Raw genomic sequence first — 57671 nt, forward strand, 5'->3', positions numbered from 1 at the left:
ATGGGGCTTTGACTGGCTCGCCGACTTCCTCGAAACCGCCGGAATCGCCCCCCAGGCTGCCGCCGCCACCGGCAACCCCGCCGCCGAAGAAGCCGCCATGCTCGCCCTCAACGAGGCCGTGCTTCGCATGCCATCCTTCTTCGACTACGCCCCGCCCACGGACTACCGCCTCGAGTCCCGCCACCCCGAGCTCTTCCCCACCAACGTCCGCCCGGAGACCCTCGCAAAAGACGCCGAGCTCAAGCAGCAGGCCCGCGACGGACAGCTCCCCACGGCCGAATTCCTGCGCTTCACCTCGCCCGTCCGCACGCCCTACCCTGAAAACGATCTCGTCAACGCGCGCTGGTTTCCCGCGCCGCCCGAGCGCCAGGCCGGCAAGCCCAGACAGGCCATCATCGTCATGCCCCAGTGGAACGCCGACGCCTTCAGCCACAACGCGCTCTGCACCCTCTTCAACCGCTTCGGCATCTCGGCGCTGCGCCTCAGCAAGCCCTTCCAATGTGATGAGCATGGCTAAATCGAGTCGGAAATGGAGGTAAGTCTTTCGGCATGGCGAGGCCCTGACAAGGACTTGGAGGTCAGATGCCGAAGAAGAAGTTTTCAGTGGAGCAGATTGTGTCTGTATTTAAGCAGGCGAAGCTGAGATTCCGAGTGCTGCACCTCAGGCATGATAAACGCCTCGCCATTAGAAGCGTACCTACTGAAACTTCATGCCCAGCAGACGGCCGATATCGTTTTGAGCAAGATAAAGATTCAGCCGCGCGCCCAGAAGATTCACCTTTGCACTGGCGACTTCTGATTGAGCCGTTACCTCTGCGGAGGGCAGTGAAGCTTTTACCTGCACGCGCTGCTTTTCAATGCGCATCGTCTCTTCGTGAGCCTTGAGCGCCAAGGATGCCACCTGGACCAATTGCTGCAGTTGCTCCTCTTTGTCGTAGGCGGCGGCGATCTCAATGCGCACATCGTTTTGCAACTGGGCCAATTGTGTTTGCGCCATGGACAGTTTGACGTGCGCATCGTGAAGCCTGGCTTCTCGCGCCCCTCCGTCAAATAGGGTGAACTTGAATGATGCGCCGAAGGTGCCAAAATTGTGCGTGAAGAAGGGCAGCCCGCTCTGATAGCTGTAACGCGCAATCCCTGTAATGTCAGGAATGTATGCATCCCGGGCCGCATCGACACCGGCCTGCGCTTTTTTTAGCTCTTGCCGCGCCTTCAGCACCGCCGGGCTTTTTTCGAGGACCATCTGCATCGCCTGGCTGCGCGACGGCAGTATCGACGGCGTTTCCAGATCAGCAGAACTCAGTGTCAGGCTCGTGCCCAGTGGCAGGCCCAGCAAGTCATCCAGCTTGAGGGTAATATCGTCCAAATGCAATCGCGAAACTAGTACTGCTTGCTGCTTGTCCAGCAAGCTGGCCTGTGTCCCGAGTTGGGCGTTCGTAAGCAGGTGGCCGTGTTGCACGGACTGCCGCGCTTCCTCCGCGGATACGCTGGCCGCATGCACGGCATCCTCGGCCGCACGTTCGCGGGCTTCTTCGATGAGATAGCTGTAGTAGAACTGATGAACTTCCAGAGAGATATTATCTTCCGCATCCTGCTCGGTGAGTTGCGCGGAGTGAAGGTCTGCATCGGCCGCTCTCACTCCGGCGCGAATTCTGAAGAATTGAGTCATGGGCTGAGCCAGCCCCGTTCCGCTGGTATAGGTGGTGCTTGCGCCCTGATCGATACGGACCGTATCCGCCGGTACAGCGGCACCAGATGTGCCGCGCGTCAAGGCACCGGCAGGAATCACAACCCCCTGAAGCGCACTGATGTGCAATACGCTCGAACTGTTACTGAGTCTGGGATAGAAGTGCGACCGCGCGATGCGCTTCTCTTCGCGGCTGTCTTCGACAGCCAAACGCGCCAGCGCGAGACGGTGGCTGTGCTCCATGGCCAGATGAACCGCCTGAGGCAGCGTCAGCACGAGCGGCTCGCGCGTGAGTGGCTCCGCTTGTTGAGCAGGAGCCGGCCACACGCTGGCTGTGGCCAGCATGGCGACAGTCAGCAGAGTCTTCCATTTCCATTCTTGCTTTTCCGGCATGCAAAGCCTCCTTATGTAGTGCTTTTGCCCGCACCAGGCGTCGCGATGATCTGTGGAAAGCCGAGCTTGAGCGCGCGCAGACTGGCGGCGATGAGCAGGCAGCCAGCGGCGACCGTGGCAATCAGGGTGAAGCTGTCAGCCAACGATAAGGTGAACGCTTGCTGGCGCACGCTGACAACGAGAAGTTCCACGGAGCGTCCGGCGAGCGCATTCTGTGTGAGCGCGCGACTTTGCATGACCGGGAGCAGGGCACGCTCGCGAGCGAGCAGTGGAGCAGAGCCGCCCTGTACGCCCGACGCCAGCAGGTTGTAATGAAAGACCTCGCGGACATGCAGAAAGTGACGGATGAAGGTAGCGCCAACCTCGCCGCCAAAGAGACGGATGGTTTGAAAGAACCCGGCAAAGGTGAGCACATCAGCAGGCTTATTGAGCGAGCCTGAATTGAGAATGTCAAGAATAATGGCGCCCACCATGCTGTTGAACGCAAGACCTTCGCCCATGGCAAGCACAAGTTGGCTCACGGTGAAGGTATTGCCGGCCCATGCGGTGGTGAGGTGCGAATCCATCAGGGAGCCGAGAGCGATAAGAGAGAACCCAGCGGCCAGCACCAGCCGGGTATCCACTTTGCCGAGCAGATAGACCGCGAAGATACCCGCGAGAAATTGAGGAATCGCAAGCCAGAGCAGCACGGGGCCCACCTGATCAGGCCGGTAGCCCTTGATTGCGCTGAGATAGCCTGGAACCAGCACAACGGAAGCAAGCAGCACGAAGCGGAACACCATCACCGTCAAGCCGAGCAGCAGCGTGTTGCGCCGGCGCAGAAATGGAAAATTGACGAGTGGATGTGGCTGGCAGAAGTGACGAACGACCGCAGCAAGAATCAGAAACGATCCTGACAACGCCATGGCGGCAAAGGTGCCGGAGTGCCACCAGTCGAGCCTTTGACCCTGATCCAGCGCGCCAAAGACGAGAGCAGCCCCAAGACTGGCATAGAGAAATCCGCGCCAGCTTATACGTGGCTGCCTAGGAGCGGAGCGAGGAATGGGCTGCGTGGGAATGCCTGACTGCACCAGCCACACCATAAAGGGCGTCGCGGCTGTGATGCTCCAGAAGAGCCAGCACCATGAAAGATCGCGCATGACCCATGCCTCATAGGAATCCGCGACGTGCGTGGTGACCACGATGTCGATGGCGTAGGCCGCGATGCCGTAGAGCATATATTTCTGCGGCAGATTGCGCAGGATGAATGAGAGCGTCAGCGGATAGAAAGATCCGGCGGTAAGGCCCGCGATAGCCAGCAACGTGATCAGCCATGAGAGGTGACCGGCAAAGGGCATGAAAAATGTAGCCAGCGTGAAGATACAGGCGCACCAGAGCAAAACACGGCGCGGCCCCAGAACGCCGCCCAGATAAACCGAGAAAGGACCGATGAACATCATGCCCATGTTGTAGGCCGTGCCGAGCCACGAAGAAGCATCTGCGCTGAGTCCGAGCGGCCCGCGCAGATCGGCCGTGCCCACGCTCAGCAGTCGGCCAAAGAATGTCGCAAGCGAAGCACCCAGCAGGACGGCAAAGATACCCAGAACAGGACGAATCTGTTTTGCGGGCATGCTGCTTTGATTAGCGGCCATCGCGATTTGCTAGTTGCTCGTGGCAGCAGTTTGCGCTGCCCGCTGCACGTCATTGGTATGAATGGCAACCTCGGCCGAAAGGCCCGGCCGCAGCAGGTCGCCCGGCGGCAGATCATCAAGAACAATCTTGACCGGAATGCGCTGTACCACCTTAGTGAAATTGCCCGTTGCATTGTCAGGGGGCAGCAAGGCCGTGGCCGCGCCACTGGCCGGGGCAATCTCCTGCACATGGCCGTGAAAGGTCCGCCCCGGAAATGCATCGATATGAACATCAGCCCGATCGCTCACACGGATGCGCCGCAACTGCGTCTCCTGGTAGTTGGCCTCGACCCAGGGATCGTGCGGCACGAAGTCGACAACCTCGACGCCCGCACCGATCAATTGACCAGGATGCACCTGAAGCTTGCCGATGCGGCCCGAGGCAGGAGCGCTGATGGTGGCGTAACTAAGATTGACCTGCGCCACGATAAGCTGGGCTTTTTTCGCTGCGATTTGCGCTTCGAGGGCGCGGTCCTTAGCGTTTAGTCCGGCACGCTGTTCAAGTGCCGCTGCCCGGGCAGTCTCGCCGCTGGCGATAGCAGCCTGTGCCTGCGCGGCTTGCGCCTGTTTGGCCTGCAGTGCGGCCTGTGTGGACTCACGCGCCGCGAGCGCATGATCATACTGCTCTTGCGTAGCGGCCTGATTTGCATAAAGCGCATGCACACGGCGGTATTCGCTGGCGGCATCGTCAGCCTGAGCTTGTGCGGCGGCGATCGCATCCTGCGCGGCCCGCGCGGCGGCTTGCGCCTGCGCAATGCCGGATGCGGCGCTTTGCACTTGTGCATCCGCGGCGTGCTTTGCGGCCTGATTCGCGGCAAGCTCGGCCTGCGCCGCGGCAATGGCAGCCTGCGCTTCACTCACCACAGCCTGATAATCCGCATCGTCGAGCACGATCAGCGGCTCACCCGCACGCACCCCTTGATAGTCATGCACGTCAACAGCCTTTACCGTTCCGCTGATGCGGGTGCTCAGTGGAATCTGATTGGCTGTAACGTAAGCATCGTCGGTCTTTTGCACCACGGCGTCGCTCTGCCACGAGGTCCAATGGCCTCGAATGGCGAGAATCAGAAATGCCGCAGTGGCCAACACAGCCACAGGGATGACGAAAGACCACTTCTTCACCAGACGCACTCCCTCCTGCCCACGAGACGGCAGCAGAAAACGAAAACAATTTGGATACCAACAAGGTGTTGAACCGGTCGGAGGTGGAGGATTCAACGTCTCGATAGGAACATTTCCGGCATCCGCACAGAAAGTGAGGGGCCGTCATCTCACGGTGAGCAGGCCACCATGCGCGGAGTCAGAAGGGATAGACGGCGCTTTGAATTCTCTTGAACGCTGGATCGTCACGAATGTCATCGAAGAGAGGGTCAGCCACAATCCAGGGCAGCTCCGGCTCCCGCTGAAGGAATGAGGACTGCAGAAGATCCAATGCCTGCGCCGGCTGATGCATGGCGAGAGACAGGCGAGCCCTGCGGAAATGACTGAGATGCGCAGCCAAGTCCAGCAGGCGGGCTTGCTCAATCAGCAGTCTGGCCGGCTCCTCTTGCTGGCATAAGGCGTACAACTCTGCAATAGCTGCCCGATAGGCTGGAGCCGCTCCCGACTGGCTCACAAAACGATCCGCCATGGTAAGGGCTTCCTCGGTGTTCCCGGTCTGGACATGTTGCAACGCAAGGAAATAGGCAGGTTCAATGGAAAGCTCACCATAGCGGGCCATCTCGCCGTAGTAGCTGTTGGCCTCAGCATGCCAGCGGCTGCAGTAGAAAAAACGCCCCATGGAAACCTTCTGCCGCATGGAAAAAGGGTCTATTCTCTGAGCGGACTGAAGATGCTCCCACGCCTCGTGCAGTTTTCCCGTCATGAGTAAAAAACATGCCGAACTGCCGATGTATGGAATGCTGATTCCCAAGCCGCAAGGCCGTGCGGAAGCTCTCTTCCGCAGCCGCCCACTTCCATTCCTGCGCGAGAGCAAGCCCTAACACGGAGTGCGCTTCGGGCTGCTCAGGAGATTGAAGAACTGCCTGGCGAGCGACAAGAACAGCACGGCTCACATGTTTCTCGGCAGTGTGCATCCCCCGCTGGGCGAGTCCCACACAGCATTGCACAATGCCGCAGTCAATGCGGGTATAGCCCGGTGCTTTGCTTTGTAGCTTTTCAAAGAGATGCAGCGCTTTGCTGATGGAGGTGAGAGTGCTTTCTTCAAGCAATGCCTCTGCTGCCAGCACTTCTGTATAGAGCTTGAGCAGGGCTTCGGTTGGAGTCCCTGAAAACTGCTGGACGATCATTTCACGCGGCGAGATGCGGCTCAGCAGTGCCGCTGCAATTGCCTCCTGCATTTTCAGCAGAGCACCGCGTTCCATCACCGCATCGTAACGCTGCGACCATAGCATTAAACCGCTTGCTGATGTCAGACGAATGATGACCCGCAGTACATCCTGCTCCCGCCGCACGGTTCCACTAATGATCACCTGCGCCTGCGGATGCTGATTTCCGGTGTTACCAGTCACTCCTCCAGGGGCGGCAACTGCCCTGACCCCTTGCAGCTCATTGATGCGATGCAGAATCTCCTCAGCCAATCCAAAGGCGAAGGAAGAAGCCTCCCGTTCTTCAGCCGGCGCGGAGAGAGGTGCCACGCTCACCCAGACGCCGTCCCCCTGCACCCATAGGTCACTGGCCAAATACTCCCTCGGGGCGGCAGAAGATGAAACAAGACCCTCCACACTTTGACGCCATCGGATGATTGGGACATAGCTACCGGAGCGGAAGAACATGACGACATCATCCAGCTTGCCTTCGTCTTCGTAGTATTCCTTGAGCTTCTTGCGCAAACGGCGAGCTTCCGTTCGCACAATCGTGTCCTGACTGGGATCAAAGTCGCTTCTGCGGCCGTAGGCATGAGTTCCAATGGTGTATTCCTTCAGCACATCGGCGTTCCCCTCGACCGTTTGCTCGACGGTGTAGCGAAGGAACTGGGAAAGCCGGTTCGAACTGGCAAATGCGCGGCTCTTGAGTACGCGTTCCAGAGCGCGGAGAGCCTCTGGCCCGGGGACGGCACCGTCTTGATCGAAGCGGGTCATCTTAATATTTCAGGAAACCTCAGACGCGGTGTAGTGATGTCATTGTACGGGCAGTCTACCGACCTGATTCCAGAGTGTGATCACGGTTATCTCACTCCAATCTATCGAATGTGCGCCCTATCCTCAGAATGCCTGTTGACCGAGTAAGGGACCTAACTATGACTAACCGTGCAGCCGTTCCAACGCTGGCTCTTGTACCGCCCGGAATGCAAACCTTAATGGAAGAACTGCAACTAGCCGTGCCAACGGGACTGAAGAAATGCGCCACCGTCGAAGAAATTGTTCACGGCAAGCCGGAAAGTTTCTATGCTGTGGCCCTGATTCCATCTGGCAGCCTTCCACCCGAGCAATGGTGGAACCTCTGGGGATATCTGCAGGCTATGGAGCCGCGCCCTTCGGTACTTGTCTACGCGATCAGAAGTGATTTCGAGATGTGGACGTCGGTGCTCGATGCGGGCGGCTTCGACGTGATCGTAGCGCCCTTTACCAAGGAGAAATTGCGGGCGGCTATCTCCGCAGCCATTGGAGATTTCTATGGCAGGCACAAAATTTGATCCGGGGAGTAAAACCTTTCCTTACCGGCTCTTGCAGCGTTCCGAGGCCGGATCGAAAGCATAGCTGAGCCTGCGTTGCAGGGTTTGCCGCGCTCGCATCAGACGGCTCTTGAATGCCGGCACGGATATGCCCAGCGCCCGGGCCGCCTCCGATGACGTGAGTTCGTCCACATGACGCAGCTCAAATGCGGCGCGCAATGCCGGTGAGAGCCTCTCAAGAGCCGTCTGTAGCTTGCCGCTCATTTCGCGCCGATAGCAGTGCTGCTCGGGATTCGGACGCAGGTCTGCCGGGTCAAAGAAGGTCTCCCCATCCTCTGCCTCAAACGCCAATGGGATAACACGCCCGGTCTTGCGCTTGCGAAGAATCATCAGGGCGTGATTGATCGTGATGCGTGTCAGCCAGGTGCGCAACTGTGCATCCCCATGGAATTGATTGAGCTTCTGATACGCACTCCACACCGATTCCTGCACAGCCTCTTCGGCATCTTCGTGATGCTCAGTCACACGCAACGCCGCGCGGTGCATGTGCTGTCTATGCAGATGAACTAACGACTCAAACGAAGACACATCTCCGCGCCTCGCACGGCAGAGCAACACCTCCTCTGTAACATCGCCCGAGGGAGCAGATTCCGAAGAGAACTGCGATCGTGTGTTCGTGGCAGAGCTAAGGGAATCAGAGGAAGACAGCCGGATTGTATTCTCATGATTCATGCAGAATGCTGGCGCCTGAGCCTTTCTCTGCTGCCCATCGGCAGCGGATATGGAATCTCGCGACACGGGTGTAGATGTAGTTAAGCCTCTTTTGCAGAGCTAGCAAAAGTGTTCTCACCGTGAGGTTGCGGAGAGCGACGCCTTTGCGTCCTGCATCTCTTCCCGCGCAATGAAACTGCCCATGTGGAACGCGACCACCTGCGGAGTCCCGGCGAGAGCGTCAATCTTTGGCGTGATGCCTGACGATCAGCCGTGAGCCACGTTGAGCGGTGAGAAAGGTCCACATCCATTGCACGCTGACGCTCAGCCGCAGGTTGTTGCCAGCCAGGAATCGCAGATGCACGGCAGCCCATATCCACCAGGCCCAGAAGCCGCTCAGTTTAATCTTGTCCGACTGCAGCACCGCAAATCCCCTACCCGCGACAGCGAGATTGCCTTTGTCAAGATAGCGGAACATAGGCGCAAATGGAGCATCTTCGACACGCGCCGCTATCACTCTCGCCGCGTATTGCCCTTGCTGGATGGCGACCTGTGCCACGCCCGGTAACGGATGGCCATTCTGCTCAAAGTGAGCCGTGTCCCCCACCACAAAGACCTCGGGAAGGTTCGGGACGGAGAGATCTCGATGTACGAGGACCCTGCCGGACTTGTCCGTTTCGGCCTTCAACCAATCACCAGCGGGGGATGGCGCCACACCCGCGGCCCAAATCACAGTTCTCGCGGCGATGTGCTGCCCATGGATGGTGACCCCGGTATCATCGATCTCTTCCACTGTTTGCCCGAGCATCAGTTCCACTCCCAGACTTTGCAGACGCCTCTGCGCTGCCATGGAAAGCCTGGGATCAAAATTGTCGAGAACGCGATCCGACCTCTCCACCAGAATGATTCTTGCCATGGCCGGGTCCATGCGGCGGAAGTCGCTTTTTAACGTGCTCTGGATGAGCACTGCGATAGCGCTGGCCATCTCCACACCGGTGGGTCCGGCCCCCACAAGCACAAAGGTAAGCAGAGACTGTCTCTGTTCCAGATCCTCCGCAAACTCAGCCATTTCAAAGACGCTGAGAATTCTGTTGCGCAGCGCAACGGCATCGGCCAGAGTTTTCAACCCGAACGTGTAGCGCTCAAAATCACAATGCCCGAAGTAAGCGTCGCGAGCGCCTGTTGCAAGCACGAGAAAGTCATAACGTATGGGGACGCTCTTGCTGTCATTGATATCGGCGAGAACTGCCTTCGCTTCGGTATCAATCCCTACTACATTTCCTAGAATGACCGTAGCATTCTTCTGATCGTGCAGCACGCTTCGAATCGGTGTGGCGATCTGTCCTGGAGCAAGCACAGCCGTCGCCACCTGATACAGCAGAGGTTGAAAGAGATGATGATTGGAACGATCCACAAGAACCACTTGCACGGGCGCATCCTTCAGCGCTTTCGCTGCCGCAAGCCCGCCGAACCCGCCACCGACAATCACCACCACCGGACCACTCTTCATCATTGATTGCCTCAACCTATCTGCATTACATTGCCTGCTTAATCTCTCTAGAATCAGTCTCATAATTCCCTTGGGTTGAGATTTGTTGCATTCTGGAATTGCTCTGATGTCTCCGCGCGGCTTGGATGGCAGGACGCTGGGAGTTAACCGAAGAACAGTGGTTGTTGGTAGAGCCGGTGTTGCGGCCTGCTTCGGCAGGTGTGCGGCGGGGCCGTCCCTGGCACGACACGCGGGCCGTGCTGAATGGTGTGTTGTGGGTCTTGGGAACCGGGGCGCAGTGGCGTGAGTTGCCGGAGAAGTATCCGCCATACCAAACCTGCCACCGCCGTTTCCAGCAGTGGATCCGCGATGGCAAGCTGGTGGAAGCGCTGAGGCTGCTGGCGCGATTGCTGCACGAGCAGGGCAAGCTCAACCTGGAGGAAGCGTTCGTGGATGCAACCTTCGCGAGCGCCAAAAAAGGGGCTTCGCCATCGGCCCGACCCGCCGCGGGAAGGGCACGAAGATCGTCGCTATCGCCGCTGATAACAGTCTTCCACTCGCCGTTACTGTGGAAAGCGCTTCGCCGGCAGAGTGCCATCTCGTCGAAGATGCCCTTGCCGCCAGCTTCCTCGACGAACTTCCCGCCAGGTTGATCGGCGACAAGGCCTATGACTCGGACGGACTGGACAGAAAACTGGCCGAAGACTATGGAATCGAAATGATTGCACCGAACCGTCGCAACCGCTCCAAAACACAGGATGGCCGCCCCTTGCGCCGCTACAGGAAGCGATGGAAGGTCGAAAGGCTCTTCGCATGGATGCACAACTTCCGAAGGCTCGTAAACCGATGGGAGTACCACATCGAAAATTACCTCGGAATGGCTCAACTCGCATGCCTCCACATGATGCTCAGATATTTATGAGACCGCTTCTAGAGTGGATTCACGATCGCCTCCCATGCATCTATTCGCCAGAAGCAAATGCTGCCTCAATGAGGCTTTGCTCTCACAACGCCCACCCATGCCAGCGTGGCAAGCAAGAGGAAAACTATAAGTTGACAAGCAGCGGCTATCGGTTCTCTTCCCGTCGGCGCGTAATGATGCAGACAAGGCACCTTTGCGAATAACTGTGTGATCAGAACGAGTCCATTGAGAGCTTCTGCCATGCAGACAGCAGAGATATAAGCCGCTGAATTGTGATTCGTTTGCGCCAGGAGAGCCACCGCCAGCACGGCCAGGCTGATTATGCCCACAATGATGCCGGGGGTGATGCCATGAAATGGGAATAGAAATCCGGTCACACAGGTTGCAGCAGTCGCACACAGAAAGATGCTGCTCCAGAAGCGGAAGTGCCGCCCCATCAGGAAACCAAGAATGGAAATGAAGCCGGCTGCAATTCCAGCCAGACTAAGAACAACATGCGCGAAGGTAAAGGCCAGCAGTGCTTTCCCGGTCATCGTGCGGCTCCAGGCTAAGGATTTCCAATATTTGCACTCTTCCAAACGGACTGAAAGAGTGCCGGAACCCAACGATCTGCCGGACAGCGGCTCCATGCCCGCTCCAGAAAAACCATGTCCATTGCATTCGCTTTGGTTTGCGCGGCCGCGAGTTCCAAAAGAAAGATTGCGCCTTTCCTATAAGGGCAACCGGGGGCCGATCCATTCTCTGTCGCCTGCCGCAGAACCATGGCCGGAGCAGACAGGCACTCTGCGACGATCGCGTCAGCAGAAGCCTGCTTACGGACCGTGATGTCGCGATAGAGCTGGCGCATGCGATGAAATCCCTTGACGACGTTGTGGATTGCCACGCCCGTGCCATGTACCCCGGCAAGATCACCGTTGACCTTCGCGGCGAGCAATTCTTTCGCACGTACTACCTTCCGGCGGAAGCGCGGGGAGAATTTGGAGAGCCCTTTTGCCTGGGGAGCAGAAGCCAATAGCCTGGCGGCCTTCCAGCTTTCGGAATCAGAAGTGTATGTCTCCACGAAAAGCCTGCCGATGGCCTGCTGCGTGAGGATGCCCAACTCTTCGTCACTTCCCGAGCCCACAACCCATTGCGCCAGACTCCCCACATCAGGATTCGCCGCGTTCAGTGCGGCAGCGCGACGATTCAACTGGTTCCATAGCGCACTCTGGTTCCCTGCCCTTTCATCGTCCTCTCTTGCGCGAAGTGTCGGGAACCGATGTCCCCCAAAACTGAGCGCTTGCAGAACTCGACGCAAGAATACTGCGTTCAGAAGAGGCCATCGAGAGTCGAACTTCCGATCCAGGCGTTGATCCTCGACGAGCTTGCGAATCTCGTCGGCATCGCTCACCCGAGTCACATCAATAATGCCTGGCACGAAGCTTCGTTTCATGGGAGTCTTCCTTTAGAAGCGATAGTCCAACGCAATCGCGAGAGCATTGTTTGCCTTGAGATTGACTCCGGGGCCGGCATTGCCGGCGACGTGGCCCGTTCCGATGTCGATGGCCCATCGCTGACTCGGATACCCGGAGATTCTGACCGCATAAATCAGCGTGGTGGGAATACTCACATAAGGCACATAAGCGAGATGATGCGGTTCCTGATCCACCTCTACCGTGGGAGCGATCAGGACATGCTTCACAGGAACAGGAAATGCCAGAGCACCGAAAGCAAGCGCTTGCCATTGATCTGCATTGCCGCCATAGCCGTACACTTCGCCATTCGTTCCGCGGACTCCGGCGTTCATCAGAACAGGTAGCTTTTTATCGATGACCAGTAACTCGGTTGCCGTTCCATAAATGTCGCCGTTGGTGGCATTCTTGTGCGCAAAGCTTTGACTCACGTAAGGCACGTTGGTGCGCAGCACCCCTCCAAGCGCAAAAGCTGGAAGCCAACGATGATGAAATCCACCCTGCGGAATCACCTTGGCTTTCGCATTAAATATGTTCATCCCCGCATAGTTAAACAATGGGCTCAATGACGGGTCTCCGCCGTCGGAGTGATTATTGCGGGTGTAGCCAAACTCCAGCCAGTTTCCAAATCCTTCTTCGACCGAGACATTGAAGTAGTCTCCGGCAACAGGCCCGGCTGTAACGGCGTGATAACTGAGCGTCGGGCCATTGAAGTGGCCGGGCTTCGCGGGCACAACATTGGCCCACGGCTGGAAAAAGACCCCAGAACCTCCGTCCATCGTCAGAGCCTGTCCCTTTGCCTGTGTCCCAAGTGCTAGCAGGCTAAATGCCAGAAGAAACCCAGCCGCGACGTATCTGCAGAAAAGATCCGGAACGGGCATAGCGCCAAGCGTCGTCCTGCGCTTCGAACGATGGACGCGCTGATAACGCCGGGCCAGGCTAAGCCGGCGTGAAGAAATATTGCTTATCGAACCGATCATGATTGAAACCCCAGACTGCTCACCTTGGGCATGCTCGCATGAGTTGGGCGGAGGTTTGAAGGTTCTCAGGGGTGTCTTCACGGTGAGCTAACCGGCTGGACGGTGCTGCGGTCTGACAAGCGGAGGAGGGGTTCAAGGCTGTTCCGCAGCGTCATGCTGTCGCGCATTGCCATGCAGCCAGGAGACGCCAGCACATGCACGGCTGCTGCTTGAGACTCACCGTGAGATCACTTCACATCCCTGCACACGGTGCGTGAACGCGTATTTGATCGGAACATCGTGCCACTCGTTGCAAAAACCCGAGCGTCGGCACCGAGAGGAAAAGATATGTCAGCAGGAAATGCATTCACAGTGTGGGAAGCAACCTACGATCTATTACGGAAACTGGGGCTGACGACTGTATTCGGCAACCCTGGTTCCACCGAACAGCCCTTCCTCAAGAACTTCCCTTCGGATTTCGACTATATCCTCGCCCTGCAAGAAGCCTCAGCAGTAGCCATGGCAGACGGATTTGCGCAAGCCACGGGCAGCCCCGCACTGGTCAATCTTCACACCAATGCCGGAACAGGAAACGGCATGGGTTCCATCATGACGGCGTTTCAGAATAAAACTCCTCTCATTATTACGGCTGGCCAGCAGACCAGAGAGATGATCATCTGCGATCCTCTTTTGACGAACCGTGACGAGACCATGCTACCGCGGCCCTATGTGAAATGGGCCTACGAGCCGAAGCGTGCGCAGGATGTTCCGCGCGCGATCATGAGAGCCTACGCGCTCGCACTGCAACCGCCCGCGGGACCCGTTTTTCTCTCCATTCCTCTTGACGACTGGGATCAGCCCGCACTCGGGATCGCGGATGTTCGCACGGTCAGCAGCCGCGTCGCTCCCGATCCGGACCGTATTCGCGAGTTTGCAAGCCGCATTTCCGGTGCGAAGAAGCCCGCCCTGATCTATGGGCCTGAGATCGAGAAGGCCGGCGGCTGGGAGGCCGGCATCGCGCTCGCAGAAAAACTTCGCGCTCCGGTCTTTCGGGCACCCGCCTCGGAACGCATGTCCATTTCCGAGACGCATCCGCTATTTCAAATGCAGTTGCCACAGGCAATGGGGCCGATCAGCACGATCCTCGCGGGCTATGACCTGATCGTGGTCATCGGCGCCCCGGTCTTCCGCTATTATCCCTATGTTCCTGGCCCGGTTGTACCGGCGGGAGCGGAGTTGCTCCAGATCACGAACGATCCTACAGATGCTGGCAGCGCGCTCATCGGCGACAGTCTCTTGTCAGACGCTAAGCTCGCACTGCTGGCACTACACGATCTGGTCGAGGACCGCTCATCGCTTCCTCTTCCCGCGCGAAGGGAAAAGAAGACGCCGCCTGCCTCCAGCACCGGGATGCCGCTCACGGCAGAGGAACTGTATGCGGCGCTGGGCGAGGTTCGTCCTGAAGACGCAATTGTTGTGGAGGAGTCACCGTCGAACTTCATGCAGTTTCGTGACTACTGGCCAGCGCTGAAGCCTATGCGCTATTTCACTTATGCGAGCGGAGGACTTGGTCACAATGCTCCGTCTTCGGTGGGTGTAGCGCTGGCTCAAAAGAAGCTGGGAACAGGCCTGCCCGTTGTCATGCTCATTGGTGATGGTTCCCTGCAATACTCGGTGCAAAGCCTGGCGTCGGCGGCACAACACAATCTGAAGATCATCTACATCGTGCCGTGCAATCGAGAATACGCAATTCTCAAAGAGTTTGCGGTTCTTGAAAGGACGCCCAATGTTCCCGCCCTTGATCTGCCCTATCTTGACATCGTTTCACTGGCCCAAGGGTACGGAGTCAGGGGAATCAAGGCCGATACGAAGGAACAAATTCAGGCTGCCTTCCGGCAGGCGCTCGCAGCTGAGGGGCCAACCTTGATTGCTGTTCCGATCAAACAGGAGCTGAAACCGCTCATCCCGCCTTCGGTGAAAGCATAAAAGCCCCTTTCTTTGGTGGAAGCCATCTCGATGCCGCCGCGCCGCCTTTGCGGTGTCAGGGATGGCTTTCCTGTTTGCGAGGTCCAGAGCTGCAGCCCGCGCATGACAAACAGCGAGTGCCCTCTCTGCACCGAAGCCGGCCGCCGCGCGATGCTTATGCCTCACGGCGCGAATAGATGACTGATTGAGATGGAGGTGAAAGTTGAAAGCAGTGCAGATCACAGCTCTTGGAGGACGCGAGGTCCTCAACGTACGCGATGTAGCCATGCCCACACTTCGCACGGGCCAGGTGCTCATACGCGTTTGCTTTTCTGGAGTGAACTTCATCGACGTGTACTACCGCGAGGGAAAATATAAGACTGACCTCCCATTTGTCCCGGGCGCGGAAGGCTCTGGTTACATCGCAGGTGTGGGCGAAGGTGTTGTTGGATTTTCAGAAGGAGACCCCGTTGCCTGGTACGGGCCGTTAGGAAGCTGCGCCGAGTACGCGGCCGTCGATGCCAGCATGGTCATCAAAATATCCGCCGGGATTCCGCTGTCAGTCGCTGCAGCCCTCATGATGCAGGGCATCACCGCCCACTATCTTGCACACTCAACTTTTCCGCTGCAGGAAGGCCATACCGCTCTCGTTCACGCAGCCGCCGGCGGTGTAGGCCACCTGCTGACACAGATGGCGAAGAGAGCGGGCGCCAGAGTCCTCGCCACAGTTTCGTCAGAGGAAAAAGCCAGCATTGCAAAGGACGCAGGCGCCAGCGAGGTCATCCTTTACCATGATGTGGACTTTGATGCAGCGGCTCGGAACTTGACGGATGGCGTTGGTGTGGACGTCGTATATGACGGCGTGGGCAAGACCACTTTTGAAGGATCGCTAAGATCACTCAGGCCGCTGGGGATGCTTGCGCTTTATGGCGCATCCAGTGGGCCGGTTCCTCCATTTGATCTCAGCCGTCTCAGCGCGATGGGCTCGCTCTTCATCACGCGTCCCATGTCGTTCGACTACATTCGGCCCCACAGCAAGTACGTAGAGCGGACGGATGCAATTTTCGCGATGTACCAGAATCGTGTTCTAAACGTTCATGTCGATACGGTGTTTCCACTCGAAGAAGCCGCCGCGGCTTATGAGTTGCTGGAAAGCCGCCGTTCCAAGGGAAAGATTCTTTTGTCACTCGCATGAGCGCGCCGCGAAGGTGAGAGCCATCGGGGAAATGGCTCTCACCGTTCCGTGCGGCCGCTTTGTGTCTTCAGCGGTGCGGAGTTCGCGTTTGCGTGCAACCGGGTGAGACGCCGCGGAAAAGCTTCCTCACGAAACCGAGTGTCGTACCTTTGCGGGATCGACCATACACACCATCTTCTTGTTCACAAACTCCTCTATTCCAAGGCCGGAGAGTTCACGACCGTATCCAGAACGCTTGATGCCTCCAAAGGGCAGTTCAGGAGCGGTGAGGGCGGGATAGTTGATGAAGACCATACCCGACTGAAGCCTGGAGGCCAGGCGGCGCGCCCGCCGCGGATCAGAGGTGCAGATCGCTCCGCCCAGTCCAAAGGGAGAATCATTTGCGATTTTCATGGCCTCGTCTTCATCCTTTGCACGAAAGAACATCGCGACAGGGCCAAAGAACTCCTGCGAGTAGGCCGGATTGGAGCGGTCAATATCCGTCAGGATCGTTGGCGAAAGAAAGGCTCCCGGGCCGGCAGGGCGAGAGCCTCCCATGAGCAATGTCGCCCCATGACGCAGGGCTATATCAAGTTGCTCCACCAGCCGGTCCAGCGCCAAACTGGAAGAGAGCGGTCCCAGCGTAGTCGATTCATCCATCGGATTGCCCGGAATATATTGCGCCATGAGCCGCATCAGCTCGGCCAGAAATTCATCTGCGATCTTATCGACGACGATGAACCGCTTGGAGCCTACACAGACCTGGCCGCAGTTTCCCATGCGGCCCTGCGCAGCCATTCTGGCCGCAAGCCTGGGATCAAAATCTTCCATGACGATGAAGGCATCGTTGCCTCCCAGCTCCATCGTGGATTTCTTGAGTGCCTTGCCCGCCTGTGCCGCGAGAGATTCACCGGCCCGCTCTGACCCAGTCAGCGCTACACCTTGAATGCGCGGATCGGCGATCAGACGGCTCACCTGATCGTTGCTGAGAAAGAGATTGATATAAGCTCCATCGGGAGCGCCCGCATCCTGCATCACTTTTTCGAACGCAACCGCACACTGCGGCACGCCCGGCGCGTGCTTCATCAGAATGGTGTTGCCGGCCGCGATATTCGGCCCGACAAAGCGTACCAACTGATAAAAGGGATAATTCCACGGCTCGACGCCGATCAACACACCGATGGGCTCAAGCTCAAGCCATGCCTCGCCCACCGTTGATTCCTCCAGCGGACGCCGGGCGAGAAGCTTCGGCGCTTTTTCCGCGTAGTAATCCAGAATAGACGCACTCAGCTCGACTTCATCCCGGCTCTCCCGAATGAGCTTTCCCATCTCAAGCGTGATCATCCTTGCAAGATCTTCGCGACGCTCACGCATCAGAGCTGCGGCTTTTCTCAACACTTCCGCCCGCGCTTCCACAGTTCCAAATGAGCGGAAGCAGGCATCCGCGCGTGAGAGCGCGTCTTCCATCGCCTCGTCGCTGTGCTCGTCAAAATGCTTCATTAGTTCGCCCGTATATGGATTGACGCTGTCGTAACTCATCGGAACTCCCCGATCTGATACAGAATTTGAAAGGCGTAGCGAGCTTGAGAAGCAGGCCACTCCTAACCAGTCTGATAAGAGCAGACAGGGCGAGAGAGAATAAGGTAAGCAAAGGATAGCTAACGGTGAGGAGAGCGGCTGCGTGATGACATCGCGCAGAACTAGGGAGTGCTGCCCCTTGCTCTTTAATGTCTCAGACGGCGAAACCTTCTTCGCAGCCATCCCGATGGCTGCTCATAGGCGCGCTCGGCAGCGACGGTTACGCACACCTCCGTCCCATGCCCTGGGGCGCTCTGCACTTCAAGATGTGCTCCAATGTCCGCTGCCCGCTCCCGCATGCCCCTGATTCCGAAATGCCCTTCAGGAGAGGCTCCGGCATCAAACCCGTTTCCGTTGTCTCGAATAGCGATCCGGAACGCATTGTCGTGATAGCTCACTTGCACCTGCACCTCATCCGCATCCGAGTGGAAGCAGGCATTGGAGAGAGCTTCAGACGCAATCATCAATACTTCTTCGCGGGCAAACGCATGGATCGGCCTGGCAATGCCTTCGCATGTAAATCTAACTTTTGAACTCGCGCTGCCAAAGATTTGAGACACGAGAGTGCTCAGCGATGCAAGCAGGGTTTCTGATTCGCCGCCTTCCCCACGCAGATCCCGGATTCGATTCCTGCCTGAAACCAGCAGCCGGTCAGCATGGTCGAGCGAGCGTTCCAATTCTTCCCTGACCTCAGAGGAGACGACGGCCTGACTCGAAAAACTCGATATGCTCAGCACGAGCCCCTGCATGGCCTGCAGCAGCGTGTCATGAAGCTCTCTCGCAATGCGCATGCGCTCGGTCATGCGCTCGCTGAAGCGAAGGGTCATCTCTCTCTCGATCAGGCTGACACGCCTGAGATAAAGCGCGGTCAGAATGCCAAGGATTGCGAGAACAGCGAGAAATCTGAACCACGGCATCTGGTACCATGCCGGCATCACGATGAAGTTCAGCGCAGCCCCCTGCTGGTTCCAGACTCCGCTATTGTTGCAGGCGATGACCTGAAACGAATATTTTCCCGGCTCCAGATTGGTATAGAACGCCTGACGGCGGGTTCCGGCATTTTGCCAGCCGTCGTCATACCCACGAAGCCGGTAGCGGAAGAAAACCTTTCTCGGAGAAGGAAAACTCAAAGCCGTGTAGTCAATCTCCAAATCACGGGACCTGGCCGGCAGACGCACAAGGTTCGCGAGAGGGTACACGTGATGGTCCGCAAGCAGCCTCTCCACGAAAACCGGAGGAGGATTCGCATTGAGAGAAAGATCTGCGGGGTCCAGGGTCTGAAGCCCGTTATCGGTCGCGAACCACAGCCGGCCATCGGCCGACCGCGAAACGGCCGGAGTGAACACCGGCCCCGACACAGCCACACCGTCGCTGGGCCCGAGCCGCAGAGGGTGATGAAACGTAAGTTTTGAGGCACGCCACCACTCCTTCACATCCCTGGCAGCATAACGGGTGATGCCGCATCGGCTGGCGACCCACATATTGCCGCCGCGATCAAAGATGTCGGAGTACGTATGGAGGCAGGCATCACCGGAGATTCCAGGCAGGAACCGGTGCCTGCTCCCTCTTACGAGAGTCAAACCGCTGGTGGACCATATATAGAGCGTGCCGCCCGTTCCTTGCAGAATCGTACTGACCTGCTTGCCGGGCGGCCGCAGCTTGTACTCGAGAATGTCTGCGTTCTTGCCGTGGACGAGGTGTGCCACTTCTCCCTGAATGGAAAGCGTCCATACCCCCTGGTGAATGTCTGGAATCACCCGGAATAAGTAGGCCTGCTGAACGCCGGCCGGCTCTGCTATGCGTGTCGCCGGATCGAAGTGAAAGAGCTTGTTATCTCCGTGCCCGAGGGAAACACACCAGATCAAGCCAGCCGGGTCTTGCGCCATGGATAACACGGGACCAATGGGCTTGCCGGACCTTCTCGTCACAGGCAGAAACCTCCCCTGCGAGTAGAGATACAGTCCCTTGTCCATTGCAATCCAGACACGGCCTTCTCTGTCTTCGAGGCTCGCTTCAAGCTGCTTCCCGGTGATCTGCCGGCGCAAGCGGACGGCGGTGACCACACCTCGCTTGAGGACATTGATCCCTCCATCAGAAAGGCTCCAGACGCTTCCGTCGCGGCTCGTGAAAACAGAGTCGATTTCGTTGCTGCTCAAATGCTGGGCGAGGGAATAAGTTGTGACGGCCAGATCGCGGAACCGGTCAATGCCATTGGAGGTAATGACCCATAGATCGCCTTCGGCATCCTCCATAAACTGATGGACATCGTTGCTCGAAAGACCATCGAGACTGCTGTAATGCTGAATGCTATGGCCCTCAATCCGGTATAACCCGTCATTCGAGGTACCAACCCACAGAGAGCCCGAGCGGTCCCGGTAAGTGGTGGTGACTCTCAGTCTGCTGGAAGCGAATGCCGGGACATGCGTAGAGGAGTACCGTCCATTTTCAAAATACTCAAGCCCCAGACCCGGCCCCGCATACGCAATCCCGACCCACACGCCCCCGGAAGGGTCAGCGCTCAAACAGCTCACTGCGGATGGAAGCCCTTTCAATATGCTGCTCTTCATCGGGTAAACAGAGACATGCCCATCCGAGGAATAGCGCAAAATAGAGGCAACTCCTCCCATCCACACTGCCCCCGCCGCATCGACAGCAAGCGCGCTGCCCCCGTCAAAGGGAACTCCGTCGGCAACGCCAAAGCAGTGGACCTTCTCACCGGATACTCGGCATAACGGGCCGCGCCGGTCCATCCCCAGGCGGGACCGCGCAAGCCAGATGGTCCCATTACTGCCCTCGGCAATTGCGTCAATGCGACTGACATAGCGGGGAAAGGCAATCAGACGATGCTCCTTCCAGTGGAATAAGCCATGTACCGTTCCGATCCAGAGACTGTCATCCTGTGCGCCAAGCAGGCTCACGACCGGGTCGCGCAGCTTCACCTGGCCCGCGGGAGATTGCCAATGATGAAAGCTAACCCCGTCAAAACGCAGCAGCCCGGACCTGCTGCCAATCCAGATATATCCGTCTCGCGTCTGCGCAATGGCGGAGGGGGGCGAATCCAGCAGGCCGCCCTGCAGACGCCACGCGGCGTGCGCATACTGCGAAAGCATGGTGCCTGGATTCAGCGCCAGCAACCCGGGCACTGCTCCCCACATAAGCAGGACGAGGAAGATAAGGAGCATCCGGTTCATCGTGCCGGATCGCCTGGTTTCACAGTGCTGTCTTTCCCTCTCATGCATCCAGATCGAAGTATCCCCGTCTCACCGCCAGCGTAACCGCATGCGTGCGGTCATTCGCACCAAGCTTTGAAAGGATATTTGCAATATGAGACTTTACAGTGTCGGGGCTGATGGACAGCCGCTCCGCAATCAGTTTGTTGGGAAGGCCGGCAGCCACCTGCCGAAGAATCTCCAGTTCTCGTTTCGACAGTTCATCGTTCGACACATAGATCGCCATCGCCGTTGCAATTTCAGGAGGAATCACTTTGCGCCCACTATGAACAGAGCGGATCGTGTCCAGAAGATCCCGTCTCATGGAGGTCTTGAGCAGATAGCCGGAAGCTCCGGCCCTCAGTGCTCGAAGGGCCTGAACATCCCCCTGATAAGTCGTGAGCACAATGATTCGAGCCGCTGGAAAATGACTTCGGATCTGCGCAATCGCCTCCACGCCCGAAGCACCGGGCAGGCGCAAATCCATCAGGGTGATGTCCGGCTTGAGTTCCTTGAAGAGCTCTATCGCGGCTTCCGCCGTTTCCGCCTCTCCGCACAGCTCCATGTCTGACTGCCCTCGAATCGACGCGGAAACGCCATCCCTGACCATCGGATGGTCATCCACAATCAACACGCGAATGCGGCGCGGCGTCCCGGCTGTATCCATGCTCATATTGTGCCCTATCCCCTAAATGGGCTAGCAGAATTAAGCCCACCTGGGCGTTGGAGGACTTTGGGTTTCAGCAGACAATTCAGTTGCGACGGTCCTAAAACCTCTTCCGGCACTCTTTTCAAGATTTCAGACATACTGCTGGACGAATACGCAACCGCAGCGTCTTCCAACAGACCTAACAAACAGGCTCCGTACACACGAGATCTCGTCACACCAGGATGGGCGTATCCATGATTCCGTCGAACCTTTCAGAAAACCCGAGAAAAGTCCTTCCCTTCCTCGCACAGCCAGAGTGGAGCGACGCCGATGTGCGCGAAGAGCTGGAGCGAGTGCTTCAGAGCCGGTTCTTTATAAAATCAGGTAAACTCTGCCGATTCTTACGAACTGCTGTCGATTACCTCTTGGCAGGCAAAGCTGAAGTCTTCAAGGAATATATCGTCGGAACGGAGGTCTACGACCGGCCATCTTCTTATGATCCCAACCTCGACTCGATCGTGCGTACGGAAGCGCGCAGATTACGCGCAAAGTTACGCGAATACTACGCCAGCGCTCCGGCGATAGGCACCGTCAAGATTCATCTTGCGGTCGGCTCCTATGTACCCGTCATCGAGCGACGTCACATACAGGCTCAACTCTCCGACTCAACCCTCTACGATCTTTCTAGATCACCGGGGAATACGCACCATCTGGCGATCTTCCCCTTTCGTACAAAGTCTCTGAACGAGTTGGCACTGCGTAAAACCTGCGATCTAGAAATTGAGTTGACCGAGCACTTGTCGCGGCACACTCGAATCAAACTATTTGCAACTTCGCCCGGAGGCGAATGCGATCCCTTCGAGCAACTCCGCCTCTGGCAAAGCTCTGGCGTTGAGTTTGTGGTTGACGGCAAGGTCATCCACTTTGGCAATGACATAATCGCGCAGATTCAACTGCTCACTCTTTCCGGCATGATCCTATGGACGAAGAGTTTTGATTGCCGTGCGCCAGGCAACATTCATCACGAACTTCGATCAAGCCTCCTGACCGCGATATTCGACACTTCATTGCGGGATGAGATGAAACAAGGGACTTCCTTTATCCCGTAGGTAGACAGGAAGCGAATGAGGCTTTACATCAACGCCAGATGTATCGCTGCTTCAAAGGAGTTGCGCAAGCTGATTAAGGAAAGATCCGTTCTTCGAGACAGCGCGAAATCACTCTTTGGAATTGAAGCGAATGCAAAATTCGCTATTGAATAGTGATTGCCGCCGGAACTGGCAGCGAGCGCGCATAGCCTGTCCGTTGCAGAGATACAGAATGCGTAGAAATGTGAATTGCTGGTATTCGGCTCGGCCTTGTGACGACCAGAGTATCTACTCACTCGGAAGGGCTGGAGAACTGCCCTGCCCTCGATATCGAACGATTCATCAGAACCGATTCAGATCTGAAATCCTGCCTTAAAATGAGGAAACTGACCTTGACCCATCAGGACCCGTGGATGACGATGGGGAACTTCGCCTTTGTGATTGTTGGTTTCCGATGCCCTAACCTCGCAGGGCTGAGCGGTGCGAGACTCGCCCGGAGAATCGCAAAGATACTCCTGTGCTTGCTTCTCCTGGTTTGCTATGAAGCTCCGAAAGCCTTATCACAAATGCGGTCGCTCGATGTATCGCAGTATCTGCACACTTCGTGGACGGCGCAACAGGGATATTTCCGCGGCGTCGGGATCAGCAACAACGCAATCGCGCAGACGGCTGATGGATATCTCTGGTTCCTGAGTCCCACCGGAGTATTTCGCTTCGACGGCGTGCGGTTTGTAGACTGGAAACCGCCGAACGGCGGCCAATTGCCCGGCAGCCCTCCCACTCAACTGCTGGCGTCCCGGGATGGAAGTCTTTGGATTGGCGGTGACGGAGTCGCACAGCTCAGGCCAGACGGGACCTGGCATCGCTATCGCGCGTTGAATGCGCTCAGGAGGGTGCGGCTGGCGGAAGATAGAGACGGCGTGATCTGGGTGGGCGCGGAAAATAGCCCCACGCCGACCGGCTTTTCGCTATTTTCAATCGATCACGGAGAAGTAATCGCTCATAGGCTCCCCGAATTTGCCGGATTAGGCCTTACTCCCTTTCTTGCGGATAAGGAAGGAAGATTGTGGGCAGACAGCAAAAAAGGGATATGGCAGCTTCTTCCCGGCCTTCCGAAACTGGTCCTGAATAAGACAGTGCCAACGCCTGTATTCTGCGAGGATGCCGCAGGGGAACTGTTGTTTGCAGAGAGAGGCAGAGTTATGAAGCTCACAGCCCAAGGGACTGTTGAGGATTACTTTGGAAAGCTGCAATCGTCTCCACTCAATGTGCGAACTATGATGCGGGACAGGGATGGTGGGCTCTGGATTGGGACCTTTGGACAAGGAATCGTTCACTTCCATGAAGGCCGCCTGGATCATTTCACCTCTGTCGATGGTCTCTCCTCAGATACCGCGGAGTCGATCTTTCAAGACCGAGAGGGAAACGTGTGGGTGACGTCACCTGACAGCATTGACGAGTTCACCCGGCCCGCGGTGCCAAGGCTGACCCGCAGCGAGGGGTTGTCAGCTGATTCAATTTTCTCAGTTCTCACTGACCGGCGCGGGAGAACATGGGTGGGAACATCCGACGGGTTCAATGAGATTGTTCGCGGCCACATCCGTCGTCCGGGAGGCCAAATCCAGGGCGATGCCGGGCTTGCAATGGGAGAAACTCGCACTGCAGGGCTGATTCTGACGACACACATTCGCGGTGAGATGGCAGAGGGACATGCAGGGCGAGCGCCCTCTGGCACTCCCGGCATCTTCTGGCTTGAGGGGTACAAGAATGTATTCTCGGTCACGGAAGATAACGATGGGACCCTCTGGGCAGTGAGCGAGCAGTCAGGTTTGCTGCATCTTCATAAGAACGGGAAACTGATAAAGGCCATCAAGGATCCTGACAGGGGCGACTTTCCCGTATCGGTGGCCTTTGACCGGATGAGGGACAGCGTCTGGTTCAGCACACATAATGGAAAGCTCTTTCTCTTCAAAAGAGGAAAGATTCTGGAACACTATGGTGCAGCGGAAGGACTGGGCCGCGGCGCCGTTCGAATCGACGAAGTCGACGACGACGGTGGTCTTTGGATAGCTTCAAAATCCGGCTTGGTCCACCTGCAAAATCACAAGATATCCATCCTGGGCAGGAAGAATGGGCTGCCCTGCCAAAACGTACATTGGATGCGTCGTGACCGCGATCATCATATCTGGCTCTACACCGGATGCGGCCTTATCAGTTTCTCCGAACAGGATCTTTCTTCCTGGATCGCGCAGCCTTCCAGGTCCGTGAAAGTAACAAACTATCTAGACAATACCGACGGCGTGGAGAACGCCGCAGTCGGCGGCTGGTACGCACCTCAAAACACGATGACCGCCGATGGGCGCATCTTGTTTGCGATGCGAACCGGTCTGGGCGTTTTAGATCCTCGCGATCTGAATCGAAATCCGCTCCCCCCTCCGGTGCATATTGAGGGTATCGCCGCGGATGGCCATGAAACGGCCATTGCGCATGACGTATTCTTGCCTGCGAACACGGCCGTGATCCACATCGAATATACGGCGCTCAGCTTTGCAGCACCGCGAAAGGTGCTGTTTCGTTATAAATTATTCGGCTATGACAAGACTTGGAGCCAACCCGCCTCGTTGCGCGAAGTGACCTATACGAATCTCCCCCCACGACATTACCTTTTCAAGGTGATTGCGAGCAATAACAGTGGTGTCTGGAATGAACGAGGCGCCATTGTTAGTTTTAGCGTACTGCCCGCCTGGTATCAGACGCTTTGGTTCAAAGTAGCTGTTTCGCTCGCAATAATTCTTTTCCTTTGGGCTGCCATCCAATATCGGATTTACCGCACCGAGCAACAAGTTCGCTCACGCTTTGAAGCGCAGATGTCTGAGCGCATGCGCATCGCGCGTGAACTGCACGACACGCTGCTGCAATCCTTGCAGGGACTGATTCTGAGCGTTTCCGCCTTCTCGGCAGGGGCCACTGCGCCCGCTCGCGTCCGCGATGATATGGAGGGCGCTCTGGATCGCGCCGAAGAACTACTTGTGTTAGGTAGAGACCGCATTCGCGATCTGCGCGCCGACGATCTTGCCAAAAACAATCTGGCGAGTGAGCTTCACGAATTGGCTCGGCCATTCGGCTCGCATGCTCGACCTCAGGTTGATGTGAGTATTCACGGAAAGCTACGAGTACTGAATCCGATGGTGCAAGAGGAAGTGATGTGGGTCATGCGGGAGGCAATCTCAAACGCCCGGCAGCACTCCGGGGCAGCCCATATCTACGTGCAACTGAGATACGGCTTCTGGAGATTGCGCTGCATAGTGCAGGACGACGGGCAAGGAATGGAGCGGGATTCACTATTGGAGCAAAAGTCCGGGCACTTCGGTATGCTAGGCATGAGGGAACGCTCCAAACGCATCCATGGCCGCTTGAATATTCATAGTGTGAAGGGATACGGCACAACCATAAGTCTAGCTGTGCCGGCACGGATTGCTTTCGGCGCGCACAAAAAGCTCAGCTGGTAATTTCAGAGCAATACAATACGGTCATGCAGCCTGACTGAAAGACCTAGAAAAACAGTACCAGTTAGTATGACTTCAATGGTCAAGCTCGATTTCTGCTAACGGGAGTAGGTCATTCTCGCGCGCGATCCACACATAAAGCGTGGGCAAAAGAAAGATACTCATCAAGAGGTTTGCGATCAATCCACCGACGATCGCAATTGCAAAAGGCCGTTGCGTGTCCGAACCGATTGGCCTACCCGGTAATTTGTACCAGCGAGATTGTTAGTGTAGCGCAGCGGTGAAGGGCCTAGTTTTCCTGTACCAAGTCTGATGTTAGTCCGCGGCTGTTTCTGGTTTCAGCCAGTATGCGGCTAGCCGCATACTGGCTGGCGAACTCGCTTGGTGTCCTATCCGCGAGAGATGCGTGAGGACGACTCTCATTGTATTCTTTTCTCCAGGCTTCGATCAGTACCTTGGCTTCCCGCAGATCAGCGAACCAGTGTGTATTCAGGCACTCGGATCGGAAGGTGCCGTTGAAACCTTCCACGAAAGCGTTATCGGTCGGCTTACCCGGCCTCGAGAAGTCTATCTTGGTGTTGTTGCGGTAAGCCCATAAATCCATAGCCTGCGAGGTGAACTCGCTCCCGTTGTCACAGAACAGTATTTTCGGCACACCGCGTTCTTGCTTCACGCGGTTCAGCGTACGCACCACGTCTTCTCCCTTCAGGCTCTGCCCAGCTTCGATGACCACGGCCTCTCGTGTGTAGACATCAACGATCGTCAATGAACGAAACCTCGTGCCGCCCTGTAACTGGTCGGACACGAAGTCCATGCTCCAGGCCTGATCCGGAGCCGTGGCCTTGAACTTCTCCGCCCGCGACCGTGATGCCTTGTGCTTGCCCGCTGGTCGCATGCGCTGCAGACAGAGGCCTTCTTCGCAGTACAACGGGTACACGAGGTACCTGCCTACGTTCCAGCCTTCGCGGTTCAACAGAACCCGGATCTTGCGATATCCATAGCGCACTCTCGATTGCGCAATCTCCCGGATACGCATCCGCAGCTCCGTTCGTGGATCCAGGCAACTCCGATAACGATATGTCGCTCGTGGAACGCATAAAACCCGGCAGGCCCTGCGTTCCGCTACTCCGTGCATCCGTTCCAGATGCTCCACCATCGGCCCACGCCCCGAAGGCTTCACCATTTTTTTGAGAGCACATCCTGCAACATCGTCTTGTCCAGCGTCAGGTCCGCCACCAAGCGCTTCAGTCGCTGGTTCTCTTCCTGCAACTGCGCCATCTGCCGGACCTGATCCACTTCCAGACCTGCGTACTTCGCCTTCCATCGGTAGAACGTCTGCTCGCTGATCGCAGCCTTCCGGATCACCTCCGCGACCGGGACTCCAACCTGCGCCTGCTTCAACACGCCTATGATCTGTTCCACACTGAAGCGCTTCTTCTTCATCAGCCAACCCTCCGCCTTCAAAGGCTCAGTTCTGGCCGAAGACTAACATTTCAACTGGATCAGGAATAAAGAGGCCGATCACAAGCTGAATTTCCAGATTCTCCGGCGGACGATCGCCACGAGGGCGCAGAATCTGGGATCGGTAAAGGATATTCAATCCCACTTGCGGCATTCGCGGGCTGATACTACGGCCAACGAGTACATGCAGGCATTACCTGAAAGCGTGCAGCAGATGGTCGGATCGGTCTATGCGATGCTCACTCTAGAGGAGGGTTCGCCGATGGTAAATTGAAAATTTGCCACCAAATGCCACCAAATGCTCTCGGGCACTTCTTCTAAGTTGTTGATTCTATGGTGGGCGCAGCAGGATTCGAACCTACGACTTCCACCGTGTGAAGGTGGCACTCTACCGCTGAGTTATGCGCCCTTGAGGAGGGGTGTCGGTAATCGTTAGATTACCATTCGCGCGGCTCGTTGCCAACGCACGCTCCCTGTAAAATCATCCTCAGCGGACGCATGCCTCCCGGGGACCTCCATTCAGACCGCCCCACGCCCCCGGCCCATTCCGGCCAGCAGCCCCATGCGCACGGTCCCGGCTCCGCCCGCCCGGACTCCTCAGGCAGCAGCTCCCCCAAACCCAATCATTCCGCGCAGGATTCGCCCGCTCCCGGTTCAAACTCACCGCAACTCTCTGAAGAAGATTGTGTCCAAACGGATATGGCGACCCTGGCAGCCAGTCCGGCATTGGAACGCCCCCGCACCGCGCGGCGCCCGGCGCAGACCCCTGAGGCAACCGCGCCGGCGCGTCCTGCCGTCGCAGCCGTCGTGGATGAAGACTCCGCCATCATGCTGCAGGTGCGGGCCGGCGACGACGCAGCCTTCAACTCATTAGTGGAGAAGTACCACCGGCCCATCATCCACTTCATGTTCCGCATGGTGCATAACCAGGCCATCGCCGAAGAGCTGGCGCAGGAGGTCTTCCTGCGCGTCTACCGCTCGCGCGAAACCTACCGGGCCGAGGCGCGCTTCTCCACCTGGCTCTATCGCATCGCCACCAATCTCGGCGTCAACCACGCGCGCGACACCCGGCATGAGCGCAACGCGCACACCGTCTACCTCGACGAGCAGGACGCAGAGACCGGCACCACCCCCGACGTGGCCGACGCCCGCCCCACCGCCGAGCAGGATCTGGTGCAGGGCGAGCGCCTCAAGGCCATTCGCCAGCAGATCATGGCTCTGCCCGAGCGCCAGCGCAGCGCCGTGCTCATGCACAAATATCAGGGGCTCGACTACAAACAGATCGGTGAGGTGCTCAAGCTGAGCGAGTCCGCCACCAAATCGCTCCTCTTCCGCGCCTACCAGACGCTGCGCGAGCGCCTGAAAAGCTTCGTAGAGGAGAATTGAGGAAACACCATGACTTGTCACAACGCAAAGTCACACTTTGAAGAACTGGTGCTCTCTGGCCAGCCGGCGTCCCCGGCCGTGCGTGAGCATCTGGCTTCCTGCGAGGGCTGCCGCCACGAGTGGCAGCAGATGCAGGCCACCCTCGCCCTGCTCGACGAGTGGCAGACGCCTGCGGCCAACCCCTACTTCGCGGTTCGCATGCAGGCACGCCTGCGAGAGGAGCAGCAGGCGCGCCCCGCCGGATGGCTGGAGCGCCTGCGCCTGCGCGTCCTCTACGGCAACCGCCATCTGCGCCCGCTCGCCGCCGGAGCCTTCGCCCTGGCGCTGCTGCTCGGCGGCGGAGCCTATGCCGGCATTGAGACGCTGGCCAGCCATCAGGCCGTCGTCACGCCGCAGTCGGCTACGCTGCGCGACCTGCAATCGCTCGATCAGAACGCTCAGGTCTTCCAGCAGCTCAACGCGCTCGACGGCACCACAGACGGCTCCGCCGGCAGCATGTAAGCGCACTGGCCAGCCTCGCAGAGTGGCGGCCATGATAGAAGTAAAAGGACTTTGCCTGGTTCCCCCGGAGATTCACTGACATGAGAGAACCCTCAGGTCACAAGCCGCGCCGCACCCTTGTGGAATATCTCTCCACGGGCGCGCTCCTGCTTGCCCTGAGCGTTCCCGCGCTGGCTCAGCATCATGGCCAGGCCGGCCACTTCGGCGGTGCGCATCCCGGTTTTCACCACGGCATGCAGCAGCCCGGCGGCGTCGGGCAGCAGCCCGGGCGATTCGGTCCGCGCCGTGGGCAGGAGCATCTGCCCGAGTGGTTCCAGCAGCACCAGCACATGAGCCTCTCACAGCAGGAGCAGGCGCTGCGCCGCGAGCCCGGCTTCAACCGGCTCAATCCCGCGCAGCAGCAGCGCATCATGCACCGTCTGCGCAAGCTGGATAGCATCCCGCCCGCGCAGCGCCAGCGCATCCTCGCCCGCAATGAGGCCTTCGAACGGCTCTCGCCTGAGCGCAGGCAAGAGGTCCGCGCCGCGGCCCAGGCCTTCAGCCAGATGCCGCCTCCCCAGCGTCAGCAGTTGCGCCGCGCCTTCCGCGTGCTGCGCACCTTGCCGCCCGGCCAGCGTGAGGAGATTCTCAACTCCGCCCGCTTCAGCGCCACTTACTCGCCGCGCGAGCGCAACATTCTCGGCAACCTGCTCTCCATTGAGCCTTACCAGCCGCCGCAGCCGGGCGCACCGCAGCCGCGCCAGCCCTGGTAGGCCAGCGCCGCGGCACTGAAACCCGCTTATTTCCTGAAGAAATTCCGCGCCAGAAACAGCACATTCGCCGGCCGCTCGGCCAGCCGCCGCATGAAGTAGGGGTACCACTCCGTACCAAACGGCACATAGACGCGCATGCCGTAGCCCTCGCGCACCAGAGCCGTCTGCAGATCGCGCCGAATCCCATAGAGCATCTGAAACTCAAAGCTCCTCGGGTCCAGCCCCTGCTCGGCCACAAACTGCTTGGTGGCGGCAATCATCGCCTCGTCATGCGTGGCGATGCCATGAAAGATGCCGCTGGTCAGCAGCATCTTCATCAGCTTCACGTAGTTCTGATCGACGTCGCTCTTTTCAGGAAACGCAATCGACGCCGGCTCCTTGTACGCGCCCTTGCACAGGCGAATGCGAATGCCATCCTGCGTCAGTTGCGCAATGTCCTGCGCGCTGCGAAACAGATAAGCCTGAATCACGATGCCCACATGCCCGGCATGGCCCGGCCGCGCGTGCAGCTCGCGCACCATGTCGATCGTCGTCTGGGTGAACTCCGACCCTTCCATGTCGATGCGCACAAACGTGCCCGCCTGCGCCGCATGCTGCACCAGTTCGGCCGCAATCTCATGCGCCAGCGACGGGTCTAGCTCGAGGCCCATCTGCGAGAGCTTCACGCTCACGTTCGCATTCAGTTTGCGTTCCTGGATGGCGTCAATCAGCCGGTGATAAATATCCGCCGAGCGCCGCGCCTCATCGGCCCGCGTCACGCTTTCGCCCAGACTGTCGAGCGTCACCGCGATGCCCTGCCGGTTCAGCTCTTCGGCGGCGCGCAGCACCTCTTCTATCTGCATGCCCGCCACAAAGCGGGACGACATGCGGCGGCCAAGGCTCGAACGTTCAGAGAACGACCGCAGCGCGGCGTTCCGGGAAAGGGCAATGAAGGCGGATCTCAGGATAGGCATCGATTCGGTCGTTCAGGCGAACTTTTCATTGTTGCATGAAACCTGCTCCAACAGCACCACCACCTATCTCCCCGGGGTCCCCATGCAAGCCCGCAGTTGGCTTGAGCTGGCTTTTAGCTTTAGACAAATGGCGGGTGCCCCATGCAAGCCTGATGTTGGCCTGAGTGGGTAGTTCCACTTGATCTGACGAAGTGAACCGGGTGCCCCACATCTCAAAGAGATGTGGGTGAAAAGCCCAATCAATCAAAGCCTCTTATATCAGGGCACGGCTACAAAAAGAGGGACTTCAGCCCCTGCGAGAAAACCTCTGAGCAAACGACGCGTCATTCTGAGCGTAGCGAAGAATCCCGGCGCTCCTTCGTGCGCCAACGCCGCCCGAAGTTTCTCCCACCAACCCCAAACCCTTGTTTTCCCGACCGGACGAAGTAAGCAGAGGGGCCCGCATCCCCATCCCGAACTCCGCCCACTTCTGATGCGCCCGGGTGCCCCGGGTCCGTCCATTCGGACCCGGGAGCGAACCCCTTGCCGTAGCGATTGTCTTTCCCGCAACACCCCTGCCACCCACGGACTCTGTATCAGGGCATGGCTTCAGCCATGCCGCAATCCGCCCAAAAAAGAAGGGGCTTTAGCTCCTGAGGCGACACCCACCCTCCCTTTGAAAGCTGCGTCATCCTGAGGCCCCAGCACCTCGCCCTACCCATCCCCAAAGTAATCCCCACTCCTGCCGGTAATTTCCCCTCTGTCCGCTATCATGGAAATAGAAGCTCAGAAAGAGACCGCCAGACTGGTCTGTTTCTGAGCTTTTTCCTTTTCCAGCAGGTTTGCGAGGGGTTAATTCACGTTGATTCTAAAGGACTTGCCAGCCTAATGTCTCGCAAGTCCATTCATATCAATGGCTTGCAAGACGTTAATGAGAGATTTTTTTCGCCTTCCAGGTAACGTTACCCGCACTCTTCCCATCCCTGCGACGACCGGGTGCCCCACGTCCGTGTTCCCGAACGTGGGAACCTCCTCTAAGCCGTATGCTTCCCCGCCGAAGGACTATCCTTCTCAGGATCAAACCGCAGCACCCGGTTCCGTCCGCTGTTCTTCGCCCGGTACAGGGCGGCATCGGCATGGGCGACCAGCTCGCACTCCGTTTTTCCGCTGCCTGAGCCGGAATCCACCCCGATGCTCACCGTCAGCGGATGCCCGCGCCAGCTCAAGTTCGCAATGTTCAGCCGCAGTTGCTCGGCAAAGGCTACCGCCGGCTCTGCCTCGGTGCCCGGCAACACCACCACGAACTCCTCGCCGCCATACCGCGCCACCATATCCGTCGAGCGCGTCATGAACTGCAGCGTCTGCGCCACCAGCCGCAGCACGTCGTCTCCCGCTTCATGGCCCAGCGTGTCGTTCACCCGCTTGAAGTGGTCCACATCCACCATCAGCAGTGACAAGGGTGACTTCGTGCGGGCCGACATCTTCCATGCCTGCTGCAATCCCTCATCAAACGCCCGGCGATTCTTCACACCGGTGAGCGCGTCGGTCGTTACCATCTCCTGCAGGCACGCATTGGCTTCCTTCAGCCGCGTCTGGCTCTCGCGCAGCCGCTGCTCGGTCTTTGCCTGTTTGGCGCGCGCCTCGCGCAGTTCCAGCAGTTGCCGCCGCATCTGAAACTGTGCCGCCACCTGCCGCGCCAGCACTCTTAGAGCCACCTGCTTCTCTTCGGTCAGTTCGCGCGGCTTCTTGTCGAGCACACACATTGTCCCTACGTGAAAGCCCTCCGGGCTCACAATCGGCATACCGGCGTAAAAACGGATATTCGGGTCATCGAGCACCAGGGGGCTGCCGGAGAAGCGCGCGTCCTTGGTCGCATCCGGCACCACGAACAACTCATTCTGCGCAATCGCATGCGCACAGAACGACACCGACCGCGGCGTTTCCTGCGCGGTGATTCCAATGCGCGACTTGAACCACTGCCGGTCCTCATCCACCAGAGTGATGGTCGCCATCGGCGCATCGCACACATACGCAGCAAGCCGTGTCAGGTCGTCATAGGCCGCCTCGGAAGGCGTGTCAAGAATATACAGGTTCTGAAGCGACTTCAGCCGCTCCGCTTCATTGCGGGGAATCGGTGCTGGCATAATGTGCAGGTCCGGTGAGCCCATGGGAGAAATTTGTAATTCACACAGCGACAATCGGTCATTCAGTGTCCGCCCCGCCCGCACCTCCGCAGGCACGCCCGGGACACACCTGTGTCCAATACGTTTATCAGGTTGTACGCAGTTTGACCGGTCTTTGGATGCCTGCCTGCCCGATTTTATTCCGGAAACAGCAGCGACACGCGCTCCCGCGCCATGCCGATCTCCGCATACTGCGCGCCCAGCACCTCGCCATCGGCCTCCACCAGCAGCCGCGAGCGCCCATCGCCCCCGGCCAGCGGACGGCAAACCATCCGCGTCACATCCTCATAGTAAGGGCGAATCTTTATCGGGTCGCCCGGCCCCTCCATCGGCACCTTGTTCGACAGCGCCTTCAAAACGCTCGTGAAAAATCCGCCCCGTCCCGTGCGTGGAATCCACGCCAGCCGCAGGTGCGGCGCAAACCAGTCCCCGCCCGGCTGCCATAGGTTCAGGTGCGGCAGTTGCACCGCGATGGCCTCTGAGACCGCATAGCGCCGCGTCTCTCCGCTCACCCGCGTAAACTCCAGGTCAAACTCCTCGATCGGGTCCCGCAGCAGAATCCGCGCTCCGCCCGCAAAATACGCAGAACGTCCGCCAATCCGCTTGCCCTGCCCCGTCTGCGAAAGATTCATCAGCGCCGCATGCAGGCCCATGCCGGCCGCGATCAGAAAGTACCAGCTCCGGGGCCGTTTGTGGCCTACCGGATGCACCGTCAGCCGCCCCAGCGTCACCTCGCGCGGCTTCGCCCTCAGCAGCATGCCAGCCGCCCGCTCCGGATCGCGCGGCAAGCCCAGGTTCTGCGCAATCACATTCCCCGTGCCCATCGGAATCACGCCCAGCGACACGCCCTTGCCCGCAATCCCCTGCAACACCTGAAAAATTGTGCCGTCCCCGCCGCACACCACGAACCGGTCATAACCGGCAGCTACCGCCTCCGCCGCCTGCGACCCGGCAGAGAAGGCCGACAGCGTCGGAGCCACCGCCACTTCCTGCCCCTGGGCCGCGAATCCCTCACGCAGCCTCGTCTCCAGCCGCCGCAACAGCGCCTGGCGCCTCGAGCTGGCGACCAGCATGGGATTGTAAAAAACAAAGGTCCGAGACATATAACTGTCACCATACCGGCTACGTATCAAGATTATGAAAATCACAACGCCCGGGAACCGCATGCGTCAACCGCCCGGGCATCGAAAACACAAAGCGCGGAAGGCCCACGCAGGCCCTCCGCGCCCCGATCTTCGCCCGGCTTCCGGCCGGGCCGCCGTGCTTACAGAGCCGCTGGCTTCTCCCAGGCAGAGAAGACAATCTCCTCCACCGGCTTGCGGCCGCGCGGGCTTTCCTCCTGCTTCCGCATGCCCTCCGGCAGCATTGCCGGGTCGCCCAGATAACCCACCGCCGTCACCGCGCCGATCTCAAAGTTCTCCGGAATGCCGAACGCCGCCCGCGCCTTCTCATGGTCAAAGCCCGCCATCGAGTGCGCATGCAGCCCCAGGTGCGTCGCCTCGAGCATCAGCAGCGCCGTCGCCGCGCCCGTATCGTAAAGCCCGTACTGGTTCGGCGCGTTGTTATGGCTGAACTGCTTGCGAGCCGCGCTCAAAATCAGCACGGGTGCATGCCCGGCCCACTGCTGGTTAAACTCCACCAGAGCGTCGTAGATCTTCTGGTACGTCTCATCGCCCTTCACGCCCACCAGAAAGCGCCACGGCTGCTCGTTGTAAGACGAGGCCGACCACCGCGCCGCCTCAAACAGCTTGCGCAGGTCTTCCTTGCTCACCGGCTTCGCGGCAAACGCGCGCGGACTCCACCGCTGCAGAAACAGCTCATGAACCCCATCCACCGCCGGGGCGTGCTTGTGCTTGTCATCCCATGCCTTCAATTCCACTGAATATCTCCTCTAACAGGCTCAAATCAAACAACAAACCTACATCCACTTATCTGGATTCACCCACCCATCCCAGGATGCGAATCTCCGCCCTGATTCTACCGGCAGGGGCCACCCGCCCCGCGCCACCCGATTCCAGCTCCTGGCGGGGAACCCAATGACTCATGCGCACGTAGATGCATAGGTAGAAGGAGCCGTCTTCCCATGGTCAAATTTCTGCTCTGGTGTCTGCTGTTCGTCCTTTGCTGGCCGCTGGCTCTTCTGGCGCTGGTGCTCTACCCGCTCGTGTGGCTTTTCCTGCTGCCCTTCCGCATCGTCGGCATCGCCGTCGGCGGAGCGCTCGAACTGGTCGCCGCCATCATTTTTCTCCCCGCCCGGCTCCTGCGCGCGCTATAAACTTATTCCGCAAACGGAAAAGCCGTTCCCGGTTGTCTGGCCGCCCTAAATATTTAGCATCTTTCCGGCGTCCCAGATCATACATACACGTATGTATAAAAGTTGAGCCCACGTGTCCGGCTCGCTTCACTTCAACAATTTCATTAACTGCAAGCAGGAAGCCTTCATCGTGATGACCGAACGCAACCGCCGATCCATGTCCCGAATCTCCTCTGCCCTGCTCACGCCCATCGTGGGCGCCGCCCTGCTGCCGCTCCTCGTGGCCGGATGCTCCGGCAAAAAGCAGGCCGCGGCCAATCCGCATGCCATGGGCCCCTTCCCGGTCACCGTCATGGCCGTGCAGCAGAAAAATGTTCCCATTTACGGCGACTGGATCGGCAATCTTGCCGGCTACGTCACCGCCAACATCCAGCCGCAGGTCTCCGGCTATCTGATCCGGCAGGACTACAAGGAAGGCTCGCCCGTTCACAAGGGGCAGGTGCTCTTCCAGATCGATCCGCGTCCCTTCCAGGCCACGCTTGATCAGGCCAAGGGACAGTTGGCGCAGGTGCAGGCACAGCTCCAGTTGGCCAACATCAATGTGAACCGCGACAGTCCGCTGGCCAAAGCACATGCCATCGCCCAGAGCACGCTCGACAATGACCTGCAGCAGCAGGCCGCCGAAAAGGCCGCTCTTGAGAGCGCCAAAGCCAGCGTCGAGACCGCGCAGATCAACCTCGGCTTCACCAAGGTGCGCTCCCTGATCGACGGCATCGCCGGTCTGGCCGCTACACAGGTAGGCGCTCTCGTCAGCCCCACCACCACGCTCACCACTGTCTCGCAGGTCAACCCCATCAAGGTGTACTTCTCCATCAGCGAGCAGGAATACCTCGCCCTCTCCACCAGTGTTCGCGCCATGGGCAAGGCTGATCTGCTCGACAGCGGCAATGCCGTGCCGCTGCAGCTCACGCTCGCCAATGGCCAGGTCTATCCCCACGAGGGACGCATCATCTTTGTCGATCGCGCCGTCAATCCACAGACCGGCACCATCCTCATCGCCGGCTCCTTTGCCAATCCGCGCGGACTGCTCCGCCCCGGCCAGTTCGGCCACATCAAGGCCGAGACCCATATTGCCGAAAACGCGCTGCTCATTCCCCAGCAGGCGCTCAATCAGCTCCAGGGCAACTATGTGGTCGCCGTCGTCGGTTCCGATCACAAGATCCACATGACCCCGGTCCAGCTCGGTCCTGAAGTCGGTAACATGCAGGTCATCAACAAGGGCCTTCAGCCGGGCGACCTGGTCGTCATTCAGGGAATCGAGAAGCTCCGTGACGGCATGCCGGTCGTTCCGCATCAGGTCTCCGCCCCGGCACCGGACACCGACGGGGCGCAGAGCACGGAAGGAAACTAACTCAATGATGTCCAAGTTCTTTATTCGCCGGCCCATCGTGGCCATGGTGATCTCCATCCTCATGGTCATCATGGGGACCATCACCCTGTTCACGCTTCCGACAGCCGAGTTTCCTAACATCGTTCCGCCTGAGATTCAGGTGCAGGCCACCTATCCGGGCGCCGACGCCAACACTCTCGCCCAGTCCGTGGCCACGCCGATCGAAGAACAGATGAACGGCGTCGACAACATGGACTACATGTACTCCACCAGCGCCAGCAATGGCGTCATGCAGCTCACGGTGGACTTCGGCGTCAACACTGACCCGAATATTGACCAGGTGCTCGCGCAGCTCCGCGTCTCCCAGGCGCAGTCCCAGCTTCCGGCCGAGGTGAACACGGCAGGCGTCATCGTGCAGAAGTCGCTGCACGCGCCGCTCATGCTGATCGCCCTCAACTCGCCCCACGGCACCTATAACGGCGTCTTCCTCTCCAACTACGCCTACATCAATCTGGCTGACCAGCTCTCGCGCGTCTACGGCATCTCGCATGTGCAGGTCTTCGGCGCCGGCCAGTACGCCATGCGCGTCTGGGTGCAGCCCGACAAGCTGGCAACCCTCGGCATCACCGTGCCGCAGGTCATTCAGGCCATCCAGACGCAGAACAACGTGAACCCGGCCGGCCAGGTCGGTGGTGAGCCCGTGCCCAACGGCCAGCAGTTCACCTACACCGTCCGCACCCAGGGCCGCCTCGTCACCCCGGCGGAATTCGGCAACATCATCCTGCGCGCGAATGCCGACGGCTCCATCGTCCGCCTCAAGGACGTCGCCCGCATCAGCCTGGGCGCACAGAACTACAGCCTCATGGCCCGCTACAACGGCCGGCCATCGGCCATTCTCGCGCTCTATCAGCTTCCTAACACCAACGCCGTCAAAACCTCGGCCGCGGTGCGGGCGCGCCTCAAAGAGCTCTCAAAGAACTTCCCGTCTGACGTCAATTACTCCGTCAGCCTTGACACCACCAAGGCCGTCACCGCCGGCATCCATGAGATTCTCACCACCCTGCTCGAAGCTCTCGGCCTTGTCGTCCTCGTGGTCTTCATCTTCCTGCAGGGATGGCGTGCTTCGCTCATCCCGCTGATGGCCGTGCCGGTTTCGCTCATCGGTACTTTCATCGTCTTCCCGATGCTCGGCTTCTCCATCAACACGCTGTCCCTCTTCGGGCTCGTGCTGGCCATTGGACTCGTCGTCGATGACGCCATCGTCGTCGTCGAAGCCGTCGAGCATCACATCGAAGAAGGCATGACGCCTCGTGACGCGGCCATCCGCGCCATGGAGCAGGTGGCCAACCCGGTCATCGCTATCGCGCTGATCCTGTCGGCCGTCTTCATTCCGACCGCCTTCATTCCCGGCATCACGGGCCGCCTCTATCAGCAGTTCGCGGTCACCATTGCCATCTCGGTCATCTTCTCGGCCTTCAACGCGCTCACGCTCAGCCCGGCGCTCTGCGCCCTGCTGCTGCGCCCCAAGAAGGAAGGCCGCGGGCCTCTCGCCGCATTCTTCCGCGGCTTCAACAAGGTCTTCCGCCGCACCGCCGACGGATACGTCAACACCTCCGGCCTGCTCATCCGCAAGTCCGGTTTCGCTCTCGTCTTTCTCGCCATCGTCGCCGCGGCTGCCGTCTTTGTCGGCGGTATGCTGCCCAAGTCCTTCCTCCCCACAGAGGATCAGGGCTACGCCTTCATCGCCCTCCAGCTTCCGCAGGCCGCGTCACTGCAGCGCACCAGCGCGGCCGCGCGCGAGGTCGAGAAGACCGTCCTGCAGATTCCCGGCGTGCAGGGCATCACCTCGGTCGTCGGCTTTAACCTGCTGACCGTCACGCAGAGCACCTACAACTCGTTCTTCTTCGTGACCCTCAAGCCGTGGGATCAGCGCACCGCGCCCGATGAGCAGTTCAAGGCCGTCATGGGCAACCTCAACCGCCGGCTCGCCGGCATCAAGGATGGTCTCGCCTTCTCCTTCCCGCCGCCCGCCATTCTCGGCGTGGGAACCTCAGGCGGCGTCACCATGGTCGTCGAAGACCGCTCCGGCAACGACAACCCGGCGTATCTGACCCAGAACCTCTACAAGTTCCTGGGAGCACTCCAGAAGCGCCCGGAAATCGCCAACATGCTGCCCTCCTACTACCCGGCCGTGCCCCAGCTCTACGTCACCGTGGACAAGGCCAAGGCCCTGCAGCAGGGTGTGCAGCTCAGCGACGTCTACCAGACCATGCAGGCCTTCATGGGCGGCTATCTGGTCAACTACTTCAACCGCTTCGGCCGCCAGTGGCAGACCTATGTGGAAGCCGATGGAGCCTCCCGCACCAACATCAGCAACATCGGCCAGTACTACGTCCACAACGCCAGCGGAGGCCTTGTGCCCCTGAGCGCCATCACCACCGTCAAGCGAACGACGGGCCCTGACTTCAACCTGCGCTTCAACGAATATCCGGCCGCCCAGATCAACATCACCGGCGCGCCCGGCTATAGCTCCGGCCAGGTCATGGATGCCATCCAGACCGTCTTCAAGCAAACCATGCCACCCGGAATGGGCTTTGACTACGAAGGCATGTCTTACCAGGAGCAGCAGGCTGCGCAGGGTGTTCCGCCCGCCGCCGTCTTCGGCCTCTCCATCATGGTGGTCTTCCTCATTCTGGCCGCCCTCTACGAGAGCTGGACGCTTCCCTTCAGCGTGCTGCTCAGCACTCCGGTCGCCGTGCTCGGCGCATTCCTGGCCCTGCACCTGCGCGGCCTTGAGAATGACGTCTACGCGCAGATCGGCCTCGTCATGCTCATCGGACTCTCAGCCAAAAACGCCATCCTCATCGTCGAGTTTGCCCGCGCCGAATACCAGCGCGGAGAAAGCATCTACGATGCGGCCCTCGGCGCGGCCCGGCTCCGTTTCCGGCCCATCATCATGACCGCCTTCGCCTTCATCCTGGGCTGCATTCCGCTCTGGGTGGCCACCGGCGCCGGCGGCGTCGCACGCGAAATCCTCGGCACCGCCGTCATCGGCGGCATGCTGGCCGCGACCTGCATCGCCATCTTCCTGGTCCCGGTCGCCTTTGCCGTCGTCGAATGGCTCTCGCACCGCTTCAGCAAGAAAGGTCCGCACCACATGACCGAAGAACACGCGCCCGAACACATTCCTACCCGGGAGGACGCATGAGCTTCCGCAACTCCACCCTGCTCGCTTCTTCGCTCGCCGTGCTGCTGCTCGCAGGCTGCACGGTCGGGCCCAAATATCAACGCCCTCAGGTTCCCGTGCCGCCGTCTTATCGCGGCGGCGCGGTGGTGAACTCCACCCCGGCAGACGCCAAAGCCACCGCCGCCTCGCTCGGCGCCCAGAAGTGGTCCACCGTCTTCCAGGATCCCGTCCTCCAGAAGCTCATCTCCGAGGCCATCACCAACAACTACGACATCCGCATCGCCGCCCAGCGCATCCTTGAGGAGCAGGACCAGCTCGGCGTCACCCGCGCGCAGGAGTATCCCACTCTCAGCGGTGGAGCGTCCTACGACACCATCGGCCTGCCCGCCAGCATCTCCAAGGCGCTCAACGGCAACAACAATAACAACAGCAACAACACCGGCCGCAGAAATATCTACGCCGGCGGCCTCTCGCTCTCCGCTGCATGGAACCTCGACTTCTGGGGCTACTACCGCAGCCAGACCCGGGCGGCCCGTGAACAGTTGCTCGCCTCCACCTGGGCGCGCCGCATGACCATCGATACCGTGGTCGAGAACGTCGCCACGGCTTACTTCCAGTTGCGCACCCTCGACGCCGAGCTGGCCATCACCCGCCAGACCGTCGCCGCGCGCAAAAACTCCCTGCAACTCACCCAGACGCTCGAACGTGGCGGCAACGGCACCCTCGAAGACGTCCGCCAGGCGCAGGAATCCCTCTACCAGGCTACCGCCGAGATCCCCGATCTCGAGCGCCAGATCGCGCAGCAGGAGGATGCCCTCAGCATCCTGCTCGGCCGCAACCCCGGCCCCATTCTGCGCGGCAGCCTCAGCACGGTCGATTGGCCCAATCCCCATCAGGTGCCGGCCGGCCTGCCCCTGCAGCTGCTCGAACGCCGTCCCGATATTGAAGAGGCGGAAGCCCAGCTCCGCGCCGACAACGCCAACGTCGATGTCGCCCGCGCGCGCTTCTTCCCGCAGCTCTCCATCACCGGCAACGGCGGCACTGACAGCAGCCAGTTCAAGCAGCTCTTCGATGGCAGCAACATCCTCTGGTATGTCACCGGGAGCCTGACGCAGAACATCTTTGACGCCGGCTCGCTGCGCAACAACCTCCACCTCACCCAGGCGGAGAAGCAGCAGCAGGTGCTCACCTACTCGCAGACCATCCAGAAGGCATTCCAGAACGTCTCCGACTCACTCATCGCCTTGCAGCGTTATCGCGAATACCGCGCGCAGGAAGAAAAGTACGTCGCCGCCGCCAAGGATGCCACCCGCCTCGCCCGCATGCGCTACAAGGGCGGAGCCACCAGCTACCTTGAGGTGCTCACCAACGACACCACCTATTACCAGGCTCAGATCAGCCTGCTGACCGCGCGCGAGCAGGAAGCCATCAGCTTCGTCCAGCTCTACAGCGCCCTCGGCGGCGGCTGGCAATAATCTCCCCCTTGTTCCTCTTCCCCATCGGGCGGACACCGTTGTCCGCCCCTCCTTTTTTCCCGCACCAGGTTTTCTGAAGGGGCAGGGCTTCAGCCCTGCCATAAAGGCAACAAACCCAGCGGCCTTTAGGCCCTGAGGAGTAGTCTTCTGATCCCTTCGGACGTTCTCAGCAGCCTGCGTGCGGACTAAATTCCCGCACCTCCGGCCCGCAAAGCCCTCACACGATTCCCGCCGCGCCCCGCGCGCGCCACAGCGCCCCATCCACTGGATCAACCACTCCATCCATCGCCTGCGTCTCCGGGTACTCCTCGCGCACGCGCGCAATCAAAGCCGCCCGCACCCGCGCGACTTTTTCCATGATGCTTCCGGCAAAGGCGAGCCGCGGCGCAAACGTGCCCGCTTGCCCCATGCGCCGCATCAGCACGCAGGCAAGATGCGCCAGTTCCCTGCCCTGCTCCACCAGAACCGCCTGCGCGACGTCGTCGCCACGCTCCGCGCAATCCACTACCGTCCTCGTCAGTTGCGAGAAGTCCGGCCCGGGAATCGCATTCGCATGCGCCACCAGTTCGTCGAACGATGAGAGCTGCCAGAACTCCAGCACCGCCGGCAGCAGCAGCGTCGTCTTCTCTTCATCCCTCGCGAGGCACAGCGCCCGCAGCGCCTGCAGCCCGATGCGATGCCCCGACCCCTGGTCTGCCAGCACCGGACCCCATCCGCCCGCCGTAATCACGCGGCCCTCCACCGTGCGGGCCGCCACATTCGATCCCGTACCCGCCAGCACCAGCACACCGGGCTCTCCTCTGAAGGCCGCATCCAGGGCAATCTCCACGTCGCCCAGAATCAACAGCCCCCCGCCCACTCTCGCCGGAATCTCCGCCCGCAGCCAGTCCGTCACCAGCGGAACCGTCTCCCCGGCTGTTCCCACGCACGTCTGCGCAATCCCGCTCATGGCGATGCCGGTCTTCGCCGTGAGTTCCTTGAGCGCAGTCTCCAGATGATGCGCCGCCGCCTGCGCATCCACACGCATGCGCTTGATTGAGTCCGATCGCACTCGAGCAATCACGCCCTGCTCATCGGCCAGCGCGTAATCGGCCTTCGTGCCCCCGGCATCAATGCCCAGAAAAAATGCCATGCAGCCTCTCCATCTTCATCTATGCTCGCGCGCCATGCGTGGTCCCCCGCGCTACGCCCGATCCCACGGGCTACACCCTATCAAAGATCACTTCAATCTCTTCGAGCGTCTTGCCCTTGGTCTCCGGCAGCAGTGTCGTCGCGGTCAAAAAGTATGCCGCCGCGCAAACCGCCCACAGCGCAAACATCGCGTAGTAGCCATAGTTCCCTGCCACCGGCAGAAAAATCGCCGCCAACATCGTCGAAACGCCCTGATTCAACAGCAGCGCAATGCCCATCCCCATCGAGCGGATGCGCGTCGGCATCAGCTCCGAGAGCATCAGCCACACCACCACGCCGGGCCCCGCCGCATAGCACGCAATGAAGCCCGCCAGACACAGCGCAATCATCCATCCCGTCCGGCGCGCCGGCAGCGGCCCATACATCGCCCGCTCAATCACCAGCGGAGCCGCAGCAGCAGCGGCCTTGGGCGCAATGCGCAGCTCCGGATGCGCCGTGTTCGTCTGCACCGTCGTGATCTGCTGCCCCTTGCCGTAGCGGTACACCACCGTCAGCGCCATGCCATTCGCTCCCTTGGCCGCAACGCCGAGCGACTGCGTGTTCACCGGCAGCGCGATCGTGTCTCCATGCACCGCGGAAGCCACCCGCGCGGTCACATTCGTCTGCTGAGACTCAAAGCCAAAGAAGATAGCCGCGCCCAGCGCCAGCGACAACACAATGCCGCCCGTGCCGATCCGCAGCAGAAACCTCCGGCCCTTCTTGTCGATCAGGCTCACGCCCACCAGCGTCATCACGCAGTTCAGCACCACTACGGCCACATCGCCCTGCGTTGCATGCGTGGCCGTCCAGCCGGCCTTCATCAGAATCACCACCACAAACGCCAGCACCGAGTTGATGCCTGTCGCCGTATTCAGCGCCAGCACCAGGCATGCCAGCAGAAAAGGCAGCACATATTTGCGGCGCAGCAGCGAACCCCGCTCCTTCACCGCGCCGCCAGCGCCGGCCACACCCGCCGCCGCCACGGTCTGCATCTCTTCAATCTCGCGCGCCGCTTCTTCCCGGCTCATCGTGCGCTCCAGCGCGCGCCCGGCCGCCTCCACACGGCCCCGGCGAAACAGCCAGCGCGGGCTCTCATGCAGAAAGAACGCTCCCGCAAAGAAGATGATTCCCGGATAGATCACCGCTAGAAACATGCCGCGCCACGCATGGTTTTCCGCCGCCAGTATCAGGCCGGCATGCCCGGCCGCATGCGCAATCGCCGCCTCGGCCTGATGCGTGTAAAAGTAGCCGATCAGCGAAGCCATCACGATGCCAAACGTCAGCATGAACTGGAAGATCGCCGTGCCCCGCCCGCGCACATCCGCATCCAGCGTCTCGGCCAGGTACAGCGGAACCACCACCGCAATCACGCCGCCGCTCATGCCCTGCAACAGCCTGCCCAGAAACAGCGGAACAAAGCTCTGCGAGGTCACAATCAGGCCCACGCTGGCCACAAACATCAGGCCGCTCACCACCATCATCTTCTTGCGGCCAAACCAGTCGGCCAGCACTCCCGCCGCCGGCGAAGACAACATGCTGCCGCCCAGCACCGCGGCCACAATCATCGAGGTCTGCTCGAGCGTCAAATTGACCGTCTTATTCAAAAACACCAGCGCCGCCGCAATGATGCCCACGTCAATGCCATACAAAAGCCCGCCAAGTCCGGCAATCAGCAGCAGATAGACGCGATAGAAAACCGTGTTCCCTGTTTTTGCCATGCTGTACGCTTATGCCTGCGCCAACCGCCACCACGGGTGGTTCAGCGCGCGGCTTCGCTTCCTCCGCTGACCTTGATTTGTGTTCTTTTGAAGATACCCTGTAGCGTTCACGCAATGACGCGTCAGATGCTCTCTGCAGCCAGATAATAAACAAACCCTCCCGGCTCAGGGAGCGTTCACCTGGTAGACAGCCTGCGCCGCGCCCGAAATCTCCGCATCCTTCTCGCTGTCGAGGTCCAGCACCGTCACCGTGTTCTTGCCCTTGTGCAGCCAGCACGCCGGCACATAATCCGACTGCTGCGGACCAATATTCCAAATGCGCCCAATCGCATGCCCGTTCACCCACAACAGCCCTTTGCCGATCTCACTCACGTTGAGATACGTATCTCCCGTCTTCTCAATCGTGAACGTTCCCCGATGAAAGGCAGGCCCCGCGGCCGTCTGCGTCTTCCAGCTCAACCGGGGCACCCTCTGCATCGGCAGCGAATAGTTCTTCCACCCCGTCAGTCGCTCGCCATTCCAACGCACCGGCGCAATCAGCCCCTTCGGATCATCCGGCAGCAACGGCCCATAGTTGATGCGCCCCATGTCCTCCACCAGGATGTCGAGTTCCGCCGAAGCTCCCCGCACATCCAGAGTCATCGCATGCTGGCACAGGCGGCGGTCTAGCGTGCCCACCCGTTTTCCATTCAGATACACAATGTCGTAGTCGCGCGCCTCGCCCACATCGAGCGTTCCCCGCGCGGGTCCGTGAATCTCGGTGCGATACAGCACAAAACCGGTCTGCTGCCCAAGCTCGGCAAAACTCAGCGGAGACGCGCTCACCCGCGGCCTCTTGAGATCGCTCCACAGCGAAGCCGCCAGCGGCAGCCGGAACGCAGGAATCGTAATCAACGGCGTCAGCGCCGGAACCGGCGGCAGCACATGGCCCGGCGTGTATTGCCGGAACAATTTGCGAAACGCGTAATACGCCGGCGTGGGATCGCCTGCCTCATTCAGCGGAGCCGCGTAGTCATAGCTGGTCGTCTGGGGCGCATAGTCCGTGTCGGCCGCATTGTCATTCGCACCGTTCATAAAGCCCCAGTCCGTCCCTCCGTGAAACATGTACAGGTTCACCGAGTAGCCGCGCGACAAAATCCATCGCAGGTCCTTCAACTGCTCCTTGAGCGGAGCCCCGTGATGATGCGGCTGGCCCCACTGGTCAAACCATCCCGGATAGTACTCCGCCACATACACCAGCTTCGAGTGCGGCCGGTAGGCGAGCAACTGCTTCACGCCGTTCTCCACACCGCCCGGCCCCACATCAATCGCCTCCGGCAACTCCGGCAGCGACCCGCTCCACAGCCCCGGACCATCCGCCGTATACAGCACCACGCCGCCCAGGCCCGCACCGGCGACCATCCGCCGCACCTCTTCCAGATACGCCCGGCTCTTGCCAAACGATCCGTACTCGTTCTCCACCTGCACGGCAATGATCGGGCCGCCGTGCGTCCACAGCAACGGCTTCAACTGCTGGCCCAGATGATCCATGTAATCCTGCGCCGCATGCAGATATGCCGGGTCGCTGCTGCGAATCTTCACCCTCCCGTCCTTCCACAGCCATGCCGGATAGCCGCCCATGCTCCACTCCGCGCACGCATAGGGCCCGGGCCGCAAAATCACATACAGCCCCGCCTGCTGGGCCATGCGAATGAACCGCGCCACATCATACTGCCCTGAAAAATCCCACTGCCCGCGATGCGGCTCCTGCACGTTCCAGAAGACATACACGCTGATCGCGTTCAGGCCCATCGCCCTGGCCTTCCGCAGCCGGTCACCCCACTCCGCGCGCGGCACGCGTGCAAAGTGAATCGAGCCGGAGATAATCTGCACCGGCTTTCCATCCAGAATGAAGTGCCCGTCTCCCACCGTGGCCGTGTGGGCCGCGCGCGTATGCGTCTCAGACAACGCGGGGACAGCGTGCAAGGGAAGAACCGCAAACAACCAGGACAGCAACACCGCGGCCACAAAATAGCGACACTTCATTCCTTCAGCTCCTGGTCAAAAATCTAGGCATTTTCACCCGACCATGATATCGCTATCACTAACAGGTTGCGCAGCTTTCCCTCCGGCATTGGAGGCATTCGAAAAGGACACTTCATGCAGCGAAGAAAGTTTCTCTATGGCCTCGGCGGCGGCGCTTTCACCGCCGGACTCGCGGGGCTCCCTGCGGAACTCCCTCTGATCCGCCCCTTCGCGGCGCGGGCCCTGGGTGCATCCGCGGCTCCAGCCGCGCGGCCCACGCCCGGGCAGGTCGCGTGGCAAAATCTTGAGTTCGGCATGTTCGTGCATCTGGCGCCCAACACCTGGCAAAACCTTGAGGGCGACAATCTCTCCACGCCTCTCTCTCAAATCGATCCCGTCGATCTCAACACCGATCAATGGGTCGAGACCGCTCTCTCCATGGGCGCGCGCTATGTCGTCTTCGTTGCCAAGCATCAGGGCGGCTTCTGCATGTGGCAGACCCACACCACGCCCTACAGCATTCGCAACACCCCATGGCGTCACGGCAAGGGCGATGTGCTGCGCGATATCTCCGAGTCCTGCCGCAAACACGGTCTGCCGCTCGGCGTCTACGTTTCGCCGCGCGATCAATACTTCGGAGCCGGCATTGGCGGCAAATGCAAAACGCCCGCGCAGCAAAAGAAATACAACGCCATCTACCGCGAGCAGCTCACCGAGGTCTTCACTCGTTACGGCAAGCTCGTTGAAATCTGGTTTGACGGCTCCACCGTCACGCCCGTGGGCGATCTCATCCATCGCTACCAGCCCGAAGCCATGGTCTTCCAGGGCCCCGACGCCACCATTCGCTGGGTTGGCAATGAGAATGGCTTCGCGCCCTACCCTTGCTGGAACGCCCTCGACAAGCAGGACGCCGCCACCGGCACCGCCACGGCCCTCAACAGCGACCCCAACGGAAGCGTATGGATGCCCGTCGAAGCCGACGTCTCCATCCGCCGCCCCGACTGGTTCTGGAGCACCACCAACGCCGGCAAGGTGCTCACCCTCGATCAGCTTCTCTCCATCTACTACCGCTCCGTCGGCCGCGGCGCGCAACTGCTCCTCAACATTCCGCCCAACACCCGCGGCCTCATGGCCCAACCCGATTGCGCCGTCGCAAAACAATTCGGCGACGAACTGCGCCGCCGCTTCAGCCATCCCGTCGCACGCACGCGGGGCGCCGGGCCGCTCGTCGAGTGGAAGCTCGCAAAGCCCGCGCGCATCGATACCGTCATCCTGCAGGAGCAAATCTCCGGCGGCCAGCGCGTGCGCGCCTATCAGTTGGAGGGCCGCGCCCACGGCGCATGGATTCCGCTCGGCGAGGGCGCCTCCATCGGCCACAAGCGCATTCAGCCGGTACCGCCGCACATCGTCGATGCCGTGCGGCTGCGCGTCACCGAATCGCAGGGCGATCCGATGATTCGCACCCTCGCCGTCTACGATACCGGCGTCGCTCCGCCCGCTGACTGGGATGCCGTCTCGCATCTCTGGGCCGCCAACCTCATTGGGCAGTGGTCCGGCGGCAGCTTCTCGCTCGATCTCTCCAGCCGCATCCACGCGGCCACTCAGTACGTCCTGCGCTTCCGCCCGGAAAGCGGCAAGGTCACCGGCTTTCGCAATATGATTCTTGAGATCGGCGGAGTCCCCGCGCCCGATCTCCTCAAGCACTCCCCCGCGCATCCTGACGAACTGATTCTTGACATCACCGGGCTCGACGCCTCCATCCGCATCCACGGCCACGTCGAGGGCGCATCTTCCGGCTCAATCCTCTTTGAGAAATTGCGCTGATCAAACCGCCAGCACATCGATCCCGGCATCGCGAAAGCCCGCCAGCACGGCGGGCTCGATGCCGTCATCGGTCACGATCCGGCTGATGCGGTCCAGCGTGCAGATCAGCGCCGGGCTCACCATGCCGATCTTGCTCGAGTCCGCCACCAGAATCACTTCTTTCGACTGCCGCACCACCGCGCGAAAAATAGCCGCCTCTTCCGCCTCGATCGTCGTCACGCCCTTCACCAGGTCTACCCCGCAGGCGCCGATGAATGCCTTGTCCATGAAAAATCCCGACAACCCTTCGAGCGTCATCGGCCCGGTCAGTGAAAATGCGCCCGCCCAGCGCAGATTCCCGCCCGTCAGCGTCACATCCAGTCCCGGCTGAACGCTCAGCTCCATGCCGATGTTCACCGCATTCGTCACCACGTGAATCCCCGCTTTGTGCCGAATGCAGCGCGCGACCTGCGTCGTCGTCGTGCCCGCCGTGAAGGCGATCGTCTCGCGCTCTCCCACCAGCTCCGCCGCCGCCATGGCAATGCGGCGCTTCTCTTCCGGGAAGCGGTGCTCGCGCTCATGAAAGGTGGAGTCGAAGCGAAATGGCTGATACACCGTCTGGCCCGCCACTCTGGCGCCGCCATGCGTGCGATTCACCAGCCCGCGTTCTTCCAGCCGGATCAGATCCCGCCGCACGCTCGCCGCCGAGGCTCCGGTCAGCGAAGCAAGCTCGTCCACAGAGCTCTTCCCCTGACGCAGCACGGCCTGCAAAATCTGCTTCTCTCTCTGCTCCGTCTTGACGGACATGCCCTTCCGGCCCCGATCGCACTGGGAATCAAAACATGCTTCTGCGCAACTTTACACGATCAGGCCGGCAACATTCTCCTGCGCCAACTGCGCCAGAGCCTCCATCATCGCCCGCACATCTTCTTCGAGCGTCACATAGCGCAGATACTCGCGGTTGCCGCCCACTTCGCCCATCGTGACGCCGGGCCGGTGAAAGGCCACACGGCTCGGAACCGTCCGCCGCAGGCTCGCATGAAACTCCGTAACCCCGGTCTGGTGGGCCAGCTCCCGAACATTCTCCGGCATCAGTCCGCCGCCTGCCATCACCGCAATCTGCCCGCCGGCCGCGCTCTGCAGCGCACGCAATGTCGCGCTTCCCTTCGCCGCGCTGCGCGCCCCGCCAGAGCTCAGCACCCGCTCGGCCCCGGTCCTGATCACATCTCCCACCGCCGCCACCGGGTCCGGCGTCATATCGATGGCCCGGTGAAAGGTCACCGGCAGAGGCCGCGCCTGCTCCACCAGGCGGCGAGTCCGCTCCACATCCACCCGCGCGTGCTCATTCAAAACTCCCAGCACGATGCCGTCCGCGCCCAGCCGCCGAAGCTGCTCGATCTCCCGCTGCATCACCAGGAACTCGTCATCGTCATAACAAAAATCGCCGCCGCGCGGCCGCGCCATCACGTAGACATCGATCTTCAGCCGTTCGCGCACCAGCGCCAGCAGTCCCGGCCCGGGCGTAATGCCGCCTTCGAGAAGGTCTGAGCACAACTCAATGCGCTGCGCGCCACCACGCTCTGCGGCCACTGCCGACGCTACGGAATCAACACAAACTTCAAGAACCATCGCAGGCTGCTTCAGCTTTCCTGTGTCTAGCACAACCGCATGAATTCCCGCTCCGCCACACTGCGAAGCAGGAAACCCTTGTCATAGAGTAATGCGAACAGGGCACCGGCTTCGCCGCTGAAGCGCTGCCGGTGCCCCGCCTGCTTCGTATTTAGAACGAATACTGCGCAGTCAGTTGCAGAGTACGCGGATTCCACAACGAAACCGCGCCGTATTGAGCGTTGACCAGTGAACCGAAGTTCGTATCGGTCACCGTGCTGTCCGGGAAGATCTTGCTCGTGCTCGAGTGCCACGTCGATCCCAGGTTGAAGATCTCCGCGCGAATCAGCAGCGATTGCCCGCCCGGCAGATTGGTCGTCTTGCCAAAGCTCGCATCCAGATTCGTAAAGAACGGCGTCCTCTCCGGACTCTTGTTCGTGTTGCCATAAGTTCCCAGAGCCGGCGTCGAGTACTCTGACGTGTCAAACCAGCTCCCCAGTGACGACTGAAAGCCTGCCTTCCTGTGGAACGTCGAGTTAGCCAGAATGCGGCTTGCATAATACTGCGCCATCTGGTCTGAAGGCTCGCCGCCATTCACCGCAAACGGGAAGCCGCTTGCAAGCTGGTACACCCCGCTGGTCGTCCACCCCGCGGTCAGCAGGTTCAGAAAACCCTTGTGGAAGAACGCCGGAACCTCATACGCATAGGTCGCCACCAGCCGGTGCGTCTGATCCGATGCCGCCAGACCATACTCCCGGTAAGGATGCTGCGGGTCCTGAATCAGGCCCGGCTCGCCATTGACGAGGTTAATGCCCGAAGTCAGATCCATCGTCTTCGAGTAGGTGTAATTCACGTGATAGCTCAGCCCGTGAGTCATCCGCTCAATCAGTTGAACCTGCAGCGCGTTATAAGTGGACTGGAATCCGTTCCGGTTGCCATAAAGATACGGCGGCAGGTTCGGATACGGCTGGCGCGTGTCAATCGGCTGGAAGTTAGGATCGCTGGCGCAGTTGGCATTGCTGCCCGTCGCCTGCGAAGCATCCACCAGGTTGTTGCAGACGTCGCCCGCGACCGTCGGCGGCGTCGCCGCGCCCAGAATGTCCTGGCTCGGCTGCCGCAATCCATGGTCGCCCACATAGCCCACATCGAGCAGCAGCGTCTGGGTCAGCGAATACTGCGTGTCCAGATTCCACTGTTCGTCATATGGAGTATGGTTGGTCGGCCAGTTCACCTGGTTGTAGGGGAACTGCCACGCCGGCAGGCTGAAGCTCTGGTTGGCCGTAATCGGCGCGGACCACAAATTGCTCAGGTACGCCGTCGATTGCGTCTCCTGCCCCGTAGTCGAGGTGTAAGGAGCAGCCGCCAGGTTATAGAGGCTGTTCTTGTCATACTGCGTGCCGTCGTAATAGCGGTTGTACGACCCGTAGAAGATACCGAAGCCGCCGCGCACCACCAGCTTGGCAATATCCGGCGGACGATACGCAAACCCGAAGCGGGGCGCGAAGTCCTTGTTGTCGATCGGCACCAGCGTATTGCTCGCTCCGCAACCCAGATAATTCGGATTGCCGCCGGCCGCCAGAATCGGCTTCACGAAGTTGCAGTTCGCCCAGATCAGTTGGCCGCCGTTGGCCGTGCTGAAGGCATAACCGCTGTTGTCGCTTGAGTGGAAGTTCGGCGGACGCTCCCAGCGCAGTCCCATGTTCAGCGTCAGGTTCGGCGTCACACGAAAATCATCCTGGAAGAACAGGTTCCAGTTGCTGCCCCACAGAAAGTAGTTATCCGTGCCCAGCGGCGGAGGACCATTGGCCGAGTTTGGATCGCCCAGCACAAAGTCCGCGACCGCGTTTCCTTCATACGGCGCCGTCGAGCTGTAGCTGCCGTTCGAAGCCAGTTGGTTGCCCGCGTCCGAGGGAACAGAGGCCGTGTACTGGCCGTTGAAGTTCAGCGAACCCGTGCCGCCATAGTTGTCCAGTTCAAACAGGTTCACGCGGCGGAAGTCGATGCCGAAGTTGAACGTCTGCCGTCCGCGCGTCATCGAGACCGTGTCCACGCCCTGGTAAATGTTGTCCACATAGGTCGTCGGCTCGCCGCCGCCAATGCAGTAGTAGAACGTCAGGCAGACGTTCGGCAGGTCAAAGGTGACCGGGTTCGTGTTCGTATTCTGAAAGCCCACCTGCGCCGAAAGATTCGGCCCATAAGCCGTCGTCGGCCCGGTAAAGAAGTGGTCACGGTCATAACCAAGCGTCGCCTGGTTCAGCGTGTTCGCGTTGAAAACGTGCGTCCACGTCGCGCCAAACAGCTTCGGACGCGCATAGGTCGTGCCGCCCTGGCCAAAGTGAATGCTCGTGTTGGTTTGCGACAGGTTGCCGATATTCACCGTCAAAAAGACGTGATCGTTGCTGCCGAAGTACTGGTCAATGCGCCCCGTGCCCACGCCCGTCGTCTTCTTGGTGAAGGTGTTGGCCGAGTAGTTCTGGCATCCGGTCAGAATGTGCGCCGACTCACCGCAGTTCGGCACATTCGGATTATCGAAATAAGCCGCCAACTGCGTGGCAATCGGGTTGATCATGCTCTGCGGAATCTGGTTATTCGGGAAGGCCTGGCGAATCACCGGACTGTTGTTTGGCCCCACCGGATCATTCGGGTTATAGGCCGGGTTCGGCACCGTCGTGGCCGGGTTGTAGATCGGGAAAGGCCACGCGCTGAAGTCACCCTTCAGTTCCGCGGCCGTCGGCGAAAACACGTTGTCCGGGCTGTTCGTGGCCTTGTACAGGCCCTCGTCGTAGCTCAGGAAGAAGAACGTCTTGTTCTTCCCGTTGTACACGTGCGGAATCCAGAGCGGACCGCTGATCGTGCCGCCAAACTGGTTCTGGTGATACGGCGTGCTCAACGGAGTGTTGCTTCCCGTCAGCTCGTTCTGCGCCTTCACATACAGGTTGTCCGGCTGCATCCAGTTCGCCTGCAATGACTCATACGCCGCACCATGAAAGCGATTCTGGCCCGACTTCACGGCCACATTCACCTGCGCCACACCCGTGCCGTACTGCGCTCCGTACATGCCGTTTTCCATCTTGAACTCCTGCACCGCGAGTTCGTTCGGAATGTTGATCGGCACGCTGAAGAAGTAGTCCGCGTCTTCCACGCCGTCAATCGTGTAGTTCGTCGACTGCGCCTGCGCGCCATCCACGCTCACTTCCATGTATTCGGTGTCGAGTCCGTGGTAGCTCCAGTCCGTGCCCGATCCGCCCGGCGTGATGTTCGTTCCAATATCGGTCAGCATCAGGTTGGTGAAGTCACGCCCGCTGATCGGCAACTGCTCAATCATCTTGCCGTGCAACACCTGCCCCACTGTGCTGTCATCCGTGTTCAGCATCTGCGTGGTGTCCGACACATGCACCGTGCTGCTCACGTTGCCCATCTGCAGCTTGAAGTTGTCGCGCAGCGTCTGGTCCACTTCGAGCGTCAGCCCGGAGGACTGCTGCGAGCTGAACCCCGGCGCGGTCACCGTGATGCTGTACGGGCCCGGATTCAGGTCCGGCACATAATAATCACCCGTCGCATTCGTATACACCGTGCGAACCACCCCCGTGCTGGTCTCCTTCACGGTGACCTTCGCATGCGGCACCACAGCGCCGGTGGGGTCTTGCACATGGCCCACGATGGTGCCCTGCGCATTTTGCGCATGCGCAGGCAAGCACCCGATGCTGACAAACAGGCCCAGCGCGGCACATAGCGCCAGCCGGGCGACGGATCGGCCTCTCCGAAGCTCAATCATATTAAGCTGCCTCCAGAAGTGAAGCATTCATTTCCTCAGGGCGAGATCATTTCTGTTTCGTTACAATTCTGATAACGCCACCAAAGATGACCACTAATCTACCGCAAAACTGTTCAAATGGACAGAAATTTTGCAAAAACCCGCTCACCCCATCAAAAACGATGCTTTTCCCCCGTCCTCTCGGCCAAAAGACAAACCAGCCACACCCCGGTGCCCCGAGTCAGGAATTCGCATCGATTGAGCTGGCCATCCTGCCCAGGTGAGTGGAGGGTACGGGCTGGTGCCCCATTCCGGGCCCCCATCGACAGGTCTTCGTCGATGGGGTGGATTCAAGCCCGCCGTTGGGTAGTTCCTTCAGGTGTCGGGTGCCCCAGGTCCGTCCGTCCGGACCTGGGATCCCACCGTCTCCCCTCCGTTGTCATCCCACCAATCGAAGCGGAGCGGAGGGACCTGCATTCGCATCCCGAACTTCGCCCTCACCCAAGATGCGTCATTCTGAGCGCAGCGAAGAGTCCCGGCGATGCCTCGGTCACCAAATACCGCCCGAGGTTTCTCCCATCATCCTCACCATCACCCCCGGGCGGCTTTTCCTGGCGTCCTCCGCGTCTTTGCGGTAGCTTTCCCACTTGTCATCCCGCCCAAACGAAGTAAAGTGGAGGAACCTCCTCCAGCAGCCAAAACGCAGGCCCCAGCCTCACCCGTCTGCCCGCATCTCCCGCGCCCACTGCCACAGGTTCCACGCAAATTGCAGCACCACAATCACCATCAGCACCAGCAGTCCTTGATGCACGCCTGCGTTGATCTGGCTCACCGTGCCCGCATAGTGCGCCCCATCCACCGCTGGATGCTTCAGCCGCACCACCGCATGCCCCGGTGCCGTCAGCAGCACCACCATCGGAATCAGCCCGTACGCCTCAAACAGCAGTTGCTGCATCCGCCGGGGACGCTGCCAACTCCCGCGCGCCAGATCGACCCCGCGCCACGCCACTTGAAACACATTCAGCCCCACTACCCAGTAGAAAAACACCGCCACCGCATGCGTGATCTCAAATGGAGACGCATGCAGATACACCACTCCCGGTCCCAGCAGCAGAAACGGATAAAACGGTACCAGCACCAGCCAGACCAGAAACAGCACGCCAAACACAAACTCCGCCATCGCATGCGCAAAGCTGCGCGGCGCGCGGCCCCGGCGCGATTTCTCCACCGGCGGCAGCGAAGCCGGCGACCACTCCATCATCTTGCGCAGCACCTCGTCACAACTGCCCGGAAAGCGCAGCGCAAAAAACTCGATGCCCGCAAACACCAGCGTCACCCATGCGGCCACCATAAACAGCACATCCGGAGCGCGCAGCACCGCCCCGGCCACAGCGCCTGCGCCCTGCGTGCCCAGCGCCACCAGCAGCGCCGAAACCACCGTATAAATCACCAGCGCCCACAACAGGGCCATGCGCAGCGCATACCAGTACACCGGAAAAATCATGGGCCCAATCAAGCTCTGCTGCGGCAGATACCGCGCCGCCACCTGCCACGGCGCGCCCATCTCGCGCAGCCAGTCTCCGGCCTCGCCCTCGGTCAGCCCGCGCCCCAGCGCCTCCTGCCGGTCTTCCAGTTGCGCCTCAAGATTGGCGCGCAGCTCGGCCAGAATGTCCTGCCGCCGCGCCCCCGGCAGATGCTTGCTCACAGCCTGCAGATAACGGTCCAGAAGTTCCATCGTGCTTCCCTTTCGGCTCATTCGGCCTGGCCCTCCCTCTGGCCCAGAATGCGGTCCAGCGAGGCATTCAGCTCCCGCCACTCCGCGAGCAGTTGCCCGAGCATCTGCTCGCCCATCGGCGACAGGCGGTAGAAACGCTTGTTGCGCTTGTCCTCTTCGCGCCACTGGCTCAGCAGCAATCCCTGGCTCTCCAGGCGGCGCAGCAGCGGATAGAGCGTGCTCTCATCAATGGCCAGCCCGCGCTCGGCCAGTGCCTTGCGCAGCGTGTAGCCGTAGTGCTCCTGCTTCAGTTGCGCCAGCGTGGCCAGCGTCAGACAGCCGCGGCGCAGCTCGAGCCGCAGGTTCTCAAAGAGCGAACCTGAGGCGCTTCCGGCGAGTGAATCAGAATCTTTCATGCCGTTCCCCATACACTGTACATCGCATACTGTATGCCACACACTGTGTGCCGTCAAGAATGATCTCCAAAGCCTGCCGGAAATATGCCCCCAACCGGCTACCATGGAAATAGAGAACATTTTTCGGGCGGGGAAAATGTGAATCCAGATTCACATTCCCCCGCCCCAAAGAGATTTATTTTAATCGTTTACAATCAGTAAGATAGGCATGGCATCCAGCTCTGCGCAAAGAGTCGAAAAAAATTCCATAAAATGTGAATTCGCATTCACATTCCCCAAAAGTGATCCCAACTGCCTGATTTGCAAGGACTTAGGGACACTCTGCCACGCAAATTCCGGAAATAATGCGAATCCGCATTCACATTCCCAGAAAACATCGCCAGATCTCACAGAAAAATAAACAGCTTACGCCATTCAAGCCCCCGCCACTGACTGGCTGACCCGCTGACTGGCTGACCCGCTGACCTGCTGACCCGCTGACTGGCTGCCCCACTGACTACCGGTTCTTGTGGAAATCCACGCACTCCCGGCCCGAGCACAGCTCATACCCATGCGCTCCCGCCAGCACTTCCAGCGGAACCGGACGCCGCCCCGCAAAGGCTTGCGATGAGGCTTCGAGCAGCCGCTGCCCGGCCAGGTTCAGCACCACGAACTGGTGATGCGCCAGAAAGCCGAATCCATAGGCGCCCGGCACAAGCGTATGTCCGCCAAAGTCCAGCTTCACTTCCGTCAGCAGGTAGCCCTGGTAGCTCTGCCGCACCTCGGTCGCGTACCCTGACGTATCCACCAGCGCCGCCAGCATGTATTTGCCGTCCGCGAAGTGAACGCCGCCCGAGTTGCGCTCCTGCGTCGGAGCCGTCTGGCCGCGGAAGAAAACCGTGGCCGGCATAATCTTGCCCGCCTGCGTGCGATCGAGCACCGTCGCCTTCGAGCCGGACTGCGCCATTGCCGCCGTTGCGGTGAGCGCCACGCCCACCAGAACCGCCATGCACCCACGAGAAAACAGCTTCATAATGCCCCCTCTCCAACGCATCGATTGTATTGCACTGAATCTCCGGGCACCTCTCAGGCCTTGAGGCCCGAGGGCTTCATCTCGCCGGTGATGCCCTTCCCTTCCTCGATCGTATAAATGCGATCCACGGCCGGAATCTTCACATGCTCCACCGTGCCGCTCGGCCAGTGAATCTCCACGTCATCGATCGCCGCCGCCTCGCCCAGTCCAAAGTGCAGCCGCGGATCATTCGACGAGAGGAAGCTGCCGCCGGCCATCTTGTCGCAGCGCTGGCGCAGGGTTCCGGTCTTCACATACACCGATGCGCCCACCGCGTCGCGCGGGCTCTTCGGGCCGCCCACCAGGTTGAACTTCACCCAGTGGTTCGACGTCTCAAAGACATTCCGCATCAGCACCGGATGGCTGTCCATCACATTCACCACGACGTCGATCTTGCCCGTGTTGAAGAGGTCGCCAAAGGCCGCGCCGCGTGAGGCCATCACATCGGCGAGGCTGGTGCCGATCACCGGCGGCACCAGGTTGAACTTCTTGCCGCCTTCGTTGTGAAACAGCAGCGGACGCTCGGCATACGTCATGCCCCAGTCATGCTCGTCCACCTGCGGATACACATGGCCGTTCAGGTACATCAGGTCCTTCCAGCCGTCGTTGTCGTAGTCGATAAAGCCTACGCCCCAGCCCAGAAACGGAATGGTATCGCGGGCCGTACCAAGCTGGTAGCTCACATCGGTGAAGTTGGCCTGGCCGTCATTGTGATAGACCACAAAATAGTCGTCAGAGAAGTCGGTCGTCGCAATGTCGAGCCAGCCGTCATTGTCATAATCGGCCACCGCCATGCCCATGGTCGCGGTCTCGCGGCCATCCTGGTTCAGCGCAAAGCCCGAGGCATA

At 59.9% G+C, this 57671-nt stretch carries 44 protein-coding genes and 1 tRNA gene (2 of these 45 only partly in view); 15 read left to right on the forward strand and 30 right to left on the reverse strand.

Going from position 1 to position 57671, the window contains the following annotated elements:
* Positions 1 to 517, forward strand: the 3' portion of a protein-coding gene (locus ACP_RS06265) for a hypothetical protein (RefSeq protein ID WP_015896449.1). The gene continues 62 nt to the left of window position 1, outside the view; the window shows 517 of its 579 coding nt (coding positions 63–579); its start codon lies beyond the left edge, outside the window; the stop codon is at positions 515 to 517.
* A gap of 180 nt (positions 518 to 697) precedes the next feature.
* Here ACP_RS06265 and ACP_RS06270 read toward each other — a convergent pair whose 3' ends face one another.
* From ACP_RS06270 to ACP_RS06290, 5 genes are all read right to left on the reverse strand, one after another.
* Positions 698 to 2080 (reverse strand): TolC family protein, encoded by a 1383-nt coding sequence (locus ACP_RS06270; protein ID WP_015896450.1) that lies wholly within the window; start codon positions 2078 to 2080, stop codon positions 698 to 700.
* Between the two features lie 11 nt (positions 2081 to 2091).
* Positions 2092 to 3711, reverse strand: coding sequence for an MFS transporter (locus tag ACP_RS06275; protein WP_148215061.1), 1620 nt, complete (start codon positions 3709 to 3711; stop codon positions 2092 to 2094).
* A 9-nt stretch (positions 3712 to 3720) separates the two neighbouring features.
* Positions 3721 to 4872 carry an HlyD family secretion protein gene (locus ACP_RS06280; RefSeq protein ID WP_015896452.1) on the reverse strand — a complete coding sequence of 384 codons (1152 nt, stop codon included), beginning with the start codon at positions 4870 to 4872 and terminating at the stop codon, positions 3721 to 3723.
* A gap of 178 nt (positions 4873 to 5050) precedes the next feature.
* Entirely contained in the window at positions 5051 to 5548 is a 498-nt protein-coding gene (locus ACP_RS06285) for a tetratricopeptide repeat protein (RefSeq protein ID WP_148215062.1), read from the reverse strand.
* Positions 5493 to 6830: a hypothetical protein gene (locus tag ACP_RS06290; protein WP_015896454.1), complete on the reverse strand. Its 1338-nt coding sequence runs from the start codon at positions 6828 to 6830 to the stop codon at positions 5493 to 5495. Before ACP_RS06290 ends, ACP_RS06285 begins: the two co-directional genes overlap by 56 nt.
* A gap of 158 nt (positions 6831 to 6988) precedes the next feature.
* On the opposite strand from ACP_RS06290, the gene ACP_RS06295 reads away from it, so the two are divergent.
* Entirely contained in the window at positions 6989 to 7384 is a 396-nt protein-coding gene (locus ACP_RS06295; protein WP_148215063.1) for a hypothetical protein, read from the forward strand.
* A 21-nt stretch (positions 7385 to 7405) separates the two neighbouring features.
* Here ACP_RS06295 and ACP_RS06300 read toward each other — a convergent pair whose 3' ends face one another.
* On the reverse strand, positions 7406 to 8095 hold the full coding sequence (locus tag ACP_RS06300) for an RNA polymerase sigma factor (RefSeq protein WP_015896456.1): 690 nt from the start codon (positions 8093 to 8095) through the stop codon (positions 7406 to 7408).
* 220 nt (positions 8096 to 8315) lie between these two features.
* Complete coding sequence (locus ACP_RS06305; protein WP_041839356.1) at positions 8316 to 9587, reverse strand: NAD(P)/FAD-dependent oxidoreductase; 1272 nt, start codon at positions 9585 to 9587, stop codon at positions 8316 to 8318.
* Between the two features lie 122 nt (positions 9588 to 9709).
* Between ACP_RS06305 and ACP_RS17685 the strand changes: the two genes are divergently transcribed.
* Positions 9710 to 10485, forward strand: a protein-coding gene (locus ACP_RS17685) for an IS5 family transposase (RefSeq protein ID WP_085947570.1) whose coding sequence is annotated in 2 segments (ribosomal slippage) — positions 9710 to 10064 and positions 10064 to 10485 — 777 coding nt in all. Because the reading frame shifts where the segments join, the coding sequence is not laid out codon by codon here.
* A gap of 65 nt (positions 10486 to 10550) precedes the next feature.
* Here ACP_RS17685 and ACP_RS06320 read toward each other — a convergent pair.
* Genes ACP_RS06320 through ACP_RS06330 form a run of 3 tightly spaced genes read right to left on the reverse strand, consistent with a single transcriptional unit; the run spans position 10551 to position 12715 of the window.
* Complete coding sequence (locus ACP_RS06320) at positions 10551 to 11018, reverse strand: hypothetical protein (protein WP_015896458.1); 468 nt, start codon at positions 11016 to 11018, stop codon at positions 10551 to 10553.
* 14 nt (positions 11019 to 11032) lie between these two features.
* Positions 11033 to 11917 (reverse strand): hypothetical protein, encoded by an 885-nt coding sequence (locus tag ACP_RS06325; protein ID WP_015896459.1) that lies wholly within the window; start codon positions 11915 to 11917, stop codon positions 11033 to 11035.
* Between the two features lie 12 nt (positions 11918 to 11929).
* On the reverse strand, positions 11930 to 12715 hold the full coding sequence (locus ACP_RS06330; protein WP_041839357.1) for a hypothetical protein: 786 nt from the start codon (positions 12713 to 12715) through the stop codon (positions 11930 to 11932).
* 528 nt (positions 12716 to 13243) lie between these two features.
* Between ACP_RS06330 and mdlC the strand changes: the two genes are divergently transcribed.
* Complete coding sequence (mdlC, locus tag ACP_RS06335) at positions 13244 to 14881, forward strand: benzoylformate decarboxylase (protein WP_015896461.1); 1638 nt, start codon at positions 13244 to 13246, stop codon at positions 14879 to 14881.
* A 211-nt stretch (positions 14882 to 15092) separates the two neighbouring features.
* On the forward strand, positions 15093 to 16055 hold the full coding sequence (locus ACP_RS06340) for a quinone oxidoreductase family protein (RefSeq protein ID WP_041840021.1): 963 nt from the start codon (positions 15093 to 15095) through the stop codon (positions 16053 to 16055).
* Between the two features lie 126 nt (positions 16056 to 16181).
* On the opposite strand, the gene ACP_RS06345 is transcribed toward ACP_RS06340, so the two are convergent.
* From ACP_RS06345 to ACP_RS06355, 3 genes are all read right to left on the reverse strand, one after another.
* Positions 16182 to 17573, reverse strand: a complete 1392-nt coding sequence (locus ACP_RS06345; RefSeq protein WP_015896463.1) for an NAD-dependent succinate-semialdehyde dehydrogenase — start codon at positions 17571 to 17573, stop codon at positions 16182 to 16184.
* Positions 17574 to 17758: 185 nt separating this feature from the next.
* Positions 17759 to 20803: a sensor histidine kinase gene (locus tag ACP_RS06350; RefSeq protein ID WP_041839358.1), complete on the reverse strand. Its 3045-nt coding sequence runs from the start codon at positions 20801 to 20803 to the stop codon at positions 17759 to 17761.
* Positions 20804 to 20843: 40 nt separating this feature from the next.
* Positions 20844 to 21494 carry a response regulator gene (locus tag ACP_RS06355; protein ID WP_015896465.1) on the reverse strand — a complete coding sequence of 217 codons (651 nt, stop codon included), beginning with the start codon at positions 21492 to 21494 and terminating at the stop codon, positions 20844 to 20846.
* A 230-nt stretch (positions 21495 to 21724) separates the two neighbouring features.
* On the opposite strand from ACP_RS06355, the gene ACP_RS17255 reads away from it, so the two are divergent.
* Together ACP_RS17255 and ACP_RS06365 are read left to right on the forward strand one after the other, a co-directional pair.
* The gene (locus ACP_RS17255; protein ID WP_015896466.1) at positions 21725 to 22579 is read left to right on the forward strand and encodes a hypothetical protein; all 855 of its coding nucleotides are present in this window, start codon (positions 21725 to 21727) and stop codon (positions 22577 to 22579) included.
* Positions 22580 to 22935: 356 nt separating this feature from the next.
* The gene (locus tag ACP_RS06365; protein WP_041839360.1) at positions 22936 to 26067 is read left to right on the forward strand and encodes a sensor histidine kinase; all 3132 of its coding nucleotides are present in this window, start codon (positions 22936 to 22938) and stop codon (positions 26065 to 26067) included.
* Between the two features lie 72 nt (positions 26068 to 26139).
* Here ACP_RS06365 and ACP_RS18805 read toward each other — a convergent pair whose 3' ends face one another.
* The 3 genes from ACP_RS18805 to ACP_RS06380 form a co-directional block, all read right to left on the reverse strand.
* A complete protein-coding gene (locus tag ACP_RS18805; RefSeq protein ID WP_148215250.1) occupies positions 26140 to 26295 on the reverse strand; it encodes an efflux RND transporter permease subunit in 156 nt (51 codons plus the stop codon).
* A gap of 58 nt (positions 26296 to 26353) precedes the next feature.
* Positions 26354 to 27507 (reverse strand): IS3 family transposase gene (locus tag ACP_RS06370; RefSeq protein WP_420794752.1). Its coding sequence is split into 2 segments (ribosomal slippage): positions 26354 to 27255 and positions 27255 to 27507, totalling 1155 coding nucleotides; the frame shifts between segments, so codons are not numbered across the junction.
* A gap of 352 nt (positions 27508 to 27859) precedes the next feature.
* Positions 27860 to 27934 (reverse strand) — tRNA-Val (locus tag ACP_RS06380).
* Between the two features lie 290 nt (positions 27935 to 28224).
* Between ACP_RS06380 and ACP_RS06385 the strand changes: the two genes are divergently transcribed.
* The 3 genes from ACP_RS06385 (at position 28225) to ACP_RS17690 (ending at position 30164) form a co-directional block, all read left to right on the forward strand.
* On the forward strand, positions 28225 to 28911 hold the full coding sequence (locus tag ACP_RS06385; RefSeq protein ID WP_083770540.1) for an RNA polymerase sigma factor: 687 nt from the start codon (positions 28225 to 28227) through the stop codon (positions 28909 to 28911).
* A 9-nt stretch (positions 28912 to 28920) separates the two neighbouring features.
* Positions 28921 to 29412 (forward strand): anti-sigma factor, encoded by a 492-nt coding sequence (locus ACP_RS06390; protein WP_041839362.1) that lies wholly within the window; start codon positions 28921 to 28923, stop codon positions 29410 to 29412.
* A gap of 80 nt (positions 29413 to 29492) precedes the next feature.
* Positions 29493 to 30164: a DUF3106 domain-containing protein gene (locus ACP_RS17690; RefSeq protein ID WP_083770669.1), complete on the forward strand. Its 672-nt coding sequence runs from the start codon at positions 29493 to 29495 to the stop codon at positions 30162 to 30164.
* 26 nt (positions 30165 to 30190) lie between these two features.
* Here the strand turns inward: ACP_RS17690 and ACP_RS06405 are convergent, their stop codons facing one another.
* From ACP_RS06405 to ACP_RS06420, 4 genes are all read right to left on the reverse strand, one after another.
* Positions 30191 to 31117: a proline dehydrogenase family protein gene (locus ACP_RS06405; protein WP_015896474.1), complete on the reverse strand. Its 927-nt coding sequence runs from the start codon at positions 31115 to 31117 to the stop codon at positions 30191 to 30193.
* Between the two features lie 1013 nt (positions 31118 to 32130).
* Complete coding sequence (locus ACP_RS06410) at positions 32131 to 33240, reverse strand: sensor domain-containing diguanylate cyclase (protein WP_015896475.1); 1110 nt, start codon at positions 33238 to 33240, stop codon at positions 32131 to 32133.
* 176 nt (positions 33241 to 33416) lie between these two features.
* Positions 33417 to 34382 (reverse strand): diacylglycerol/lipid kinase family protein, encoded by a 966-nt coding sequence (locus ACP_RS17260; RefSeq protein WP_052294716.1) that lies wholly within the window; start codon positions 34380 to 34382, stop codon positions 33417 to 33419.
* A 161-nt stretch (positions 34383 to 34543) separates the two neighbouring features.
* Positions 34544 to 35158: a nitroreductase family protein gene (locus ACP_RS06420; RefSeq protein WP_015896477.1), complete on the reverse strand. Its 615-nt coding sequence runs from the start codon at positions 35156 to 35158 to the stop codon at positions 34544 to 34546.
* A gap of 204 nt (positions 35159 to 35362) precedes the next feature.
* On the opposite strand from ACP_RS06420, the gene ACP_RS06425 reads away from it, so the two are divergent.
* The 4 genes from ACP_RS06425 (at position 35363) to ACP_RS06440 (ending at position 41585) form a co-directional block, all read left to right on the forward strand.
* The gene (locus ACP_RS06425; RefSeq protein ID WP_015896478.1) at positions 35363 to 35554 is read left to right on the forward strand and encodes a hypothetical protein; all 192 of its coding nucleotides are present in this window, start codon (positions 35363 to 35365) and stop codon (positions 35552 to 35554) included.
* A 112-nt stretch (positions 35555 to 35666) separates the two neighbouring features.
* A complete protein-coding gene (locus tag ACP_RS06430) occupies positions 35667 to 36944 on the forward strand; it encodes an efflux RND transporter periplasmic adaptor subunit (RefSeq protein WP_238525670.1) in 1278 nt (425 codons plus the stop codon).
* Positions 36945 to 36951: 7 nt separating this feature from the next.
* Complete coding sequence (locus ACP_RS06435; protein WP_041840025.1) at positions 36952 to 40131, forward strand: efflux RND transporter permease subunit; 3180 nt, start codon at positions 36952 to 36954, stop codon at positions 40129 to 40131.
* Entirely contained in the window at positions 40128 to 41585 is a 1458-nt protein-coding gene (locus ACP_RS06440; RefSeq protein WP_015896481.1) for an efflux transporter outer membrane subunit, read from the forward strand. The genes ACP_RS06435 and ACP_RS06440 overlap by 4 nt, the downstream gene beginning before the upstream one ends.
* A gap of 217 nt (positions 41586 to 41802) precedes the next feature.
* Here the strand turns inward: ACP_RS06440 and ACP_RS06445 are convergent, their stop codons facing one another.
* From ACP_RS06445 to ACP_RS06455, 3 genes are all read right to left on the reverse strand, one after another.
* Positions 41803 to 42717: an N-acetylglucosamine kinase gene (locus tag ACP_RS06445; protein WP_015896482.1), complete on the reverse strand. Its 915-nt coding sequence runs from the start codon at positions 42715 to 42717 to the stop codon at positions 41803 to 41805.
* Between the two features lie 70 nt (positions 42718 to 42787).
* Complete coding sequence (locus ACP_RS06450; protein WP_015896483.1) at positions 42788 to 44473, reverse strand: MFS transporter; 1686 nt, start codon at positions 44471 to 44473, stop codon at positions 42788 to 42790.
* Positions 44474 to 44638: 165 nt separating this feature from the next.
* Entirely contained in the window at positions 44639 to 46498 is a 1860-nt protein-coding gene (locus ACP_RS06455; RefSeq protein WP_015896484.1) for a glycoside hydrolase family 35 protein, read from the reverse strand.
* 114 nt (positions 46499 to 46612) lie between these two features.
* Here ACP_RS06455 and ACP_RS06460 point away from each other — a divergent pair, with 114 nt between their 5' ends.
* Positions 46613 to 48301 carry an alpha-L-fucosidase gene (locus ACP_RS06460; RefSeq protein WP_015896485.1) on the forward strand — a complete coding sequence of 563 codons (1689 nt, stop codon included), beginning with the start codon at positions 46613 to 46615 and terminating at the stop codon, positions 48299 to 48301.
* On the opposite strand, the gene ACP_RS06465 is transcribed toward ACP_RS06460, so the two are convergent.
* From ACP_RS06465 to ACP_RS06495, 7 genes are all read right to left on the reverse strand, one after another.
* On the reverse strand, positions 48302 to 49087 hold the full coding sequence (locus tag ACP_RS06465; protein WP_015896486.1) for a DeoR/GlpR family DNA-binding transcription regulator: 786 nt from the start codon (positions 49085 to 49087) through the stop codon (positions 48302 to 48304).
* A gap of 51 nt (positions 49088 to 49138) precedes the next feature.
* On the reverse strand, positions 49139 to 49942 hold the full coding sequence (locus ACP_RS06470; protein WP_202944494.1) for a copper homeostasis protein CutC: 804 nt from the start codon (positions 49940 to 49942) through the stop codon (positions 49139 to 49141).
* 118 nt (positions 49943 to 50060) lie between these two features.
* On the reverse strand, positions 50061 to 53663 hold the full coding sequence (locus tag ACP_RS06475) for a TonB-dependent receptor (protein ID WP_015896488.1): 3603 nt from the start codon (positions 53661 to 53663) through the stop codon (positions 50061 to 50063).
* 694 nt (positions 53664 to 54357) lie between these two features.
* Entirely contained in the window at positions 54358 to 55398 is a 1041-nt protein-coding gene (locus ACP_RS17265) for a hypothetical protein (protein WP_148215065.1), read from the reverse strand.
* Complete coding sequence (locus ACP_RS06485) at positions 55395 to 55772, reverse strand: PadR family transcriptional regulator (RefSeq protein WP_085947580.1); 378 nt, start codon at positions 55770 to 55772, stop codon at positions 55395 to 55397. The genes ACP_RS17265 and ACP_RS06485 overlap by 4 nt, the downstream gene beginning before the upstream one ends.
* Positions 55773 to 56268: 496 nt before the next feature.
* On the reverse strand, positions 56269 to 56784 hold the full coding sequence (locus tag ACP_RS06490) for a hypothetical protein (protein ID WP_015896491.1): 516 nt from the start codon (positions 56782 to 56784) through the stop codon (positions 56269 to 56271).
* A gap of 53 nt (positions 56785 to 56837) precedes the next feature.
* Positions 56838 to 57671 carry the 3' end of a CRTAC1 family protein gene (locus ACP_RS06495; protein ID WP_148215253.1) on the reverse strand. Its footprint extends 978 nt past the window's final position, so the window shows 834 of its 1812 coding nt (coding positions 979–1812); its start codon lies beyond the right edge, outside the window; the stop codon is at positions 56838 to 56840.

It is taken from the genome of Acidobacterium capsulatum ATCC 51196, from assembly GCF_000022565.1.
Taxonomy (GTDB): Bacteria; Acidobacteriota; Terriglobia; order Terriglobales; family Acidobacteriaceae; genus Acidobacterium; species Acidobacterium capsulatum.

What these genes read in the sequence shown, in the direction of transcription:
- ACP_RS06270 (WP_015896450.1), bottom strand. Translation starts at nt 2,080, where the DNA reads ATGCCGGAAAAGCAAGAATGGAAATGGAAGACTCTGCTGACTGTCGCC.
- ACP_RS06275 (WP_148215061.1), bottom strand. Translation starts at nt 3,711, where the DNA reads ATGGCCGCTAATCAAAGCAGCATGCCCGCAAAACAGATTCGTCCTGTT.
- ACP_RS06285 (WP_148215062.1), bottom strand. Translation starts at nt 5,548, where the DNA reads ATGCGGCAGAAGGTTTCCATGGGGCGTTTTTTCTACTGCAGCCGCTGG.
- ACP_RS06290 (WP_015896454.1), bottom strand. Translation starts at nt 6,830, where the DNA reads ATGACCCGCTTCGATCAAGACGGTGCCGTCCCCGGGCCAGAGGCTCTC.
- ACP_RS06295 (WP_148215063.1), top strand. Translation starts at nt 6,989, where the DNA reads ATGACTAACCGTGCAGCCGTTCCAACGCTGGCTCTTGTACCGCCCGGA.
- ACP_RS06300 (WP_015896456.1), bottom strand. Translation starts at nt 8,095, where the DNA reads ATGAATCATGAGAATACAATCCGGCTGTCTTCCTCTGATTCCCTTAGC.
- ACP_RS06305 (WP_041839356.1), bottom strand. Translation starts at nt 9,587, where the DNA reads ATGATGAAGAGTGGTCCGGTGGTGGTGATTGTCGGTGGCGGGTTCGGC.
- ACP_RS06320 (WP_015896458.1), bottom strand. Translation starts at nt 11,018, where the DNA reads ATGACCGGGAAAGCACTGCTGGCCTTTACCTTCGCGCATGTTGTTCTT.
- ACP_RS06325 (WP_015896459.1), bottom strand. Translation starts at nt 11,917, where the DNA reads ATGAAACGAAGCTTCGTGCCAGGCATTATTGATGTGACTCGGGTGAGC.
- ACP_RS06330 (WP_041839357.1), bottom strand. Translation starts at nt 12,715, where the DNA reads ATGGACGGAGGTTCTGGGGTCTTTTTCCAGCCGTGGGCCAATGTTGTG.
- mdlC (WP_015896461.1), top strand. Translation starts at nt 13,244, where the DNA reads ATGTCAGCAGGAAATGCATTCACAGTGTGGGAAGCAACCTACGATCTA.
- ACP_RS06345 (WP_015896463.1), bottom strand. Translation starts at nt 17,573, where the DNA reads ATGAGTTACGACAGCGTCAATCCATATACGGGCGAACTAATGAAGCAT.
- ACP_RS06350 (WP_041839358.1), bottom strand. Translation starts at nt 20,803, where the DNA reads ATGAACCGGATGCTCCTTATCTTCCTCGTCCTGCTTATGTGGGGAGCA.
- ACP_RS06355 (WP_015896465.1), bottom strand. Translation starts at nt 21,494, where the DNA reads ATGAGCATGGATACAGCCGGGACGCCGCGCCGCATTCGCGTGTTGATT.
- ACP_RS17255 (WP_015896466.1), top strand. Translation starts at nt 21,725, where the DNA reads ATGATTCCGTCGAACCTTTCAGAAAACCCGAGAAAAGTCCTTCCCTTC.
- ACP_RS06365 (WP_041839360.1), top strand. Translation starts at nt 22,936, where the DNA reads ATGAGGAAACTGACCTTGACCCATCAGGACCCGTGGATGACGATGGGG.
- ACP_RS06385 (WP_083770540.1), top strand. Translation starts at nt 28,225, where the DNA reads ATGGCGACCCTGGCAGCCAGTCCGGCATTGGAACGCCCCCGCACCGCG.
- ACP_RS06390 (WP_041839362.1), top strand. Translation starts at nt 28,921, where the DNA reads ATGACTTGTCACAACGCAAAGTCACACTTTGAAGAACTGGTGCTCTCT.
- ACP_RS17690 (WP_083770669.1), top strand. Translation starts at nt 29,493, where the DNA reads ATGAGAGAACCCTCAGGTCACAAGCCGCGCCGCACCCTTGTGGAATAT.
- ACP_RS06405 (WP_015896474.1), bottom strand. Translation starts at nt 31,117, where the DNA reads ATGCCTATCCTGAGATCCGCCTTCATTGCCCTTTCCCGGAACGCCGCG.
- ACP_RS06410 (WP_015896475.1), bottom strand. Translation starts at nt 33,240, where the DNA reads ATGCCAGCACCGATTCCCCGCAATGAAGCGGAGCGGCTGAAGTCGCTT.
- ACP_RS17260 (WP_052294716.1), bottom strand. Translation starts at nt 34,382, where the DNA reads ATGTCTCGGACCTTTGTTTTTTACAATCCCATGCTGGTCGCCAGCTCG.
- ACP_RS06425 (WP_015896478.1), top strand. Translation starts at nt 35,363, where the DNA reads ATGGTCAAATTTCTGCTCTGGTGTCTGCTGTTCGTCCTTTGCTGGCCG.
- ACP_RS06435 (WP_041840025.1), top strand. Translation starts at nt 36,952, where the DNA reads ATGTCCAAGTTCTTTATTCGCCGGCCCATCGTGGCCATGGTGATCTCC.
- ACP_RS06440 (WP_015896481.1), top strand. Translation starts at nt 40,128, where the DNA reads ATGAGCTTCCGCAACTCCACCCTGCTCGCTTCTTCGCTCGCCGTGCTG.
- ACP_RS06445 (WP_015896482.1), bottom strand. Translation starts at nt 42,717, where the DNA reads ATGGCATTTTTTCTGGGCATTGATGCCGGGGGCACGAAGGCCGATTAC.
- ACP_RS06450 (WP_015896483.1), bottom strand. Translation starts at nt 44,473, where the DNA reads ATGGCAAAAACAGGGAACACGGTTTTCTATCGCGTCTATCTGCTGCTG.
- ACP_RS06455 (WP_015896484.1), bottom strand. Translation starts at nt 46,498, where the DNA reads ATGAAGTGTCGCTATTTTGTGGCCGCGGTGTTGCTGTCCTGGTTGTTT.
- ACP_RS06460 (WP_015896485.1), top strand. Translation starts at nt 46,613, where the DNA reads ATGCAGCGAAGAAAGTTTCTCTATGGCCTCGGCGGCGGCGCTTTCACC.
- ACP_RS06465 (WP_015896486.1), bottom strand. Translation starts at nt 49,087, where the DNA reads ATGTCCGTCAAGACGGAGCAGAGAGAGAAGCAGATTTTGCAGGCCGTG.
- ACP_RS06475 (WP_015896488.1), bottom strand. Translation starts at nt 53,663, where the DNA reads ATGATTGAGCTTCGGAGAGGCCGATCCGTCGCCCGGCTGGCGCTATGT.
- ACP_RS17265 (WP_148215065.1), bottom strand. Translation starts at nt 55,398, where the DNA reads ATGAGCCGAAAGGGAAGCACGATGGAACTTCTGGACCGTTATCTGCAG.
- ACP_RS06485 (WP_085947580.1), bottom strand. Translation starts at nt 55,772, where the DNA reads ATGAAAGATTCTGATTCACTCGCCGGAAGCGCCTCAGGTTCGCTCTTT.
- ACP_RS06490 (WP_015896491.1), bottom strand. Translation starts at nt 56,784, where the DNA reads ATGAAGCTGTTTTCTCGTGGGTGCATGGCGGTTCTGGTGGGCGTGGCG.